45 protein-coding genes and 5 pseudogenes are annotated in these 57,671 nt (G+C 69.9%); 28 read left to right on the top strand and 22 right to left on the bottom strand.

Translation table 11 applies throughout. The annotated features are described in order from the left end of the window. Window positions 1–73: 73 nt before the first annotated feature. Together ABZ937_RS25410 and ABZ937_RS25405 are read right to left on the bottom strand one after the other, a co-directional pair. Window positions 74–526, bottom strand: coding sequence for a pyridoxamine 5'-phosphate oxidase family protein (locus ABZ937_RS25410; protein WP_361695594.1), 453 nt, complete (start codon window positions 524–526; stop codon window positions 74–76). Then, on the bottom strand, window positions 523–879 hold the full coding sequence (locus ABZ937_RS25405) for a VOC family protein (RefSeq protein WP_361695592.1): 357 nt from the start codon (window positions 877–879) through the stop codon (window positions 523–525). The genes ABZ937_RS25410 and ABZ937_RS25405 overlap by 4 nt, the downstream gene beginning before the upstream one ends. 137 nt (window positions 880–1,016) lie before the next feature. Here ABZ937_RS25405 and ABZ937_RS25400 point away from each other — a divergent pair, with 137 nt between their 5' ends. Then, window positions 1,017–3,812, top strand: coding sequence for a LuxR C-terminal-related transcriptional regulator (locus ABZ937_RS25400; RefSeq protein WP_361695590.1), 2,796 nt, complete (start codon window positions 1,017–1,019; stop codon window positions 3,810–3,812). Between the two features lie 108 nt (window positions 3,813–3,920). Here the strand turns inward: ABZ937_RS25400 and ABZ937_RS25395 are convergent, their stop codons facing one another. Next, complete coding sequence (locus ABZ937_RS25395) at window positions 3,921–4,373, bottom strand: DUF1801 domain-containing protein (protein ID WP_361695588.1); 453 nt, start codon at window positions 4,371–4,373, stop codon at window positions 3,921–3,923. Window positions 4,374–4,599: 226 nt separating this feature from the next. Here ABZ937_RS25395 and ABZ937_RS25390 point away from each other — a divergent pair, with 226 nt between their 5' ends. Next, complete coding sequence (locus tag ABZ937_RS25390; RefSeq protein WP_361695586.1) at window positions 4,600–4,872, top strand: hypothetical protein; 273 nt, start codon at window positions 4,600–4,602, stop codon at window positions 4,870–4,872. A gap of 204 nt (window positions 4,873–5,076) precedes the next feature. Here ABZ937_RS25390 and ABZ937_RS25385 read toward each other — a convergent pair whose 3' ends face one another. Both ABZ937_RS25385 and ABZ937_RS25380 read right to left on the bottom strand, forming a co-directional pair. Further along, the gene (locus ABZ937_RS25385; RefSeq protein WP_361695584.1) at window positions 5,077–6,054 is read right to left on the bottom strand and encodes a PP2C family protein-serine/threonine phosphatase; all 978 of its coding nucleotides are present in this window, start codon (window positions 6,052–6,054) and stop codon (window positions 5,077–5,079) included. 446 nt (window positions 6,055–6,500) lie between these two features. Next, on the bottom strand, window positions 6,501–7,871 hold the full coding sequence (locus tag ABZ937_RS25380; RefSeq protein ID WP_361695582.1) for a HEAT repeat domain-containing protein: 1,371 nt from the start codon (window positions 7,869–7,871) through the stop codon (window positions 6,501–6,503). Between the two features lie 133 nt (window positions 7,872–8,004). Here ABZ937_RS25380 and ABZ937_RS25375 point away from each other — a divergent pair, with 133 nt between their 5' ends. Continuing rightward, a complete protein-coding gene (locus ABZ937_RS25375; protein WP_361695580.1) occupies window positions 8,005–8,763 on the top strand; it encodes an SDR family oxidoreductase in 759 nt (252 codons plus the stop codon). A 79-nt stretch (window positions 8,764–8,842) separates the two neighbouring features. Here ABZ937_RS25375 and ABZ937_RS25370 read toward each other — a convergent pair whose 3' ends face one another. The 9 genes and pseudogenes from ABZ937_RS25370 to ABZ937_RS25330 all read right to left on the bottom strand — a co-directional run bounded on the left by ABZ937_RS25370 (window position 8,843) and on the right by ABZ937_RS25330 (window position 17,384). Then, the gene (locus tag ABZ937_RS25370) at window positions 8,843–9,175 is read right to left on the bottom strand and encodes an Lsr2 family protein (RefSeq protein ID WP_361695578.1); all 333 of its coding nucleotides are present in this window, start codon (window positions 9,173–9,175) and stop codon (window positions 8,843–8,845) included. A 181-nt stretch (window positions 9,176–9,356) separates the two neighbouring features. Further along, window positions 9,357–9,551 (bottom strand): hypothetical protein, encoded by a 195-nt coding sequence (locus tag ABZ937_RS25365; protein WP_361695682.1) that lies wholly within the window; start codon window positions 9,549–9,551, stop codon window positions 9,357–9,359. A gap of 544 nt (window positions 9,552–10,095) precedes the next feature. After that, window positions 10,096–11,517, bottom strand: a complete 1,422-nt coding sequence (locus tag ABZ937_RS25360) for a hypothetical protein (RefSeq protein WP_361695576.1) — start codon at window positions 11,515–11,517, stop codon at window positions 10,096–10,098. A 538-nt stretch (window positions 11,518–12,055) separates the two neighbouring features. Then, window positions 12,056–12,919, bottom strand: a complete 864-nt coding sequence (locus ABZ937_RS25355; RefSeq protein ID WP_361695574.1) for an LLM class flavin-dependent oxidoreductase — start codon at window positions 12,917–12,919, stop codon at window positions 12,056–12,058. A 256-nt stretch (window positions 12,920–13,175) separates the two neighbouring features. Next, window positions 13,176–13,538, bottom strand: a complete 363-nt coding sequence (locus ABZ937_RS25350; protein WP_361695572.1) for an SH3 domain-containing protein — start codon at window positions 13,536–13,538, stop codon at window positions 13,176–13,178. Between the two features lie 505 nt (window positions 13,539–14,043). Next, window positions 14,044–15,041 (bottom strand): annotated as a pseudogene (locus ABZ937_RS25345) (MFS transporter). Between the two features lie 187 nt (window positions 15,042–15,228). Then, window positions 15,229–15,460: pseudogene (locus tag ABZ937_RS25340) on the bottom strand (transposase); the annotation flags it as partial. A 48-nt stretch (window positions 15,461–15,508) separates the two neighbouring features. Further along, window positions 15,509–16,021: a hypothetical protein gene (locus ABZ937_RS25335; protein ID WP_361695570.1), complete on the bottom strand. Its 513-nt coding sequence runs from the start codon at window positions 16,019–16,021 to the stop codon at window positions 15,509–15,511. Between the two features lie 310 nt (window positions 16,022–16,331). Next, entirely contained in the window at window positions 16,332–17,384 is a 1,053-nt protein-coding gene (locus ABZ937_RS25330) for a helix-turn-helix domain-containing protein (RefSeq protein ID WP_361695568.1), read from the bottom strand. 151 nt (window positions 17,385–17,535) lie between these two features. Between ABZ937_RS25330 and ABZ937_RS25325 the strand changes: the two genes are divergently transcribed. Both ABZ937_RS25325 and ABZ937_RS25320 read left to right on the top strand, forming a co-directional pair. After that, on the top strand, window positions 17,536–18,363 hold the full coding sequence (locus ABZ937_RS25325; RefSeq protein ID WP_361695566.1) for a dienelactone hydrolase family protein: 828 nt from the start codon (window positions 17,536–17,538) through the stop codon (window positions 18,361–18,363). Between the two features lie 102 nt (window positions 18,364–18,465). Further along, window positions 18,466–19,950, top strand: coding sequence for an amidase (locus ABZ937_RS25320; protein ID WP_361695565.1), 1,485 nt, complete (start codon window positions 18,466–18,468; stop codon window positions 19,948–19,950). Here ABZ937_RS25320 and ABZ937_RS25315 read toward each other — a convergent pair. Beyond that, window positions 19,936–23,481 (bottom strand): hypothetical protein, encoded by a 3,546-nt coding sequence (locus ABZ937_RS25315; RefSeq protein ID WP_361695563.1) that lies wholly within the window; start codon window positions 23,479–23,481, stop codon window positions 19,936–19,938. The genes ABZ937_RS25320 and ABZ937_RS25315 overlap by 15 nt on opposite strands. 436 nt (window positions 23,482–23,917) lie before the next feature. Here ABZ937_RS25315 and ABZ937_RS25310 point away from each other — a divergent pair, with 436 nt between their 5' ends. The 6 genes and pseudogenes from ABZ937_RS25310 to ABZ937_RS25285 all read left to right on the top strand — a co-directional run bounded on the left by ABZ937_RS25310 (window position 23,918) and on the right by ABZ937_RS25285 (window position 31,505). Further along, window positions 23,918–24,808, top strand: coding sequence for a S8 family peptidase (locus ABZ937_RS25310; RefSeq protein WP_361695561.1), 891 nt, complete (start codon window positions 23,918–23,920; stop codon window positions 24,806–24,808). A gap of 187 nt (window positions 24,809–24,995) precedes the next feature. Next, window positions 24,996–25,370: an SH3 domain-containing protein gene (locus ABZ937_RS25305; protein ID WP_361695559.1), complete on the top strand. Its 375-nt coding sequence runs from the start codon at window positions 24,996–24,998 to the stop codon at window positions 25,368–25,370. Between the two features lie 190 nt (window positions 25,371–25,560). Further along, on the top strand, window positions 25,561–29,475 hold the full coding sequence (locus ABZ937_RS25300; protein WP_361695557.1) for a DNRLRE domain-containing protein: 3,915 nt from the start codon (window positions 25,561–25,563) through the stop codon (window positions 29,473–29,475). Continuing rightward, window positions 29,475–29,963, top strand: a complete 489-nt coding sequence (locus ABZ937_RS25295) for a hypothetical protein (protein WP_361695555.1) — start codon at window positions 29,475–29,477, stop codon at window positions 29,961–29,963. The genes ABZ937_RS25300 and ABZ937_RS25295 overlap by 1 nt, the downstream gene beginning before the upstream one ends. 293 nt (window positions 29,964–30,256) lie before the next feature. After that, window positions 30,257–30,382 (top strand): annotated as a pseudogene (locus tag ABZ937_RS25290) (IS5/IS1182 family transposase); the annotation flags it as partial. Between the two features lie 613 nt (window positions 30,383–30,995). Further along, on the top strand, window positions 30,996–31,505 hold the full coding sequence (locus tag ABZ937_RS25285) for a transglycosylase SLT domain-containing protein (RefSeq protein ID WP_361695553.1): 510 nt from the start codon (window positions 30,996–30,998) through the stop codon (window positions 31,503–31,505). 365 nt (window positions 31,506–31,870) lie between these two features. Here the strand turns inward: ABZ937_RS25285 and ABZ937_RS25280 are convergent, their stop codons facing one another. Further along, window positions 31,871–33,100 (bottom strand): ATP-binding protein, encoded by a 1,230-nt coding sequence (locus ABZ937_RS25280; protein WP_361695551.1) that lies wholly within the window; start codon window positions 33,098–33,100, stop codon window positions 31,871–31,873. Window positions 33,101–34,132: 1,032 nt separating this feature from the next. Here ABZ937_RS25280 and ABZ937_RS25275 point away from each other — a divergent pair. The 6 genes from ABZ937_RS25275 to ABZ937_RS25250 all read left to right on the top strand — a co-directional run bounded on the left by ABZ937_RS25275 (window position 34,133) and on the right by ABZ937_RS25250 (window position 40,288). Further along, window positions 34,133–34,870 carry a TauD/TfdA family dioxygenase gene (locus ABZ937_RS25275; RefSeq protein ID WP_361695549.1) on the top strand — a complete coding sequence of 246 codons (738 nt, stop codon included), beginning with the start codon at window positions 34,133–34,135 and terminating at the stop codon, window positions 34,868–34,870. Further along, a complete protein-coding gene (locus tag ABZ937_RS25270) occupies window positions 34,867–36,198 on the top strand; it encodes a lysine 2,3-aminomutase (RefSeq protein ID WP_361695547.1) in 1,332 nt (443 codons plus the stop codon). The genes ABZ937_RS25275 and ABZ937_RS25270 overlap by 4 nt, the downstream gene beginning before the upstream one ends. A 23-nt stretch (window positions 36,199–36,221) precedes the next feature. After that, a complete protein-coding gene (locus ABZ937_RS25265; protein ID WP_361695545.1) occupies window positions 36,222–37,148 on the top strand; it encodes a DMT family transporter in 927 nt (308 codons plus the stop codon). A gap of 422 nt (window positions 37,149–37,570) precedes the next feature. Next, entirely contained in the window at window positions 37,571–38,023 is a 453-nt protein-coding gene (locus ABZ937_RS25260) for a transposase family protein (protein ID WP_361695678.1), read from the top strand. A 57-nt stretch (window positions 38,024–38,080) separates the two neighbouring features. Next, window positions 38,081–39,886 (top strand): CocE/NonD family hydrolase, encoded by a 1,806-nt coding sequence (locus ABZ937_RS25255; protein ID WP_361695543.1) that lies wholly within the window; start codon window positions 38,081–38,083, stop codon window positions 39,884–39,886. A 186-nt stretch (window positions 39,887–40,072) separates the two neighbouring features. Then, window positions 40,073–40,288 carry a hypothetical protein gene (locus ABZ937_RS25250; RefSeq protein WP_361695541.1) on the top strand — a complete coding sequence of 72 codons (216 nt, stop codon included), beginning with the start codon at window positions 40,073–40,075 and terminating at the stop codon, window positions 40,286–40,288. 263 nt (window positions 40,289–40,551) lie between these two features. Here ABZ937_RS25250 and ABZ937_RS25245 read toward each other — a convergent pair whose 3' ends face one another. Next, complete coding sequence (locus tag ABZ937_RS25245) at window positions 40,552–41,814, bottom strand: cytochrome P450 (RefSeq protein ID WP_361695539.1); 1,263 nt, start codon at window positions 41,812–41,814, stop codon at window positions 40,552–40,554. A gap of 380 nt (window positions 41,815–42,194) precedes the next feature. Here ABZ937_RS25245 and ABZ937_RS25240 point away from each other — a divergent pair, with 380 nt between their 5' ends. Beyond that, window positions 42,195–42,848, top strand: coding sequence for a GNAT family N-acetyltransferase (locus tag ABZ937_RS25240; protein WP_361695537.1), 654 nt, complete (start codon window positions 42,195–42,197; stop codon window positions 42,846–42,848). 432 nt (window positions 42,849–43,280) lie between these two features. Here ABZ937_RS25240 and ABZ937_RS25235 read toward each other — a convergent pair whose 3' ends face one another. Both ABZ937_RS25235 and ABZ937_RS25230 read right to left on the bottom strand, forming a co-directional pair. Next, window positions 43,281–44,393: an oxygenase MpaB family protein gene (locus tag ABZ937_RS25235; RefSeq protein WP_361695535.1), complete on the bottom strand. Its 1,113-nt coding sequence runs from the start codon at window positions 44,391–44,393 to the stop codon at window positions 43,281–43,283. Between the two features lie 145 nt (window positions 44,394–44,538). Next, window positions 44,539–44,658, bottom strand: a pseudogene (locus ABZ937_RS25230) (IS5/IS1182 family transposase); the annotation flags it as partial. A 39-nt stretch (window positions 44,659–44,697) separates the two neighbouring features. Here ABZ937_RS25230 and ABZ937_RS25225 point away from each other — a divergent pair. The 3 genes from ABZ937_RS25225 to ABZ937_RS25215 all read left to right on the top strand — a co-directional run bounded on the left by ABZ937_RS25225 (window position 44,698) and on the right by ABZ937_RS25215 (window position 45,998). Continuing rightward, window positions 44,698–44,973 (top strand): hypothetical protein, encoded by a 276-nt coding sequence (locus ABZ937_RS25225; RefSeq protein ID WP_361695533.1) that lies wholly within the window; start codon window positions 44,698–44,700, stop codon window positions 44,971–44,973. Window positions 44,974–45,126: 153 nt separating this feature from the next. Next, window positions 45,127–45,576, top strand: coding sequence for a hypothetical protein (locus ABZ937_RS25220; protein ID WP_361695531.1), 450 nt, complete (start codon window positions 45,127–45,129; stop codon window positions 45,574–45,576). A 92-nt stretch (window positions 45,577–45,668) separates the two neighbouring features. Continuing rightward, on the top strand, window positions 45,669–45,998 hold the full coding sequence (locus ABZ937_RS25215; RefSeq protein WP_361695529.1) for a hypothetical protein: 330 nt from the start codon (window positions 45,669–45,671) through the stop codon (window positions 45,996–45,998). Between the two features lie 59 nt (window positions 45,999–46,057). Here the strand turns inward: ABZ937_RS25215 and ABZ937_RS25210 are convergent, their stop codons facing one another. After that, window positions 46,058–49,693 carry a hypothetical protein gene (locus ABZ937_RS25210; protein WP_361695527.1) on the bottom strand — a complete coding sequence of 1,212 codons (3,636 nt, stop codon included), beginning with the start codon at window positions 49,691–49,693 and terminating at the stop codon, window positions 46,058–46,060. Window positions 49,694–50,096: 403 nt separating this feature from the next. On the opposite strand from ABZ937_RS25210, the gene ABZ937_RS25205 reads away from it, so the two are divergent. The 7 genes from ABZ937_RS25205 to ABZ937_RS25175 all read left to right on the top strand — a co-directional run bounded on the left by ABZ937_RS25205 (window position 50,097) and on the right by ABZ937_RS25175 (window position 55,838). Then, complete coding sequence (locus ABZ937_RS25205) at window positions 50,097–50,627, top strand: peptidoglycan-binding domain-containing protein (protein ID WP_361695525.1); 531 nt, start codon at window positions 50,097–50,099, stop codon at window positions 50,625–50,627. A gap of 223 nt (window positions 50,628–50,850) precedes the next feature. Next, window positions 50,851–51,417 (top strand): SigE family RNA polymerase sigma factor, encoded by a 567-nt coding sequence (locus ABZ937_RS25200; protein ID WP_361695523.1) that lies wholly within the window; start codon window positions 50,851–50,853, stop codon window positions 51,415–51,417. A gap of 83 nt (window positions 51,418–51,500) precedes the next feature. Then, window positions 51,501–51,905 carry a hypothetical protein gene (locus ABZ937_RS25195; RefSeq protein WP_361695521.1) on the top strand — a complete coding sequence of 135 codons (405 nt, stop codon included), beginning with the start codon at window positions 51,501–51,503 and terminating at the stop codon, window positions 51,903–51,905. Further along, window positions 51,902–53,215, top strand: coding sequence for a caspase family protein (locus ABZ937_RS25190; protein ID WP_361695519.1), 1,314 nt, complete (start codon window positions 51,902–51,904; stop codon window positions 53,213–53,215). The genes ABZ937_RS25195 and ABZ937_RS25190 overlap by 4 nt, the downstream gene beginning before the upstream one ends. Before the next feature lie 752 nt (window positions 53,216–53,967). Then, window positions 53,968–54,534, top strand: coding sequence for a hypothetical protein (locus ABZ937_RS25185; RefSeq protein WP_361695517.1), 567 nt, complete (start codon window positions 53,968–53,970; stop codon window positions 54,532–54,534). A gap of 212 nt (window positions 54,535–54,746) precedes the next feature. Next, window positions 54,747–55,322, top strand: a complete 576-nt coding sequence (locus tag ABZ937_RS25180; protein WP_361695515.1) for a hypothetical protein — start codon at window positions 54,747–54,749, stop codon at window positions 55,320–55,322. 306 nt (window positions 55,323–55,628) lie between these two features. Then, a complete protein-coding gene (locus ABZ937_RS25175) occupies window positions 55,629–55,838 on the top strand; it encodes a hypothetical protein (RefSeq protein WP_361695513.1) in 210 nt (69 codons plus the stop codon). A 275-nt stretch (window positions 55,839–56,113) separates the two neighbouring features. Here the strand turns inward: ABZ937_RS25175 and ABZ937_RS25170 are convergent, their stop codons facing one another. Both ABZ937_RS25170 and ABZ937_RS25165 read right to left on the bottom strand, forming a co-directional pair. After that, window positions 56,114–56,893 carry a hypothetical protein gene (locus ABZ937_RS25170; RefSeq protein ID WP_361695511.1) on the bottom strand — a complete coding sequence of 260 codons (780 nt, stop codon included), beginning with the start codon at window positions 56,891–56,893 and terminating at the stop codon, window positions 56,114–56,116. Between the two features lie 231 nt (window positions 56,894–57,124). Continuing rightward, a pseudogene (locus ABZ937_RS25165) lies at window positions 57,125–57,671 on the bottom strand (IS5 family transposase); the annotation flags it as partial.

The following is a 57,671-nucleotide window of genomic DNA, read 5'->3' as shown; positions in this document are numbered from 1 at the left end:
CGGGCCGGCCTCGTCGAGCCGTCGAGCCGGTGCGGCACGGCTACCGCCCCCGCATCCAAGCGCCCGGTGGGCGTCACGCGAGCCAGCGGCCCTCGCGCATCAGCTCGCGTGCGCGCAGTTCGTTCTCCTCGCGCCATGCCTGGATGCGGCGTGGGGTGATGCGGAACCAGCGATACGGTGTGGCCGACGCGCGTGGATCGAAGCCGGTGCGTGCGGCGAACCGGTCACCCTGCTGCTGGTGCAGCGCGTCGATCTCGAGGACCTCGACCTCACCCTCGATCATGGCAACGTCCCGGGTGTCTCCGAGCGCGAGCCGTGTGGTCCGGGTGGCGGCCAGGTTCCTGCCGGTCGGGCTGCCGGCCGGGGTGGCCACCAGGAGGGTCTCGCCGTCCCAGTCGAAGGACAGCGGTACCAGGTACGGCTCGCCGTCCGGCGAGGCGCTGGCCACCCAGACGTCGACGTCGTGGGTGAGGCGGTGCTCGGTGTCGCGGCGGCGCTGGGCGCGGGATCGGGGCTCGGCGCTCATCGGTCCTGCAGCAGGCCGAGGAGGTTGCCGTCGGGGTCGACGAGGGTGGCCACCAGGCGACCACCGCCGACATCGTGCACGGGCTCCTTCACGGTGGCGCCCGCGGCGGTCACCTCGGCGAGCTTCGCCTCGATGTCCGGAACGTGCCAGTAGGCCAGCGACGAGGTCAGGCCCTGCGGTCCACCGTGCGGCAGCAGCCCGATGTGCTGGCCTGCGGCCTCGAAACCAACGTAGTAGGGCTCGTCGGTCTGCGGCGGGACGCCGAGCAGGGCGGTGAACACCGCCTTGGCCGTCGCCAGGTCGGACACGGGGTGCAGCACGGTCTTGATTCCCTGGGTGGCGGAACCGGTCATGGTCACTCCTGCGGTCGTGGGTGGTCGTTCGTCGCGGTGCGTCGGATCGGGGTTGATCGCGGTGGCCACAGCCTCTCTCCACCCGGGCACCGTTCACCTCCGTGCCGACCACGGAAGCCGCCACGGATAATGACTCGGTGCCCACTCCAGTGATCTCGGCCCGTGAAGCCGAAGTGCTCGCGCTCCTCGGGGACCACCTCAGCAATGCGGAGATCGCCGCGCGGCTGTTCATCTCGGTGCGCACCGTCGAGTCCCATGTCTCCTCGCTGCTGCGCAAGTTGGAGCTGCCGGACCGTCGGGCGCTGTCCCGGCGCGCAGCCGAGTCGGCTCACGCGGGGCAGACCCGCCCGGCACCCGCCCTCCCGGCGCCGCTGACGGCATTCGTCGGCCGGGTGCGGGAGCGCGGGGAGCTGGCCGATGCGGTGAGGACGCACCGGCAGGTGACCGCGGTCGGTCTTGGCGGGGTGGGCAAGACACGGCTCGCGCTGGCGGTGGCGGCGGAGGTGGCCGGCGGCTTCGCCGACGGGGTGTGGTTCGTCGACCTGGCCCCGGTGACCGATCCGGGGAGGGTGGGGGCGGCGGTCGCGGCAGCCGTGGGTGTGGGCGAGCAGCCCGGGCGCGGTATCGACGACGCGGTGGTGGCCGCGCTGGCGGACCGCGAGGCACTGCTGGTACTGGACAACTGCGAGCAGGTACGAGACGGAGTGGGGCCGTTCGTGGAGAGGCTGCTGGTGGCCTGCCCCCGATTGCGGGTGCTCGCGACGAGCCGGGCCCGGCTGATGGTTCCGTTCGAGTGGGTCTACCCGGTCCCGCCGCTGTCGCGGGCAGGCGGCGGCGATTCCGATGCGGTGGCCCTGTTCCTGCAGCGGGCGGCGGCGGTCGGCCGGTCGCCGGGCCCGGCGGTAGGCCCCGAGATCGCGGCTCTGTGCGAACGGCTTGACGGCATGGCTCTGGCGATCGAGCTGGCGGCGGCTCGGTGGTCCACGCTGGGCCTTGACGGTCTTTCGGCCGGTCTCTCCGACCAGTTGCGGATCCTGGCCGGCGGCCCGCGCGTCGACGGCAGGCACCGGTCGGTGCGGGCGGTGCTGGACTGGAGCCACGACCTGCTGGAGCCGCAGGACCGGGCGCTGCTGCGGCGGGTGTCGGTGTTCGTGGCGCCGTTCACCGCCGAAGTGGCCGCCGAGGTGGCGGGGTTCGAGCCGCTGGATCCGGCTGCGGTTGCCGATGGGCTCGGCAGGCTTGCCGAACAGAGTCTGCTCACTGTGACCCACTCCCCGGCCGGCACCCGGTATCAGGCGCTGGAGACCATTCGCCAGTACGGGATGGAGCACCTGGCCGACGCCTGTGAGCTGACCGGCGTCCGCTCCCGCCATGTGGATTGGTGCCTGGCAACTGCGACCGCCCTGACGGGAATTGACGGCCCGGACTCGCGCCCCCGGTTCGACGCGGCGGCGGAGGACCTCCGGGCCGCCCTCGCCTGGGCGGCCGACCAGCCGGAGCTGCGGGCTCACGCCTACCGCCTCGCCCTGTCCATGGCCGAACTGACCTTCACCCACAATCTGCTGGGGGAGTCACAGCAGCGCTTCGAACAGGCGGCCGCGCTCGCCGGCGACACCGATGCTGCCGCGGCGCTGCGGGAGGCCGCCGCGGTGGCCGGATGCCGCAGGCTCGGCGAGGAGATGTTCCGGCTGCACAACGCCGCCGCAGGGGCCGCCCGCCGGGCCGGTGACCACACGGGTGCCGGCCGTGATCTGGCGGCCGCCGCCACCGTCGCGTACCGCTTCTCCAGCACGTTCACACAGCTCCCCGCCGCGGACGAGGTGACCGCCGTGCTCGCGGAAGCGCGCGAGCTGTCCTGCCCCGGCGACCCCGCCGCCGAGGCGGCTGTCGCACTGGCCGAGGCGGCCGTGATCGCGGACGCCTACGGCGCGGTCCAGGGCGACGCGGACAACACCGCGCAGGAGACGGTCGGGTACGCCGAACGAGCCGTCGAACTCGCCCGGCGGGCGGGCGACCCGGTCGCCGAGTCCGCCGCCCTCGACGCGCTCTCCGGCGCCAGCAGCTGGGCCGGTGACGCCTTCGGCGCCGCGGCCGCGGCCCGGCGCCGGATCGATGTACTGGCCCCGGTACCACGCACCCCCGCCAGTACGCAGGAGCTGGTGGACGCCCTCGCCATGGCCGCCGGAAACGCCCTCGGCGTGGGGGAGCTGCCGGGAGCCCGCCGGTGGAGCAGGCAGCTCGCCGACCATCCGCTGCTGGCCGAGGCGGGTCACCACGCCACGTCCTGGCTGCTGGTCACGGAGGCGTTCGCCGGTCATGCCGACGAGGTGCTCACGGGCAGCGCGAGGTTCCTCGACGCGTGGGAGCAGAGCGGCCGGCAGCGGTCGTTCATGCTCGGACCCGCCGCCGCGTCGGTCGCGATGGTCCACGGCTTGCGCGGCGACCCCGACACCCGGGCGACCTGGCTCGCGATCGCCGACCGGGCGGGCCCCGTCCTGGACCACCGCCATGGCTACGGCGCGGTCTTCGACGCCATGGTCCTGCTCCACCACGGCGACCCGGACGCGGCCCTGGAGCGGCTGGCGCCGGAGCCGGATCAGGTGTGGAAGTGGGTCTGCTGGGTCTGGCTGCACTGGTACGTGGCACTCCGAGCGGAGGCGTCGGTACTCGCCGGGCACCCGGACGCCCGGGGCCGCATCGACGCCGCCCGGAGTATGGTCGCCGGCAACCCGGTCGCCACCGCCCAACTCGACCGGGCGCAGGCGCTGCTGGACGGCGACCTGACACGACAGCTCGCTGCCGCAGCGGCATTCGACGCGGCGGGCTGCCGCTACCAGTCGGCACGCACGCTGCTGCTCGCCGGGAGGGGCCATGCCGCCGCCGGCACGGCGGCACTCGACGACCTCGGCCTCACGCCCATGGCCGTCGGGTGACCGCAGCACAAGGCGCCCGGTACGTCGATCAGGTCGTGCACGTCAGGCGGGCGGAGCGGGACCGGCTCCGCCCACCTGACGTACCCGACCGTCCACCGAGAACGCGTCTCAGCTGACCGCCCGCTTCACGAGCGCGGCGATCCGCGCCTCCACCTCGGGCGTCACCTCGGCCAAGGCGAAACCGGCCGCCCACATCGGCCCCTCGTCGAGGTTCGCCTGGTCGCTGAACCCGAGCGTCGCGTAGCGGGACTTGAACTTCTCCGCGCTCTGGAAGAAGCAGACGACCTTGCCGTCCCGCGCGTAGGCGGGCATCCCGTACCAGAGCTTCGGCGAGAGGACCGGGGCACTGGTCGTGATGACGGCGTGGACGCGCTCGGCCATGACCCGGTCCGCGTCCCCCATCTCGGCGATCTTCGCAAGCACATCCTGCTTCTCCTGCACCGCCTTGTCCGCGCGCGAGCCGCGGCGCGCGGCCTTCTTCTGCTCCTGGGCGTGGTCCTTCATCGCCGCCCGCTCCTCGGCCGTGAACCCCTCGTACGTGCTGCTGTGCGTGCTGGTCATGGTCACCCCTGTCTCTTCGAGCCTGATCGCCGTGGTCACAGTCTTTCCCGGCCGGGGTACGGACTGCTTCCGTGCTGACCACTGAAACCACCACGGATGCCGAGCCGCACCGACAGCGCGTCCTGCTGGCGGCGGCCCTGCACGGTCGGCCGGTGCCGGATTCCTCGACCAGCTGGGGCACGGTGGCCGGCGCCGCGCTGTCAGTGGTGGTTGAGAGGCTGGACGGATGGATCGCGATGAGGAGAAGTTGCTGCGCGGCCGGGTCTACGGCGCCGACCACGATCACCCAGGCCCGCTGCCGGGCCAGCGCTACGTCGAGCTGGTCGGCGGCCCGCTGGACGGGCTGCTGCTCGACATCACCGGCTGGACGCCGGACGAGATCGACACCGGCGTCGCGCTCCCGACCGAGCTGGGCCGGTTCGGCGCAGGCGGCCGGGCGATGTACGACCCGCGCCCCGGCGATCCGGCCCACTTCGACTGGACCGGCGACGCCCCCTGACAGCTCCAGTGAGGTAGCCGATCAGGCGCCAACAGCGGCCCCGCACCAAGAGTGGCACATAGCAGATGCTGGTCACCCATTCCCCCTCCCCACGAAGAGCACGCCGTAGACCGTGCAGTCGAGTGCGCCCAGCGCCGCGGGTATGGCCGCGACGAGCACGCCGGGGTGCCAGGGACGCAGCACGCCGCTGTCTGAAACGATCAGTTACTCCATGGGGTCACTCAGGCGCACGGCGAGAGCGGCGATGTCGTCGTCAAGGCGTCCTCTGCTGTAGCGGAGGAGGTCGCGGTGAAGTGCGGTGAGCAGCTCGTGGGGCGGCGCAGGGGGCTGTTGGCACATCCAGGCCGCCAGGGGGAAGAACTCGCCGTCGTGGGCGCGGGCCTCGGCGACCCCGTCGGTATAGAGAAGCAGCAGGTCGCCGGGGGTGAAATCGAAGGTGTCGACACTGTAGTGATCGCCGATCAGCTCCGCGAGGTTGAGTAGTGGCGAGGGCGTGGTGGACTCAAGGACACGGACTTCCCCGCAGCTCAGGAGCAGCGGCGGGGGGTGTCCGCAGTTGAGGATCTCGATACGTCTGCCCGTGTGCGGGATCTCGACGAGAAGGGCGGTGGCGAAGCGCTCCACCGGCCCCTCGGGGGGAAACGCGGCGTTGTACCGAGTGCAGCTGGCGTCCAGCCGGCGCGCGACGCTGACCAAGTCGGCCTCGCCGTAGGCCGCCTCCCGGAAGGCGTTGACGATCGCCGCGGCCGCGCCCACGGCCGGCAGGCCCTTGCCCCGCACATCGCCGATGAGCAGCCTGACCCCGTGTCGCGTGTCGACCACCTCGTAGAAGTCTCCGCCGATACGGGCCTCCGCCGCGGCCGCGAGATACAGCGACTCGATCTCGACGCTCGCGAAGCGGCGCGGCATAGGACTCAGCACCACCTGCTGCGCCGCTTCGGCGACGAGTCGCACATGAAAGAGGGTCCGCTCCCGCTGGAGCCGGACATGACTTCCGTACGCGGCCGCCACGGTGACCGCGATGATCCCGGCAGCTGTCCACCACGTCCCGAGACCGGGGAACACGATGCTGAGACCGATCATCAGAAAGAGGCAGACCGTCCCCAGCAGGACGGTGGGGAGCACCGGCCACATCGCGGCGGCGAGGGCCGGCGCCGCGGGCAGCAGGCGACTGAAGGCCATGTCCGGGGGAGTGGAGTATGCCAGGCTGGCGATGACGACGGTCAGGACGACTGGCGACAGCCGGACAAGCCTCCCCTGGCCGTGGCGACGACGGAGCCGCAGCCGTTCAGACTCGATCACACTTCACAGAATATCTACGCAAGGAGGGCATAGCGCCCTGACGGATCAGAGCCGGCCGCCTGCCCTGCACCGGCTCGCCGGCTTTACTGGTATTCGTTACCTAGAATCAAATATGTGTTCGATGAGAATGAGTCGGGCGGGTTGTGCTGAGCGTCTGGCCATGATCAGTAGGTGCGGCCGGAAGACGGGCGTCTGAGCTCGTCGTCACCCAGTAGCGGCGCTTCTCGCCGACCGTGTCGATGAACCGGCCCCCGTCGGTTTCGATCACGCGCCGGGAGGCGATGGTGTCGTCTCTGGTCGAACCGGAAAGCATGCAGTCGCTAGCGTCAGGTAGTGCCGGGCCGGTTGCGGGCCTTGTAGTGCCAGTGAGCGGACACACGGTGGTCGTGTTCGAAGCCGGGACCGAGCGGGCCGACGCGTTCGTAGGCCTCATCGGTGCGTGGGTCGTCGCGGACGGCGAGGGCGTAGGCCGCCTCCAGCCGCAGGTTCTGATCCTCCTCGTCCAGCAGGGCGGCGAGAGCATCCGTGACCGGGGCCGTCCGGTCGTGGGAGCTGGAGAGGGACTCGGCGGCACGGCGCCGGACGTCGGGGTCCGGGTCCTGGAGCAGGGCGAGCAGGCTCTCCCGGTCCGCCGGGGTCAGCTCGCGCGGGTGGGCCAGGACCTGGGCGACGACGCACCGGACCAGGGAGTCGGGGTCCCGCGCCAGGGCGAGCAGGGTGGTGGTGGCGGGCTCGCTCCGTGGTGTCCCGATCAGGCAGTACGGCACCTCGCGGCGCACGCGCGGGTCCGGATGGCCGGCGTAGCGGAAGCCGATGGCCTCTTGGTCGGGGTGGGCGTAGTCCGTGTAGACGTCCAGGACTCTGGCGAGTACCTCGCCGTCCGGCTCGTCGCGCGCCCACTGCGCCAGGAACTCGACATCCTGCGCGATGTCCGGACGGTCGTGGAAGTTCGCCAGGAAGTGCCGGGACGACAGGACTGCGGCGAGCAGCCGGCGGTGGACGGGATCGGGGTGGTGGCGCAAGGCCGTCAGGTCCGACCAAGCCTGCGGGCTCTTGCGGAAGGCGAGGGCGTAGCTGACGGCGGACCAGTTGGCGTGCAGCTCGTCCGGGTACGGGACGGCTCGTGCCACCAGCTCCGGCACCGGCGCCAGGACGCCGAACGCCCGCTCCAGGTCGGTGAGGACGCCGCTGTGGCCCGCCCGGACGGTGAGCCCGCCGAGGGAGACCTCCTCGATGTCCGTGTACTCGTCATCGTTGACCAGTCGCCGGGTGGCCGGGCCCGAGGTCCCGGTACGGCGGCGCAGTTCCTCGGCCTCCCCCCTCTCGTACCAGGCCCGAGCGAGGTCGAGCAGCCGCTGCCGCTCGGCCTCGGCGATCCGCATCCGCGGGTCCTTGCCGAGCGTGGCGCCGACCAGTGCCGGCGAGCCGAGGTCGACAGCCCGCAGGAGCGGTGTCGTACCGTCCGGCAGCACGACGCCCGAGTCGGCGCCGCCGTCCGTCAGGGCACCGGCGGTCTCGTGGTCGAACCCGCCCACGGCGGTGCAGAGCAGCGGGAGTCCGTCGGGGCCCGAAGTGTTCGGATCGGCGCCGTCCTGAAGGCGTGCCTGCACCGCGCGGGAGTCCTTGGCCATCACGGCTGCCACGAGCTGGGCGTTCACATCGTCCGGGTTGCGCAGGTCGTGCTGCGGTGCGGTCATCTTTCCCCCTGGTGATCCGTCGGACAGCACGTTATCCGGCTTTCCTGGTAGGAGTCGGGGGCGAGGTGCGGGCGTGCGGACTGTGGGGGGCAAGTGGGTTGAGCGTGGCGGAGTTTGTTGACAGGCTGCCGTCGTGGATCTTGGACTTGCGGGAAAGACAGCGTTCATCACCGGGGGAAGCAGTGGCATCGGGCTGGCCATCGGCCGGGCGCTGCGGGACGAGGGAGCGACGGTCACCGTCTGCGGACGGGACAGGGAAAGACTGGAGGAGTCCGGGCTGCCCGGCGTCCAGGCGGACGTCACGGATCCGGAGGCGCTCGCCCGGGCCATCGACGAGTCGGCCGAGCAGATGGGCGGGCTCGATCTGCTGGTGGCCAATGCCGGCGGTGTGTACGGGGGCGGGCTATTGGATTCAACGCCCGAGGACTGGCTGCGGACGTACGAGTTGAACGTGCTGCATGCCGCCCACGCCATCCGCACCGCGGTGCCGCACTTCGAGCGGCGCGGGGGCGGCAGCGCGCTCATCGTCGCATCGATCACGGGGTGGAAGCCGGGCCCCAGGTCGTCGTACGCCTCGGCGAAGGCGGCCGAGATCCACCTCGCCGCCACGCTCGGCCAGGAGTTGGGCCCGCGCAACATCCGGGTGAATGCGCTCAGTCCGGGTTCGGTGATGTTCGAGGGTGGAGGCTGGGCCTGGTTCCGGGACAACCGTCCGGAGCAGTACGAGGCATTCGCCCGCGGCGACTTCCCCCGTGGCCGGCTGGTCGAGTTGCACGAAGTGGCCGACGTGGCCTGCTTCCTCCTGTCGGCCCGTGCCGGCGGGGTCAACGGCACCAACGTCTGCGTGGACGGCGCCCAGGACCACCCCAGCGCCGGCCGGTTCTTTCCGTAGAACCCGTGCCGCGCACGGCAATGGGGAGCCGCCCGCCACCAGATCTCGCGGATTTGAGCCGGGGGAAATCGTTCGGGGGTCAGTGGGAGGCGTCGAACGCTTCTCGGATTTCCTTGGGGACGCGACCGCGGTCGTTCACCTCATAGCCGTTCTCACGAGCCCAGGCGCGGATCTCTTCCGCACTGGGGCCGGCCGCGGCGCTCCTCCGTACGGGACCCGTCTCCTTTGTCCGGCCCAGCTTCCGCCCCTTCTCGATGAACGGCCGGAGCGCCGCGTCCAGTTTGTCATAGTTCTCCGGGGTGAGGTCGATTTCGTAGTTCACGCCGTTCAGAGAAAACCTGTGGGTGCCGACCTCGTCCGATTCCATACCGGTGAGGTCGTCCAAGTAGACGGTCACAATCTTCTGAGCCATGGGTGGATGCTACCCAGCCGATCCTGGGTAATGGGCAGAGGATCGGTCTATTGGCCTCTATCGGAAAGTTGCCTTGACCGCGTTCGCGGATCCGCTCATGCGCGGCACAGCGTCCCGCGCCTGCCGTGCCGTGGCGCGCTGGGCTTTCGATGATGCGGAACTCCTCCGGCTGGAGCTTGGGCTACCGGGTGAACAATCCCGCAAGGCTTTCCCTTTTCATGAGCGCATTGCCCGCGCCTGCGAGCACAACCTGCGAGCGCCGCACGCCGATGCCCAGGAGACCGAGCAGACGCCGACGACCGGCCACCTCTGGCCGCCCGGGGGTGAGCAGCTGTCCCAGCTCCTCCAGCTTCGGCGCGCTGTCTCCCCGCTCCATGCGGCTCATTCTGCTCAGCGAGCAGCGGATGGCCCGCGCGGCCTGCTCCATGGTGACCTGGCGGGTCTGGCGCAGCGCCCGCAACTGACTGCCCAGGGCGATCCGTTGAGTGGTCGGCGTGAGGGGGATGCGCGAGAGGACCGATACCGGCGGGCGATGCTGCCGTAACGGCCGGCCGTACGGGCCGCTTCTGGCCCTTCGGCACCGCGTCCTCCTCCCAAGGCGAGGGCCGCCTACCCGGCCGTTCCTGCACGGCCGGGTGGCGGCGCCTCACCGCGTCGAGTACGGGCTGCTCCCTCGCGACCGGCGGGAGCCGATGGGCGAGTGGGTGACCCCGCTGTGCGAGGCGCGGGCCGGGGCAGCCGCTCGGGATCGCTGAGCAGACCGCTCCGCGCCGCTTCCCGCACCTGCCGAAGCACTCCGAAGAACCGCGGAGAACTCCGGAGAACTTCTCCGACGACGACGCGCAGATGCGCGTGCACCCGCGTGAACGGGACCCGCAAGCTCCCGGCGTAGGCCCGCTTCAAGAAGCCGAAGGTACGCGCTAGCTCTGGGACGGGAACACGAAGAAGCCCTTGTCCGTGCTGATGTATCCGTACCCCGACGGCTGTGAGAACAGCGGGATGTCCTGCTCAGGCAGGCTCTTGGCGAGCACCTTCTTGGTACGGCCGTCGACCGCGAGGTACACGCTCTCGCTGAAGTCCTCCTTCGTGGTGCCGTAGAGGACGCCGTTCGGGGAGAAGCGCAGCGGCGTCATCGCCTTCTCGCCCTCCTTCTGCGCCCAGACCTCCTTGCCGTCGGCGGGCTGCCACACGGCGGTGCCCTGCTCCGTGTGAGCGGCGGCCAGGGTGAGGTCGGGGGTGAAGACGGAGGAGCCCTCGGTGTTGGTGGTGTCGGCGGAGCTGTCCTCGTACGAGTACTTCGAGGAGCCGCCGACCTGCTTGCCGCTCGCGATGTCGTACGTCGCCGTCACCCAGGTGTCGGGAGCGAGGGCGCCCGCTCCCCAGGCGGTGAGGACACGGCCGTCGCGCACGTCGAGGACCCGGAGGGCGCCGCTGGTGCGCTTGCCGTCGTCGTCCAGTTCCACGCCCGCCGGCGGGGTGACGTCCGCCGTGCTCCAGACCTTCTTGCCGGTGGCGAGGTCCGTCATGACGAGCTGTTCGGGGTCGTCCTCGTAGGTGGACGCGTTCTCCACGTGGAAGACGTACTTGCCGGTGATCAAGGGAGCGTGGGCCTGCCCGCCGTCGATCTCGTTGTTGCGCGAGTCGAACGAGCACCTCGCCAGTTGCCCGGTGCAGGTGACCTCGCGGGCCGTGCCGCCCTCGATGGGCGTGAGCTTCAGGCTCGCGTCACCGTCCTGCTTGATGATGTGGCCCTCGCGGACGTCGAACTCGTCGCCCTCGGTCGTGGCCTTGCCCAGCTCCGCTCCGTCACTGCCGTAGACGGTGACCGTGCTGTTGGTCTTCTCCTCGCTCAGGCCGTCCGACTCCGTCGTGGCACGGGCGAACACCGCGACCGCCTTGACGCCGTCGTGCCAGGTCGTCGCGGCCACGCGATCGGTCGTCACCTTGAGGCTCTTGCGCACCGCGCCGGTCTTCACGTCCCGGAACTCCAAGGTGGCCGGCTCGGGGTCGTTCGTGAAGTGGAGGGTGCCGACCGAGCCGTCGACCGGCTCCCAGGCATATCCCTGCCCGAGGGCGTACTTGCCCTGGGCGTCCTTGACGAACAGCAAGGTGTCACCGAGGTCGATGGCATGGGCGGGAGGCAGGCTCCACGCCGGCTTGGCGGCCAGGCCGGGTATCGAGGGGCCGCTGTAGGCGGGTCCCTTGGGCGTCGCACCGTCCGGGCCGGCCGAGCTGCCGTCCTTCGACTTGGCGGCGGAGTCGTCGCCGTCGGAGGAACTGCAGCCAGTGACCAGCCCGAGCGACAGGACGAGGCCGACGGCCATCACTGTGTACTTGTTCATGTCCCCGTAGGTCTTCCGTAGGTGATCTTGAGATGCACACGGCAGCATAGGCGTCAGGCCGAACCGACGAGCAAATCCCGTGGATCTCCACGAGCTTGACACGCCTCCCATGCCGCGGGGCGTTGCGCGGGAGGCGACGTCCCGGTCGGCAGCGGACCCTTCCGCCACGCGTGGTGACTCCGCACCACGCACTCCGCACTCCGTCCTCCGGGCGAGGTGACGCTCACGCCTCTCGCGTTGCTCGGGCTGACCCCGCATCAGCCGGACCGGCGAGCCCGGCGGAGTCCGCCTGCACTGCGACGCGGACACCGGCTGCGCATACGCCACCCTCGACGCCCCCTGCATCAAGCTCCCACGCCGGCCAGTCACCTCACTCCACCGGAACTTCGCCACCGCCGCCGACATCGTCGATGCGGCGCAGTGCCTCGTCGTCAGCTGGGCCACACCCAACGGCGGGTGCGTGTGCTGGGGCGAGATTCAGGCCGCTGAGGGCGTGGCTGATCGGCTCGACAGGGCCGTCGCTCACACCGACGGCTGACTAGATCACTGGCGGTCCGGCCTCGATGCGGCGCAGTACCGGGTGCTGGCGGTCCAGGTCGGGGCCGGTCTGAACCTGCCGTTCGTCCCACCAGGTGGCACCGGCGTCGTGCAGCGGACCGATCACGTCCTTGGCCTTGGCCATGTTCGGGGGCGTGGCACCGCCCAGCACGAACTCGAAGGGGCGGTCGGCCCCGTTCGCGCGGTGCTTGCGTACGTAGCCCACAAGATCCCGTACCTCCGCCGCATCCGGCACATGCCCGTGCCGTGCCGTCTCGAACAGCGGCACCGCGCCGTCCCACCGCGCTGCCCGCCGCATGGGCGGACGACGGGGCCAGAACCCGCCGATCCACACCGGAGGACCGGGCCGCTGCACGGTGGCCGGCAGCAGGGTCACGTCCCGAACCTCATAGTGCCGGCCGTGGTGATTCACCGGTTCGCCGGACCAGAAGCGCTTCAACACGTCCAGTCCCTCGTCGAGCCGTTCGGCGAGGAGGCGTGGTTCGGCGGCGTCGCCGAAGCTACGGTATTCGTCCTCGACCGGACCGCCCAGGCCGGCGGCGAAGATGACCCGGCCACCGCTGAGGTGGTCCAAGGTGGATACTTGGCGGGCGAGTTGCTGCGGACGGTAACGGGGGACCGGCGTCAGAAGGGTGCCCAGCCGTATCCGGGAAGTCGCCAGCGCGGCCGCGGTCAGCAGCATCCAGGGGTCTCCGAAGGGACGCCCCTGGTGCTGCCGGTGCAGAACGTGGTCCCAGACGAAGAGCCCGTCCCAGCCGGCCTGCTCGGCGGCAGCCGCCACGGTCGCGACGTTGCGGGGGTCGGCGAAGTCACCGAAGTTGGGGATGTTGACGGAGAAGCGCATCCCAGCAGGATGCGCACCCGACGACGAAGGGGCAATCGGATTCGCATCCCGGCGGCTTCCCGACAAGCCGCTGACGGCACACAGCAGGCGTGGCTGGGCTCGCCGGATCATGCCGGGCCGGTCTGACCAACCCTCCAGGCGGCCCCGCCCGTCCGCTCCCCCGTGGCGAACGGGCGGGGCTCTTCACGGCCCGAGGTGCGCAGCTGCCCGGCACCTCCATGAAGTGATCAGAGACGCCGGCACGCGAGGCGACGTATCAGCAGTGCTCGGTGGCACCGCCGTTGGTCAGGTTGCCGTCCCAGATCCAGCCGCTGACCTGGGTGCCGTCGATGCGCGCGTGGGTCCAGGTGTTGCCCGCGGCGTTGGTTACGTAGCAGTGGTAGTAGAGCCGCGCGGAGTAGACCGTGGCCGTGACCGGGCAGTCGGAGCTCGGGCCGGTGCGCAGCGGCGCCGAGTCGCCGTTGACGTAGCCGTAGCCGGAGTCATTGTTGGACCAGGCCGGGTGGGTGCACGAGGAACTGTCGCCGGCAGCGGCGACGGCCGACGGGGCGGCGGTCAGGGTGGCCGAGGCGGCCAGGAGAGGCAGGGCGACCGCTGTCCACACCTTGGTTCTCTTCAACGGAGTTCCTTTCGGTCGATGAGACGAAGGAGCCTCGCGTCACTTGGTTCGTCGGTGGTGAAAGTCAGTGACGCAGTACCAGGGTGGCGACAGCGCCCCGAAATCTCGTTAGCAGGCAATCCCCAGTTCGTTAGCAGTCAGTCCACTCCGCTCAGGTCAGGGGAAGCTCCCGCACGGCCGAACAGTCACGCTGGCCACCCTTGCCTCGCTGTGACTGAGCAGCTCAGCGGTAGGCGGACATCGAGGGTGTACAACAGGCAGCCCCCGTGCTCGGCGGCGTAATCAAGGAGGAACCGGCGCGCATGCTCCGGATCGCTGCCGGCAAGCGCGAAGCCCGCAAGCAAGACCTGCGGACCCGAGACCGCATCCAGGGCGATGCCCCCCACTTTGCCGACGTCGTAGAACACCTTCAGCCGCCGGCGAAGTCTTCCTGCCGGTAGGGGCGATCCACCCGCACGTGGGGCCGCGTTCGCGTCCGGCCTGCAGATGAGCCGTGCTCGCCGAGCTACTCGGGCGCGTCTGCGCTTGCTGGCCAGGTGAGACACCTGGCGAAGTGGGCGCCCGCTGTCAGGACCATGAATAGCGCAGTGCAGCCGCCGAGCACCATGACCGCGGATGGAGAGGTGCGGTCCAGGACCATTCCCCCCAGAAGCGCGCCGATGGAGATCGTGGCTTGGAAGGAAGCCGTGAACAGAACCGATGCCGCTTCGGGGGCAGCCGGCGCCGCCTTGGAAAACCACGTCTGCGATGCGACCGGCACTGCGCCATAGCCGACGCCCCACACACTCAGCAGGGCGACAGCACCGGCCTCCCAGCGGCCCACCGTGGGAAGCAGAAGAGTCGCCGTTGCAATGAGTCCGGCAGCAAGTCCGAAGACCGTCCGCGGATACTGTGCCACCCGAGCGCCCCCGAGAAAGTTGCCGTGATCAGCACCCCGACCGTCAGCGCACCCATGACCGCGAATGCCGCACGCCACCCAGCGAGATACCCGAGGTGGGTGCCGGTCGGTACACCGAGGACGGATCCCAACGGGACAGCGGAGAAGATCACGGCGGTTGCCCTGCTGACCGAGGTCGGCGGCACCAAGCGTTCCGCCAGCCCAGCGCCTATCGACCAGAACCCACCGATCGTGATCCCCACCATGACCCTGTAGACCAGCACGAGCCAGTAGTCGGGTGCCGCAGCCGCAAGGAAATTCGCCAGGGCCAGCAGGAGCATCAAGACGCACAGCATCAGGCGACGGTCGATGCGTGCCGTGGCCACAGTGACCAGAGGAGCAGAGACCGCCGCGAGCAAACCCGGCATGGCCATCATCAGCCCGGCCACACCGTCTGAGATGGTGAAACCGGAGCCGATCGAGGTCAGCAGACCGACAGGCAGGATCTCAGTGGTGACAATGGCGAAGATTCCCAGCATCACCGAGACCACGGCCGGCCAGCCGATGAGCGGCGATGGGGTCGGCAGAGCCGCGCCGTCGACTGGTTTGGTAGTGGTGGGGGACATGAGCTCCGTCCTGTGATGGGCAGTGCGTTGGCGAACAGCTCAGCAGGCGGTCTCCCCGGTCGGCTGGCAGAACTACGACAGCACCCTCGCGCTCCGCGGTTGATGTCGCATTCTCGCCAGGGCAATGGCACCTGCAACGGTCAACGCAGTGAGTTGAGTTGCCGGTGGGTTATGAGGCAGCGGGCGGTCCCGGTCCGTGCAGGGTGCCGCGGCGGGCGATCGCGGGCACGATGCGGCGGGCGCGGACCTGGTCGCGGTAGATGTCGTGGTCGTAGCCGCGGTCGGCAAACAGCGAGTCCGGCTTGCGGCGGGGGGACCCCGATCCGGCCGCGGACCGGCGGCACCGCGTCGAGCAGCGGCAGTAGCTGGGTGACGTCGCTGCGGTTGCCGCCGGTCAGCAGGACTGCGAGCGGCGTACCGTGCCCGTCGGTGGTCGACCAGGGCGGAGTCGGCGGGTGGACGCTGGCCTACGCCGGGAGCGAGCTTCTCCTGACCTCGTTGTACGTCCACTTGACGCGCGGGTCGGAGTAGTCGCGGGGCACGGAGATCACCACCACGTCGGTGTCGTAGGCCCGGGCGGCGGTCACCTTCATGCCCCTGCTGAAGTCAGGGGAGATGTAGCCGTTGGCGACGAAGAAGCGCTTGTCGGCGTGGTTGGCGTTGCATTCAGTACGGTAGGCGTAGTAGGCGCCGAGGATGTACCGCGCCCACAAACACCCGCCGGAGGCGCTGCGAAGCTGGTAGACCAGGGCTCCCTCGTCGACGAATTCGGTCGTCCAGAGCTGGGTCTGCCGTCCGGCCTCGCAGAAGTCCTGCCCGACGACGTCGTTCGACGGGAACACGGTCAGGCACTTCCCGGTGGCGGCGCTCACCCAACGCCCCCAGGTCTCGGCGTGGGCGGTGCCACTGCTCGCGAGCGTCGCTCCCACGCAGAGCACCACCGCGGCGACGGTCCGGACGAGGCGGTGCGGACTCTTCATCAAGCCTCCTGAAGCGTCATGAGACTCCCGCTCGCCCCATGCCCGTCCGGCCCGCCGGCAACCACAACTTCATCCGTTCGGCCCAAGGCGAACCGATCCGCCGCACCGGGCGACGCGGCCCGTGCTGCTCGACGGGCCGGCGCAGCCACCGCCTACGCGTACGGCACCGGAGATCAGGCCGGCGGGACCAATGCGCCCCCAGAAGAACGTCACCCTGAGCAGCGGGCGTACGTACTCCGTCGTGCCCCGAGGGATCGGCCCGAGCGGTTCGGCCCCGGGCCATCGATCCGGATGAGCTGAACGAGACGGCCTAGACGCCGCTGTCCGGTGCGGACGCCCGGCCCGTGACGGTGCCGCGGAAGGCGGCCCGGTAGGCGCTCGGGCGGTGGCCTGTGTGGCGGGCGAAGAGGGCGGCGAAGGTGCCGGGGTCCTGGTAGCCGACGGCCGCGGCGACGGAGGCGACGGTGCGGTCGGTGGTCTCCAGGAGGTGGCGGGCGCGGCGGACCCGGGAGGCCTGGAGGTGGGCCAGCGGGCTGCGTCCGGTCTCTTCGGCGAAGCGGCGCAGCAGCGTGCGGGTGCTGACCCGGAAGGCGTCCGCGAGCGCGGCCAGGTCGTACCGCTCGGCGAGGTTCTGGTCGAGCCGCCGCATGACCCGCTGGGAGAACTCCCGGCCGGGCTGCGGGAGGAGCCGTGGATCGACGTACGGGGTCTGGGAGGTCCGCGCGTCGTCGACGAGCGCCAACCGTGCGGTGGTGCGGGCCACCCGGGCGCCGTTGTGCCGGCGGATCAGGTCCAGCGCGAAGTCGTACATGGCGCTGAAGGCCGCCGTGGTCGTCACCCCCCGGTCGGTGACGACCAGGTGCTCCGGCCGTACGTCGGCGTCCGGGCAGCGCCTGGCCAGTTCGCCGGCGTGCAGCCAGGAGGTGGTGGCCCGGCGCCGGTCCAGGAGCCCGGCCTCGGCGAGGAGGAACGCGCCGACGCAGAGGGAGACGACGGCGGTGCCGTCGGCGGCCTGTGCGCGGATCGCCGCGATCTCGGGGGCGAGCCGGGCGAGCCGGGCGTCGAGGTCCGTGTCCGGGGACAGTTCGAAGCCGGGGACCACGAGGACGTCGACCTCGCGCACCGGACGCACGTCCAGGCTCGCGCCGCCCGAGGCGGTGACCCGGCGGCGGGGCGAGACGACCGACACCCGGTAGCCGGGCGCGTCCGGTCCGGCGACATGCCCGGCCATCGTCAACAGGTCGGGTACGCCGAACACCTCGGACGCGAAGCAGCCCGGGTACGCCAGGACCCCGACCCGCAGCGCACCCGGTCCGGCGCCCGGACCCGCACCTTCCTGCGCCTGCCGCGCCGCTTCCGCCATCGCCGCCGTACCCCCTGATGTCCCCGGCCACGGGTCGCCGACCGCGCACCGCTCGCCGTCCTCGCGCGGGGCGAGAGTGTGGCGAGATTACCCCTGGCCTTGGCGATCCCGCCGCTGACCCGGCGGCCGGTCCCGGGACCAGGCTGGCTCCATGAGCGACGACGATCCGATCACCGACTTCACCCGCCGGAGCATGGTCGTGGAGGGAGTGGAGAAGACGGTGTACGTGGCCGGGGCCGGGCCCGCGGTCGTGGTGCTGCCCGAGATGCCGGGCATCAGTCCCGACGTCCTGCGGCTCGCACGCTGGGTGCGGGACGCGGGCTTCACCGTCCATGTGCCCTCCCTGTTCGGGACGGACGGCGCTTTCCCGACGGTCGAGGGCGGCCGGGGGGTCGTCCGCCGCGCCTGTGTCAGCGCGGAGTTCCGTGCCTTCGCCGGTGGCGGGACCAGCCCGGTGACGGTCTGGCTGCGCGGCCTGGCGCGCCAGGCCCACGCCGCGTGCGGTGGGCCGGGTGTGGGCGCGATCGGGCTGTGCTTCACCGGCAACTTCGCCCTCACCATGGCCCTGGAGCCGGCGGTGATCGCCCCGGTGGTCAACCATCCGTCGCTGCCGCTCGACGACCCCGGCGGACTCGAACTCGACGCCGCGGACGCGCGTGCGGTGCGCGACCGGCTCCACCGCGACCACCTCACCGTCCTCGCCTACCGCTTCGAGGGCGACCGTTGGTGCACGGGGCAGCGCTTCGCCGCCTACCGCGCGCTGCTCGGCGACGCCTTCGACGGGCGCGTCCTCCCCGACAGCGCCGCCAACCCGGCCCCGCCGCCTTTCTTCGCCGACCTGGTCGGCACCCCGCACAGCGTCGTCACCGCCCATCTCGTCGACGAGGCCGGCCACCCCACGGTCCGGGCCCGCGACGAGATCCTCGCCTTCCTCACCGACCGCCTGCACCCGCACGGGAACCGGCCGCACTCCGGCTGATGTCGCTGTGGCCGGAGAGGGAAATGACGAGTATCGAAGTCCCATCACCGTTGCACGAAGCGGTATTTCGTGCCCTCTCCCGGAGGTCGTTACGGTCCATTCATGGACTGGAATATGCAGACAGCCGAAGAACTCGCGGCGGCCTTGCGCGCCGGTGAAGTGACCTCGGCGGAACTCACCGACGAGGCGATCGCCCGTATCGAGCGCGACGACAAGGCGATCAACGCGATCTGTGTGCCGGACTTCGACCGTGCGCGGGCCGCCGCGCGCGGTGCCGACCAGGCGCGCGCCCGAGGTGAGGACCGGCCGCTGCTCGGCATACCGGTGACGGTCAAAGAGTCCTACAACGTCGCCGGAATGGCCACGACCTGGGGCATGCCGGAGCACCGGGACTACCTGCCGGCCGAGGACGCGGTGCAGGTGTCGCGGCTCAAGGCCGCAGGCGCGGTGGTGCTCGGCAAGACCAATGTGCCCGTCGGGCTGCAGGACATACAGAGCTTCAACGAGATCTACGGCACCACCAACAACCCGTGGGATCACGGCCGCACGCCGGGTGGATCCTCTGGCGGATCAGCGGCCGCCCTGGCGTCCGGATTCGGCGCGCTGTCCATCGGTTCCGACATCGGCGGCTCGTTGCGTACCCCCGCACACTTCTGCGGCATCTACGCACACAAGCCGACACTCGGGCTGGCGGCGAGCCGCGGTATGGTCCCGCCGCTCGTACCGGCGTTGCCGGACGGCCTTGACCTCGCCGTCGTCGGGCCGATGGCGCGCAGTGCCCGTGACCTCACACTCCTGCTCGACGTCATGGCCGGACCGGACCCGCTGACGCTCGGTGTGGCGCACGACTTGACGCTGCCGCCCGCGCGCCACGAGCGGCTCGGCGACTTCCGGGTCCTGGTCCTCGACGACCATCCGCTCATCCCGACCGGGTCCGCTGTGCGGGCGGGCGTGAACCTGGTGGCCGACGCGCTTGTCGACGGCGGTGCCCGCGTCGAACGGCACAGCCCGCTGCTGCCCGATCTGACCGAAGCCGCGGTGCTCTATATGCAGTTGCTGTTCTCGAACTCCGGCGCGCGCCTTCCTGCCGACGTGTACGAGCAGCTGCGGACCCACGCCGCCGGACTGAGCGCAGACGACCGGAGTCTCGACGCGGAGCGGCTGCGCGGCCTGGTGTTCAGCCACCGCGACTGGTTCGAGGCGAACAGCCGTCGGGAGCTCCACCGCCAGGGCTGGCGGCAGTTGTTCGCCGAGTTCGACGCCGTAGTGTGTCCGATCACGCCCACTCCCGCGTTCCCGCACGACCACGACCCCGATCTGATGGAACGCCGGATCGACATCGACGGCGTCGAGTACCCCTACCTCGACCAGCTCGTCTGGGCCGGTGTGGCCACCATGCCCGGCCTACCCGCCACCGCCGTACCGGCGGGCCGGTCCCCCGAGGGCCTGCCGGTGGGAGTGCAGCTCATCGGCCCGATGTTCGAGGACCGCACCCCGCTGCGGTTGGCCGAACTGCTCGAGCAGAGGATCGGCGGCTTCCAGGCACCGAAGCAGGGCGTCGGCGTGAGAGGCTCACAGGCCGTGTGACGCCAGTGGCCGCGGCGGGTGCAGGCGCTCCGGCAGCAGGTCGAGGTGGTGCCTGGCTTGTTCGGCGGCCGGACTGTGGGGGAAGCGCTCGAGGATCTGTTGCCAGATGTCCCTGGCGCGGTCGATGTCCTGGTGCCCGCGCCGGGACAACGACCGCGCTTCCAGGGCGGACGCGAGGTGGGCCCACTCCTGGGCGTCCCCACCGGAGTGCTCCACTGCGCTCTCCAGGAAACGGACGGCCTCACGGGCCCGGCCTTCCCGGTAGGCGACCCACCCGCGGGCGTCCTCGCACTTTGCCAGTCCGCCGGGATCCAGGATGTTCGAAGCGCCCTTCAGAGCACCGTCCGCTATGAGGCGTGCCTCATCGAGTCTGATGCCCTGCTCGGCGTAGAACATCGCGAGGCGTGCTGTCAGAGTGACCTGTGCGACACGCAGCTTCTTCTCCTCGTCCGTGCCGCGCACCCTGTTCATTCGGGCATAGCAGGCCCGCTGAGCCTCGATCAGCTCCCCTCCCACCTCCGAGGTCCGTTCACATTGGGCCAACAGATGCGCTATTCGTTCGTGGTGCTGTGCTGCGTGTGGCTGCTCGGGCATGCCGCTGACAGCGCGCAGGACGACGATGGCCTCGTCGGAACGGCCCAGGAGATCGAGCACGGTGGCCAGTTCCTCGTGCATCCACGTCTCCAGGCCCGTGCTCAGCGAAGCCTCGCGTGTGGCCTTGACCAACTCGTCGCGTGCTTGGGCGAGGAGCCTTCCCCGCTCGTCGTTCCGCGAGGTCTCGGCCTGCTTGCGGTGGGTGACCGCCAGTTCGAGCCGGGCTCTGTCCCGTTGCTCTCCGGCCGGCAGGAGCTCGATCAGCCTGACCAGCGTCTGCTCGGCCAGGTCGTACTGGGCCCGCTGGTCGCGGTACAGATGGGCCAGGGTGAATCGTGGATAGGCATAGAGGGGGGCCAGTTTCAGGGCGTCCCGGCAGTCACGGGCGGCATCGCCGGCGCGGCCCTGACAGGCGTACACCGCCGCTCGTCCTGCCATCGCGCGCGCACGGGGAGACAGGTCCGGCGGTTCCGCGGACAGTTCGGCCTGCCGCTCCTGCCCCTGACGTCCGGTGCGGTAGCGAGGGCGGACGGTCTTCGGTGACCTGTCGATGGCCACGTCGTAGTGTCTGACGGCGCGCTGGTAGTTGTCCGAGGCATCGTGTCGGTGCCCCGCTTCGAACTGGGAATCCGCGAGAGCGGCGTACGCGTCGGCCAGCTCCACGTACCACAGCGGGGGCTTCTCCAACTTCGACGGCGGTCTTCGCCTGACGGCTCTTCTGAGATGACGGACCGCTGTCTTCCACTGGACCCGTTGTTCGTCGGAAGCCGGGATCATCGACGCCAGCGACGCGTGCAGCAGCGCTATCTCCCGGTGGGCGAACGCGACTTCGGGGCGAGCCCCACCGGCCTCGGCGCGCAACTTCTCGATTCTGTCCAGTGCCCCGCGCAGACGTGTCTCGTCGACGGTCTGCTGCGCCTCACGAGCGTCGGACCACGCTCGCGCCCAGCGCAGGGTGAAGCGATCTTCCCAGCCGGGGGCATCCGGGACACAGCCATCAGCCGGTGGCCACTGCTCGTCGACGATCCGGCGCACCTCCTCCCGGCCCGGTTCCAAGGTCAGCGCCTTGCCTGCGAGCGACCGGGCGGTGCGCTCGTCCGGTACGACCAACGCCAGCAGGAGCCAGGCCACAGCGTCGTCGGGGTCCCGGTGCACCGCCAGGGTGAACAGGTCGGTGGCCAGGTCCACGGTCTCGCCGTCGGTCGCCGTGCCCGCTGCGAAGGCACCGATGTCCTTCGCCGTGACGTGATGATTCTGAGGATCTCGCTGCAGGGCCTCCAGGTACGCGATCAACGCGCCACCCTCAGCGCCATGCTCCTCAAGCGTGCGGCCCCTGAGTGCGTGCAACTCCGTCAGATCAGGGGCCCATTGGATGGCGTGGCCGATGCGATGGTCCGCCATGGCTATCAGACGCGAGCGGGTCGGGTCGTCTGCCACGCACCTCGCCAGCTGCGACCAGCACTCGGACTCCAGGCTCACGACGTGGGCGATCCGCGCGGTCAAAGGCCGTACCGCGATCATGTCCCCATCGCGCACCAGCCGTTGGGCCCGCTCGTCGACCAGCGCCCGCTCTGCGTCACAGAAGCAGTCGAGCGCCTCACCCACCACGGCGACAGGGGGCGGTCCGGGTGCCGCGTGCTGCTGCTGGTGCTCGCCCTGTTTCAGCAGGGCGACGCCCAGCCAGTACGAGGCGAGGGCACCCTCCATGGGATGCGTGCGAGCAGGCTGCGTGAGCGCGCTACGAGCCTGCTGGACCGCCTGCTCCAGGAGATCGGACCGCCGCTTCGTATCGACGGCGGGATGATCGGCCTGTTCGATGAAGGCCCTCGCCAATTGCACGCGGGCGGGAGCCATCGTCGGGTCAAGGGTCACCGCCTTCTGCCACATGAGAGTCGGTCCGTCCCAGACCGCTCTCGACACGCGCAGACCGATGTCCTTACGGACACGGCGCTGCTCGCGGTAGACCAGCCCGAGATTGTGGTAGGCAGCGGCATATCCCGGACTGTGGGTCAGGGCCGCTCGGAAGTGGTCCTCGGCCTCGTCGAGGTACTGCAGAGTGCCTTCCTGCTGAAAGCGCTGATAACAGTCCAGGCCGTCGACCAGCCGTTGGAAGCCTTCGACGTCGGCACCCGACTCCGAGGCTCCGGGCCGTTCGAGTTCGATGCGGTGGGCCAGCTCCCGGGCGAGGCGCCCTTCGGCCTGCCCGGCATCGCCGTGGGTGCCCACCTGCGCTGACCAGGTACGGCCGCGCATCCCGGACTGGGTGGCGACGACCCGCCATACTCCGTGCGCCTGCACCAGCGCCCCCTCCAGCGTTCCGCTGAAGGCCCGCTCCAGCCAGGTGAGCACGGCTCCGACCTGGAGTTTCAGGGGGCCCAGCGTGACCGTGCCGACCTCGGTCGGCTTGATGTCGCCTGACAGCCCACTGGTCGCCACCCCGGTCTTGAACGGCACCCGGGCCGACGACCGCCGCACCATGTCCCCCCGCTGCGCGGCCGGGTTCAGCACGTCGGCGGGCGTCATGAACGGCTCCTGCCGGACCAGTTCCGCGATGCGCTCGATCTCGCTGCCCAGGAGCTCGGTGAACCCCCCGGCGACGCCGTCCGCCCTCCCGGTGCTGTCTCCGCCGACCAGGCTCTTGAACGGCAGGATCCGGACTGGCCGGGACCCACGCCGTACCGCCACCAGCAGGATGGCGACGAGGCCGACGATGATCCAAACGGCATAGGGCATCCCCCGGAAGGGGGCGCCCCCTCGCACCACCGTCAGCGCGACGAACCCCACGATGGCAAGAGCGGTCCCCCGCAGGTAGGGGTTGACGCTGCGCCACGCGGCCCACCAGAGCCGGAGGAATCGCCTCACTCGACGCGTGCCCCTCGCAGGCCCTGATCCCGCGATGCGTCTGGTCTCCAGCACGAGATGCTTCAGCGAGGGCATGGCCAGCCCCTCTTCCGGCGCCCACTCTCCGCCTGCGCCCTTCCTCATTCCAGCCTGCGCCCGAAACCTGTGGGGAGCAATTCAGCCCGTGTCACGCGGCCTCAGTGGTTCGCTCGGCGGGCCTGCTCGCCCGTACGACCTGCTGGAACCGCCCGCTCTCTGTGGTCGTCTTGTGCGCTGAATGTGTACGAGCAGGGGGGTTGTGATGAAGAACGCGACGAAGGCCGGCCTTATGGTGACGGCCATGGCGACCGTGCTGGCGGCATCGGCGTGCGGCGGGGGAGCGGGCGCGGCGGTCGGGGGAAGCGGCGGGAAGCTCCCTGCCCACGGGCAGAAGGAGTCCGCGGCGAGGCCCGGGGGCGGGGCGTCGGCCGGCTCGGCGTCGGCATCTCCCGGCACTGTGGGGACGCTGTCCGGAGTCGCGCGGACCTCGGCGTTGTCCGTCACCCGGAAGGTTCCGTGGAACCTGGACATTCTCGACCAACGGTCGCGGCCGCTGAACGGAAAGTTCACGACCACCGCCACGGGCAAGGGCGTTCACGTCTACGTGATCGACACCGGCATGGACATCGCCCACACGGAGTTCGGCGGACGTGCCCACCTCGGCGCCGACTTCGTGGGCCCGAAGGACTCCGGTGACTGCTTCAGCGAGGCGGGGACCGGCCACGGCACGTTCGTCGCGGGCATCATCGGCGGCGCGAAGTACGGGGTGGCGCCGAAGGCGGAGCTCGTACGCGTCCAGGGCATCCTGTGCGAGAGCGAGGGCGGCGGCTCCCAGGCGGAGGGTGAGGCGGCCCTGGTGAAGTCGGTCAAGTGGGTCACCGCGCACGCGCAGAAGCCCGCGGTGGTGAACATGTCGCTCAACCTCGACCACCGGTCGGCGGCCCTGGAGTCCGCCGTGAAGAAGATGGTCGACGCGGGGATACCGACGGTGGTGTCGGCCGGCAACTTCCATGACGACGCCTGCAAGCACTCCCCGGCCGGCGTCCCCGGCACGATCGTCGTGGCGGCCTCCACCTCGAACGACCGCCCATGGAGCGACACCGACGCCTACGGATCGGGTTACGGACGATGCGTGGACCTGTACGCCCCCGGCCAGAAGGTGACCGCCGCCCTCGCCGGTGGCGGTACTGCCACGGAGACCGACGGCGCCACGTCCTGGGCCGCACCGCACGCGACCGGCGTGATCGCCCTGTACCTGTCGGCACACCCCCACGCCACGGCCAAGGAGGTCCACGTCTGGCTCGACCACACGGCCACCCGCGGTGTCCTGCGCGGGGTGCGCTCCGACACTCCCAACCGGCTGCTCAACACCGGCGGCCTCTGACCTGACGGGCAGTTCCGGTCGCCACGGTGAAAGGCGTCCTCCGGTGCCTACCGCCGAGGTTTACCGCACTTCCACCCTCGGGTTGACGTGCAGTGCGACGAGACCTTCCTAACGTATCGACTCGTCATGAACTGCCCGGCGGGTGCGGCCGTCCACCGCACCCTTCCCGTCATCGGGGGAGCTCCGCATGCGCATCGCCAAGCCACGCATTCTCGCCGCCACGCTCGTCATCACCGCGGCGGTGTTCACGCCGGCCGTCACCGCGGGCCCCGCTCACGCGGTTGCCCCCTGCGGCAAGAGGGTCGGCGACAAGGACAACAGCACCTGGCACGCCACCGCCAACGGCGCCAACATGCGTTCCGGTTCCAGCACCGGATGCCACATCAACGGGCTGGCCGCGCGGGGTGACGTGCTGGACTACCACTGCTACACCTGGGGAGCCTGGCAGGGCGATCAGCGCTACGCCTGGACGTATGCGCGCAACACCCGTACGGGCGTGGAGGGCTGGCTGCGGACCGACACCATGAGCGACTTCGGCAGCGACGTGTACTGCGGCTTCTGACAGGCCCCGGCGGTGACATCTCGAAGTGTCTGAAATGCACAGGTATCCAGTCGTATGACTACGGCCTGCCACTGGTTCGGTTCGTGGGTGTGTGCCGTGCCTCTCAGTGGACGGGCATGGACATGATGGCCTGAATCCTGTGAAGATCCTTTGAAATTTGTCAGGCACCTGTAAATCGGGGTTTCACTGCATGAAAAAACGTCACAGACCGGTGCGTGCCCGCGCACTGGCCTATGCCGCGTACGCCGTGGCCGGCGTCCTCACCGTGGGCCTGGGTCTGCCCGCGTCGCACGCCCCTGCCACGGCCTTCGCGTCGCCGATGCCGGCTGCGGCCGCATCGGACGACGACGATGCGGCGATCGGCGCGGCCCGCAAGCGAGCGGCCGCCCTCGGGGAGCGCGTGGAGGTCACGGCCCTGCGCACCGAAAGCTCCACGACGTACGTCAACCCCGACGGGTCCGTGACCGTCGAGTCGGCCACCGGCCCGGTCCGGGTCAAGGACGACGACGGCTCTTGGCATGACATGGACACCACCCTCGTCCACCGCGACGGCCACATCGAGCCCCGGTGGGCCGCGGCGGACATCCACATCTCCGACGGCGGCTCCGGTTCGCTCGCCGAGGTCGGCGAGGGCGACAAGACGCTCGGCATCAGCTGGGACGGGACGCTCCCCGAACCCGAGATCCAGGGCAACACCGCCGTCTACAGCGACGTGAGGCCGGGCCAGGACCTCGTGGTCACCGCGCTCCCGGAAGGCTTCTCGCACCAGCTCGTCCTGAAGGAGCGCCCGAAGGACGACGTGGAGCTGCGGATACCCGTGTCCGCCGACGGCCTGAAGCTCCGCGAGAGCGCCGACGACCGGCTGCTGTGGGAGAGCGACAGCGGCAAGCATGTCGCCACCGCCCCCGAGCCCGTGATGTGGGGAGCCGGGGAGGGCCCGGCTTCGGGTGACCCGGCGAAGGTCACCGACGTGGACGTCGCCGTCGAGAACGACGCCGCCGGCCAGACCCTGGTCCTCAAGCCGGACACGTCGTTCCTCTCCGACCCCACCGTGAAGTACCCCGTCACCGTGGACCCGACGAACACCCTGCTCGGTCCGCTGACGGACACCTGGATCCAGGACGACGACTACCCCACGTCCCAGCGCGGCTCGACCGAGCTGAAGGCCGGCACGTACGACGGGAAGCAGCGCGCCCGTTCCTACCTCAAGTTCGACACGGCCCGGTTCGCCGGCAAGCACATCGTCGACGCCGACCTGCGCATGTACTCGTACTGGTCCTCCTCCTGCTCGGCGGACACCTCCGGCATCCAGGTCCGGCGCGTCACCAGCGACTGGGACCCCTCCGCCATCTCCTGGAGCAGCCAGCCGGGCACGACGACCACGTCGGCCGTCGTCTCCAAGGCGGCCAAGGGCTACAACTCCAGCTGCCCGGCCGGACAGGTGTCCTGGGACATCGACGGCGTCGCCCAGGCCTGGGCGGACGGCCAGCCCAACTACGGCGTCCGGCTCGCGGCCGTGGACGAGACCGATCCCCTCACCTGGCGCCGCTACCGCTCCGCCAACTACGTCGACGGATCGCACGACGCCGCCACCGAACCGTCGCTGATCGTCACCTACAACTCCGCCCCGACGGTCCCGAGCGCGCTCGACGTCAGCCCTCTCAAGCCCGGAACCACGCTCACGACCGCCGCGTCGCTGACGCCCACCCTCCAGGCCAAGGTCGGCGACAGCGACGCCGACTCCTCCCTGGTGACGGAGTTCCAGGTCCAGCCGGACCCCGCCTTCGCCGACACCACCTACACCTGGACCGGGAAGACCGGCGCGTTCGCGCCCGGGACCGTGGCCACCGCGCAGATCCCCACCGCGTCGGCCGCGCCCGACGGCAGCCACCTGCAGCTGCGCGCCCGCACCAGCGACGGGATCGACACCTCCGCCTGGTCCGACTGGAAGGCCTTCCGGGTCGACGCGACCGCCGTGCAGCCCGCCGACCTGCCCACGCAGCTCCAGGCCGGCGCGACGGACACCCCCTCACCCCTCGTCACGGGCGTCGTCACCTCACCCAACGGCGGGATGGTCGAGGCCCAGTTCCGGCTCGGCAACGCGAGCGGGACCCAGACCCTGGGCACCCAGATGGTCCCGAACGGAGAACGCGTCGGTTTCCAGATTCCCGCCGACCGGCTCACCTCCGGCGGCCCCTTCGACTGGTCGATGAGGGCCTGCTACGAGGGCAAGTGCTCGGCGTGGACCGACCCCACCCCGATCGCCGCCGGCAGCGGGGCGCCGGCCCTTGAGTCCGCCGCCACCTCGGTGGACCTGCCGCTGACCAAGGCCACCGTCTGCACCGACTCCGACACCTGCACCGGGGACACCGGCGCCGCCCTGAAGGTCGGCAGCGTCTCGGGCAAGAACTGGCGCAGCTACCTCAAGGCCGACGTCTCCAAGGTCCCCGCCGGCGCCCGCGTCACCGACGCCGTGCTCAAGCTCCAGACGAGCGGTGCCATGTCCGGGCTGGACGTGCACGCCCTCAACGCGGCCTGGGCCACGACCGGCACGGGCAGCCAACTGGACGACGCCACGGCCCCGGAGGCCAACCTGACGGCCGCCGCCCCGTGGGTGACTGACGTCACGGGCCTCGTCACCGGCTGGACCGACGGAGCGGACACCAACAACGGCCTGGTGCTGCGCCGGCCGGACGACGCACCGAGCACGGCGGGCATCAGCTTCACCTCCGCCACGCTCACCGTCCACTACGAAGCGCCCGCACCGCCGTCAGCGCCCACGGCCGTCCACGCCCGGCCCGGGGACGGAGGTGCACTGGTCACCTGGACAGCGAGCGACGACAGCGGATACAGCGACACCGCCCTCACCTACGAGGTGAAGGCTCTCGATCCGGCGGGCACCGTGGTGGCCAAGCGCACCACCGACGCCACGAACGCCGTGATCACCGGCCTGACCAATGCGACCGCGTACACCTTCCAGGTGACCGCGAGCAGCCCGTACGGCACGAGCGGCAGCGTCACCAGCGCGGAGACCAAGCCGCTGAGCGCCCCGCTCGACAGCGCCACCTACACGCAGGCCGTCGACGAATACCTGGACGCCGGCGCCTCCCTGACGACGGGCGCGTACAACAGTGCCGCCGCGGCGGCGAACGGACGCCCGCACGCCGCCATGTACACGTCGCTGCTGAAGGCGGAGGAGTCCTGGGTGATCGACACCCGCGACGGCCTGAAGACGGACGGGCTGACGTACACCTCGATCACCACCGACCTCTCCGACGCCCTGGTGCTGCCCTCCACCGACGGATCGGTGACCGTCCGCGCGACGGTGAGTGAGAAGCGGACCGTGGCGGACATGCCCGATGACCCGTCGACTTCCGAGGGGGCGTTCCTCTACACCTTCTCGGGCGGGGCCGCACCGGTGCTGCGCAGCAGGATGAACGCCGAGATGTACGAAGAGCGGCTCGCGAAGGACGAGCGGGCCCTGGGATCCGTCACCTACGGCACCGTCGAGACGGACAACGGCACCACCCCCGCCACCCGCGCGGTCGGCATCGCACCTCCCACGTCGTCGTTCTCCGCGGCGCAGCTCTCGAGCGCGACCATCAAAGCCAGCGGCACGGCGAGATGGGCGAGGGAGAATGTCCACAGCCACGAGGAGTACGGCAGCAACGACTGCACCAACTTCGTGTCCAAGGCCCTGCACTGGGGCGGTGGCATGCGCATGAAGGGCGTCGACAAGGACAGGAAGGGCGTCGACAACTGGTGGAGCATCTACAAGACAGCACCGCACGCGGTGCCCTACCACTACAACTCCTACACGTGGACGGGTGCTGACTACTTCCACCGCTTCCTGGACCGCCACAGCAACGGCTATGTCAACACCGAGTCCAAGCAGAAGGAAGCCAAGGTGGGTGACATCGTCATCTTCAACTGGGGCGGCAAGGGCGCCTGGGACCATGCCGGCGTCATCACCAAGATGGTCCACGGAAAGGCCATGGTGACCGCGCACAGCCACACCCGCCTGGACAAGCCTCTGGACGAGTACCTCCGCAGCTCCAGGGGCACCTGGGCGGACATCATCCACGTCGTACCGGGGTGGTACTGATGCCCGGACCGTCCAAGAGGAACCTGTGGGTGGCGGCTTCTGCGCTGGCCGTCCTGGCGACCGCCGCACTCACCTGGTGGCTGCTGCGCGACCCTGCCCCCTACGCACTGGGCAAGACACCGGAAGTCAAGGTCACCGTCCACGCCGTGAAGTCCGACTACCCCGAGGCCGAGGAGGTCGCCGACGACGTCGACCTGCTCCTCAAGGTGTACGTCCAGCGGCTCCGGGCCGGTGACCCCACCGACCTCGCCCACCTCGGCGCCCCCTGGTACACGGGCCGGGACCGGGCCGCCCAGAAGCTGATCACCAGCTACGGTGCACACGCCGGCCAACCGGTAGAGGCGATCGTGCAGGACCCCGCCGTGCCGAACCTGGCCGACGTCGAAGTCCGCTTCGGCGACGGACAGCGGCAGAAGCTCCAGCTCAGCCGCGACCACGACGACGTGTGGTGGCTGCAACTGGGTAACGGCGACCCCGTGGCGCCGTAGAAACCCGCTCCGCGCACCGGAGCACACCGCACCACGAGCAGCCGCCCGCGACTTCCCGCGGGCGGCTGCCCGCCGTCCGTTCGCTTCCCGTCGGATGACGGCGGCGGTGCGGCCGGGGCACGGGGCGTGGCCGCGATCGTTCCTGCGGCCCGTGCGGAGCATGGCAGGGGACAGCGACCTTCCTCGGCGTGGGATCGACGGCAGACGCTCCGGGCGCCGACGGCGCCGCCCCAGGATCCCGCCGACCAGCCCGAGCCCGGCCATGGACCCCACCACCATCATCACCATCACCGCGAGCTCTGCCGCCTCGCTTCGGCGCCGCAAAGTCGACGGCTCCTCGCCGGTTCCTCCTCTGGCCCAGAGCCGGTGTCGGGGGTCGCCTGGACGAAGCCGTGCTGCACCCGCTCGACGGTGCCGGCGAAGGCATCGAGTCCGGTCAACGATGAGGGCGACGCCACTGGATCATCGAGCGCACAATGTCCTGGCTCTCCGGCTGCCACCGCGCGTTGTGTCCTTCACCTCGTCCTGCAGCGCCTCGGTGAGGACTCACTGCGGCGCAGGCGCAGGCGCTGGCGCTGCCCCTGCCTCCAGGGACACAGCCGGCACCGCCGTGAGTGACCCCCGTCGGTCGGGCCGTCACCGGGCGGAGGGCCCGGTCCGCGCTGGCTGCGGCCCCCATCCCGGCTGTGACGCCCTCGCCTTCCGGCCGGGCTGGGGGCGGGCACAGGGGCCCCGAGGCGTGATGCCGGCCATGCGAGCGGGATCACATCCTAAAGAGGGCCGTATACGCAGACCTCGCTGAAATGGCCTGATTGCCGCCGATCTGAATAGATCGGGCATTTCTACGTAGGTGGGTAGTAGGTCACATCATTGCGTCCGCTGTCGGCCGCCGCTAATCATGGCTGTCGTCGCCGATCCGGACGACCGGAGCGAGCCAGCCCCCTGGGTCTGCCCGTCTACACGGATGGCCGACGCCGCCGCCGACGACAGCGGCCGGCACTGACGACGTCCCCTACGGAGAGTTGCTTTCGCATGGCCATGATCAACCGCACCCGCATCGCCCGTCTCGGTCTGACCGGTATCGCCACCACGGGCGCCGCAGCCGCAGCGCTCACGCTCATGCCGGCCAGCGCACACGCCGCCGAGACGACGCAGGCGCATGCCACCGCGGTCACGGCCTCCGGCAACGACAGCGGCGCCTCCGTCTCCAGGAGCGGCCGCGCCGACAACCTCGACGGCTGGATCAAGCAGTCCCTGCAGATCATGAAGACGAAGGGCATCCCGGGCAGCTACGAGGGCCTCAAGCGCAACATCATGCGCGAGTCCGGCGGCAACCCCGGCGCCCAGAACAACTGGGACGTCAACGCCAAGCAGGGCACCCCCTCCAAGGGCCTGCTCCAGGTCATCGACCCCACCTTCAACGCCTACCACGTCGACGGCACCGCCCAGAGCATCACCGACCCGGTGGCCAACATCACCGCCGCCGCCAACTACGCCGCGCACCGCTACGGCTCCATCGACAACGTCAACTCCGCCTACTGACCGGACCCTCCCGGCCGACTGCGGGGGCCGGTCCCCGTCGAACGCGACAGAGCCCACGCATTCGTCCAGGGCTGCTGGAAGGCCGGCGTGCTCTGGTACGACGTCGACCTGACCGCACGTACCTGCAGCTACTTCGGCAGTGACGGTGACAGCTACACCGAACGCTATGTGGCCGTCGACATCTGAAGCCGTGCCCACCGCCGGCGCGCCACCCCCCTGACACGCCTCACGCTCACACCGGCACAAGGCTTCACCGACAGCGCCTCCCGCCGACGGTCCGATCGCAGCCCTATGGGCGGCGTCGGCAACGGCTGCGGGACGGGTTCGACCGTCTGCCGGCGAGGGCCGTGAAGTGTGCCGCCTGATCACCGCGGGTGAGTGGACGGCGGGCCTGCCGGCCCGCAGAACGCGGCGAGGCGCGGTACCGCGAGGCTGATGTCGAACTCGCCGTACTCGATGGGAAAGTGCTGGTAGTGCAGGTCGATGAGGTTCTGGTTGGCCAGCCTGCGGATGACGTGGCGCGGCCGCTCGACATCCGGGAGCAACTCGTACAATGACTCTACGTGCAGCCGATGCCCGTCAGCCGCAGCCACTGACGCCAGGACGCGGCGCTCCGGTTCCGAGCAACTGCGCAGCAGACGTGGGAAGAACATGCGGTTGAGCCTGTTCTGCACGTCGATCAGCGTGATCCCCATCGTGGCCTGGTCGATGGGCGAACCCGGCGCGTGACCCCAGGCCACCGCACCCACTGCCTGCAGCAGCCACGGACTGCCCTCACAGAAGTCCACCGCAGCAGCCAGTGCCTCGTTACTGAACCTGACGCCTTCCCCGGCTGCGGGCTCGGTGAGAGCGCGGCGCGAGTCCGCCGCTGTGAGCGGTTCCAGACGCTCATAACTGAGCGTCTCAGCACGGGATATATAGGAAGTGACCATGGTGGGGTCTGCCATCTCCGCGCCCGTGGCCTGCCAGGACGGGAAGAGGCCGGAGCCGAGGAAGGACACCGGCAGGGCGCGCTGGGCCGCCGCGTGCAACGCTGCATTGAGCGCGTACAGGTCCTCATTGGGGATGATGTGGACCTCATCCAACGCGAACAGCACACCGATGCCCTGCAGCCGGGCAATCTCCCCGATCTCCAGGACCAGCCGGCGCAAGTCGAGCTCGATGATGCCCGTGTCTGCTGTGCCGGTGACAGCCTCGGCGTTGATGTCGAGCCGCAGACCCGCGACCGACACCGAGGCGAACGCCTTGAGGATGCCCAGCGCGCGGCGCACCCGGTCGGTGAAGCGGTGCCGGGTGCTCATCTCCAGCAGAACGTCCCGCGCCATGAGAGCGATGAGCGCGGACATCTGTGTGCCAGGGATGGCCTCCTCGGCACCGACGAACCAGCCCCGCTCGCGGGCGCGCTCCACCATGAGGTTGAACAGCACTGTCTTCCCTGAACCCCGAGCCCCGGTGATCAGCGGCGCGTCGTCGGACCGGCCCGCCTCCAACCGGTCCAATGCCACGTCGAAACGATCCAGGATGCTGCCCCGGCCCACAAAGACCGCGGGGCGCGTTCCGGCGCCGGGGCTGTAGGGCGAGGACCGGAGATCCATGGCTCACAACTATAGAAACCAAGTGACGGGCAGCGGGACGCGTTCGTCATGTTGCGCCCAGCTTTCCGAGTGGCCCTCAGCACCCAGGAACTGCGCGGCCTGGAGCTGGAGGACGGCATCTCCCGCCTCGCCCGCAACCGGCTCAAGCAGCTGGTCAAGGAAGGAGGCCGCCGCTGGCTTGGACGACTCCGACAGCTACGTCCGGCGCCGCCTGCACAACCGCCGGCACACCGTCATAGAGGACGCGCTGTAACCCGATTCCATTCCGTCGGCGACGTCATCACATGCACCGGCGAACACGCCGGACCGAGATCCGCCTCACCAGCCACAGCCCCGCTGCGACCTCGCCACCTCTTCCCGCATGAAGGGACACGCCGCGATGTTGGGGGCCTTCCTCTGCGCCATCACTTTGTCGTGCAGCTCGCACAGCGGCTCCGGCGGGTGAGAGTGGCGGCCGATTCGCTGATCGTGTTGGACAGCTCCGCTGTTCCGGTGCCCGCGTTCGCGCGCGGCGTGCCGGCGGTGGCCGACGCCTTCGACCGCCACGCCTGGCTGCCCGCCGCGGCGGACCTCAAGAAGCACCTCCTCGCCCGGTTCTCGCCGGAGAGGCCATGGGGCTGCTGGTCGGGGTGGCGGGCCGCTCACGGCAGGGCTCGGCGTCAAGGGCGTGGCTACCGTTCCTGGGGTGCGCTGAACGAGGTCCTGGCTGCCCTGCCTGGGGGGAATCTTCCGGCCGTCCGGCCGAGACCGTGCGTGGGAGACCGGCCGACCTCAGCGGGCCGAGGGACCTCGGTGGCGTCGGGGGCACATGGGCGGCGCCGGCGGGCGCCTGCCTTGACACGGGTGGTGGAACGCCGGGTTCCGGCCGCGGCGGTCCTCTCGTGCGCCGGTGTCCGGAAGCGGTCACCCCTCGTTGCCCCGCCTCCCACGGCCACCGAGGATGGGCCGCGTGGTGCCGGGGTGCGCCCCGGACGGCGGGGGGACTCCGCCATCGTGACCTGACACGGGTGACATGCCGAAGGGAGGCACGCGTTGACAGCGCCACACCTTGCCGCCGGCCACCTGACTTCCGGCCTGGACCGGCTGGAGCAGGACGGCTACGCCGTCGTGGAACGGCTCGGCGGGCAGCGCCACGCCATCGAGTTGTTACAGCGGATCGGCCACTTTCTGCCGCAGTACACAGGCACCGTCGAGCACGAGGTCGTCCACCGCCCCGGTCATGAGGGCCGGGCCTACTCCCAGAGCCGCAACACCATCCGGGCCCACACCGAGGCACCCGGCTGGGATCCCAGTCCGCGCTATCTGGCCCTGTACTGCCACCGCCAGGCCCGCTGCGGCGGTGGGCACACCGACCTGCTGGACCTGCACACCCTGCTCGGGCTGCTCGGTTCCGACGACACGGCCCTGCTGACCGGCGCCGCGCTTGCCTTCCCCGGCCCGGACGCCGATCAGGAGGGCCACCGGCCGCTGACCGTGCCGATGCTGTCGTACGACGGGAAGCGGCCCGTTCTGCGGTTCAGCTACAACCTGCTCACGGCCGCCGACTACGACGCTCCCCTGGACGCCGCTCCGCCATCGGAGCACCTGCCGCTGGGGCAGCGGGGCATCGACCTCGCGCATCGGGTCGGCGCGCTGTTCGCGCAGCACCGCACGCGAGTGCTCATCCCGGACGGTGCGCTGCTGATCTGGGACAACCAGCGGATGCTGCACGCGCGTTCACAGTACGCGGACGAACGCCGCCATCTCACCCGGTACTGGATCGCCGCATGAGCGCGGTGCACACCGTCGCCCCACCTCCCGTGGGCACCCGCACGCTCTCCGGACGGCGCCTGGCCGCACTGGTGCGCGAACGGTGCGGGGACGAACAGCTCGCACACGACGTGGACGTGGTCGCGCGGATCCTCCCGTTCAAGGTCAGCGGGCATGTCGTGGACGAGCTGATCGACTGGTCGCAGGCACCCGACGATCCGCTGTACCGGCTGGTGTTCCCGCACCGCGACATGCTGACATGGGATCAGTACGCTGCGGTGGAGCGGGCGCTGGCGTCGCCAGGGGCGCTGCGCGCGGCCGTCGCGGACGTACGGCGTCAGCTCAATCCGCATCCGGGCGACCAGCTCACCCGTAACGTTCCGCACGGGCCGGACGGAAGCCCGGTGGACGGCCTCCAGCACAAGTACGCCCGGACCGTGCTCGTCTTCCCGCGGCAGGGGCAGACCTGCCACAGCTACTGCGCCTACTGCTTCCGCTGGGCACAGTTCGTGGGTGAGCCGGACCTGCGCATGGCCGATGACGGCCCGGCTGCGATGGCCGCGTATCTGCGCCGTCATCCCGAGGTCACCGACGTGCTCTTCACCGGCGGAGACCCGCTGATCATGCGCGCGGAGATCCTGCGGCCGTACATCGACGCTCTCCTCGCACCCGGCCTGGAACACGTCGTCACCGTGCGCATCGGGACCAAGGCCCCCTTGTTCCACCCCGCCCGGCTGACCGTCGCCCCCGACGCCCCGGCGCTGCTGCGCCTCCTCGAACGGGTCGTGCTCGCGGGACGGCATCTGGCGGTGATGCTGCACATCTCCCACCCTCGCGAGCTGGCCCCGGACAGCACGCGGGCGGCCCTCGCCGCCCTGCGCGGCACCGGCGCCCAGTTGCGCTCGCAGGCGCCGGTGGTACGGCATGTGAACGACAGCGCCGAGGCCTGGGCCGAGTCCTGGCGCGCGCAGGTCGCCCTGGGCATCCATCCGTACTACCAGTTCGTGGAACGGGACACCGGCGCCCAGCGCTACTTCGGGCTGCCCCTGCACCGCGCCTACGAGATCCACCGGGACGCCGTCGAGTCGCTCTCCGGGCTCGGGCGCACCGCGCGCGGGCCGGTGATGTCGACGACCGAGGGCAAGGTGATCGTCGACGGGGTGACGGAACTGCCGGACGGGACACGGGCGTTCGCGCTGCGCTACCTCCAGGCACGGGAGAGCGGACTGGTGGACCGGCCCTTCCACGCGCACTGGGACGCGGAGGCGCAGTGGTGGTCGCAGCTGCGGCCACTGGGCTCCTACGACCGCCGGTTCTTTCCGGATACGGACAGGACGGGCGGCCCCTGAGCGGGCAGGCCCGCCGGACCGGCGTGGGCGTCGCGCTCGCCCTCCTGTCGGCCTGCTGCTTCGGCACCGGCGGTGCGGCGACCAAGGTGCTCGGCGAGGCCGGTCTCGCCCCGCTGCAGATCAGCCAGGCCCGCCTCAGCCTCGCCGGGGTGCCGCTGCTGGCGATCGCGCTGATCCGCAGCCCGCACGGCCTGCGGGTCGCTCCACGGGACTGGCCCGTGGTGGCGGCTGTGGGAGCGGGGTCCTTCGCGGGGGTGCAGACCCTGTGCGCGATCTCCGTAGCCCGCATCCCGGTCGGCGTCTATGTGGTGCTGCAGTTCCTGGCACCGGTGATCGTGGTGGTGTGGCTCCGGGTGCTGCGCGGGGTGCGGCAGCCGGCGCCCGTCTGGCTGGGCACGGTCCTGGTGGTGGCGGGGCTGTTGCTGGTGGGGCAGGTGTGGTCGGGGACGCGGCTGGACGGAGTCGGGGTGCTCACCGCGCTGGGGGCGGCGGTCGCGCTGTCCCTGCGGTTCCTGCTCGCCGGGCGGGCGCTGGCCCGGCACGACGCCACGGCCGTGACCGCGCTCGGCGTCAGCGTGGGCGCGGTGGTGGTCGACCTGGCGCGTCCGGTCAGCGCCTTCCCCTACCGGAGGCTGGGTGCCCCCGCCCGGGTGGGCGAGGCGATGGTGGTGCCGCTGTGGGCGGTGCTGTTGTGGACCGCCGTCGTCTCCACACTCCTGGCCTGCCTCTGCGCGCTCGCGGCGCAGCGCTTTCTGGCGCCGGCCACGGCGAGCGTGCTGTCCACGGTGGAGGTCGTCGCCGGAAGTGGGACGGGGCTGCTGTTGCTCGGAGAGCGGGTGACGGCCGCGCAGGGCGCCGGTATCGGCGTCGTTCTCATGGGCGCGGCTCTGGCCCAGCTGCGTGCCGGAACGGCGCGGACGGCTCGTGCCCGGTGGCGGCGGGCGGCATAGGACCCCGCTCGCCGGCACCGGGCGGGGCGTGCCTGAGACCGCGGGAGACCTCCGGCTGCCTGCGCCCGTGGTCCACTCCGCCCTGGAGCGGCCCGCCGCCGAAGGGCTGCTGACGGGTCCGCGCGGACAGTGCGCGAGCGCGCCAAGGACCTGCGCCGCGAGGCCCTCAAGGGGTTTTCGTGGAGGTCGGCCCCAGGGCGCCAGGGGTGCCCACTGCTCGTCGGTCAGCGGGCGCATGCGCCCGCTCGTGGACGAAGCCCCTCATGTCCGCCCGGAGTTGGGAGACTCGACCTGACGACCTCGTGCGTGGTTGGCCGTGGCTCGGCACCAGGATGGCTCGTTGAGTTGTGCAGGGTGGGGGCTGGGGCGTGTGAGTTGATCGGCCTACTGGTAAGCACCCGGGCGCCGACGCTCAGACCAGAATCACCGACGGCACGCAGATCCGGGTGCTGCGCCCGGCGGCAGATCGCAAGGACCGGGCCAAGTTCATCTCCGGCAGGACCAAGCAGAACGCCGTGAAGTCCATGGACCTCACGGACGCCGAAGGGCGCGTGCTGTACTGCGGTCCCGTCCGGCCGGGCGGTTGCGCCGACATCACCCACGCCCGGCAGCTCGGCTTGGTCAAGCTGCTGGCCGACGGACCATTCATGGCGATCCTCGGCCGCGCCCCGATCGCCTTCACCACCGAGTCGGTTCGCTTCCAGTTCACCACGGCGACCAAGCCGACCGTCCTCAGCGAACGGACAGCAAGCCTCCTTGCCGCTCAGGCGGCGCTGATGGCGGCAGCTCCGCTGCCTCGGGCTGGTGCGCGGTGTCCACCCGTTCGGGTACGGCCGACCGCCCTTCCGTTTCGGTGCTTTCGTCCGGATCCATGATCCGTCTGGATGGCGTCCTCTCGGACGCCCTGTGCTGGCCAGGAAAGGGCGGATCGCATGACAACAGCAGACGGAGAGCCGATCGCGTCGATCACCGACGCGACACTCGCCGATATCGCCGGCAACGGCATCTGGCGCGGCGCGAGCCTCGACATCAACCCGTCGGTGCTCGCCGTCGCCCGGGCGCTGCTCGCGGCCGTCCAGGGCACCGCCCCGGCCGGCACGCTCCCCGAGGAGTTGCAGGAGCTGGTGGCCGGCGTTCGTCGGCGTGCCGAGGTCACACTCCAGCGTGTCCCCATGGCGGAGGCGGTCAGCCTCTCGGCGTTCGCGATCAAGCAGAACGCTTCGGAACCGCGCCCGGTGGTCATCGTGCCCGCCGGGTGGAACCCGTACGGCTGGCTGCCGTTCATGGCCGGCTACCTCTCGCTGGCGGTACGCGGCTACCACGTGCTGGCGTACACCCCACGGGGCATCGGCAAACCAGGGCTGGTGTCCACGTCCGAGGGGTTCATCGACGTCGCCGGTCCGGTCGACTGGGCGGACGGATCGAAGGTGATCGACCACGTGCAGGCGCAGTTCGCGCCGAGCAAGGTCGGGTTCATGGGCGTGTCCTACGGTTCCGGGATCAGCCAGCTGGTCGCCGCGCACGACCGGAAGGACCGGGTCGCCGCCGTGGCCGCGCTGAGCACCTGGGGCAACCTCGCCACCAGCCTCTATGACAACGGCACCCGGCACGAGGAGGCCGTACGGAAGCTGATCGAGTTCACCGGCGGCGCGGAGGAGGAGAAGTTCGACGAGAAGACGCGGCGCATCCTCCAGGACTTCCGCGACGGGCGGAACATGGAAGGCGTGGTGGCCTGGGGCACCGAGCGCTCCCCGGAGACCTACGTCGACATCACCAACGCGCGAGGCATCCCGACCTTCTACTCGAACACCTGGCACGAGAGCTTGTTCCCCGTCGGCGAGGCGATCGCCGTCTTCGAGAAGCTCACCCCACCCAAGCACCTGAACCTGTGGATCGGTGACCACGGCGCCCCGGAAGGTGCCGGCATCACCGGAGTGCTGACCGGCGTGGCCTTCCCCGGCCTGCTGACACCCACGCGGGAGGCCTACGCCTGGCTCGACCACCACCTGCTCGGCGAAGCCAACGAGGTGCCCGACTGGCCGGTGGTCAACAGCCAGGTCATGTTCACCTATGAGACTACCCCGGCCGTCGGCGGCGGCAGGCGCATCACCGCCCCGGCCCGACGCGAACCGCTCCCGTCCTGGACCGATGCCACCACCGCCACCGAGGCCTGGTACCTGAACGGCAACGGCGGCAACGGCGACGGGACCCTGTCCGACAAGCCGTCCACGGGCTGGAGCCGCGACTTCACCGCCGGCCACGAGACCAGTGCCACCGCGATGGACGACATCATGGAGACCGGGCAGAAGGAGTGGTTCGGCAACCCGAAGCGCTACGATCCGGCCGGCTTTGAGCGGACCCGGATGCTGGTCTGGTCCACCGAGGAACTGGCGGGCGGCCGCCGGATCCGCGGCACCGCCCGCCTCCGGCTCACCGTCCGGATCGAGGAGGCCGGCGCCGCGACCCTGGTCGCTTACCTCTTCGACATCGCCCCGGACGGCAGCGCCCGCATCATCACCCACGAGCCTTTCACCGCCACCGGCCTGAGCGCCCACACGGACCGGACCGTCAGCTGGAGGCTCCAGCCGACCGCCTACGACCTGCCCAACGGCCACCGCCTCGCCCTGGTCGTCAACAGCCGCGACAAGCTCTACGCGTTCACCGGCACCCAGGGCGGCACCACCACCATCAGCTCCCCGATCGGAGAGGAAGCCATCCTGGAGCTACCGCTCGGCTGAACGGCATCCCGGCGTGTACGGGCGGTTCCGCACCTGCGGCATCCGCCCGTACAGGTCAGGGCCCTCGAATCCCAGGGCCGTCGCCAGCGACGCCAGGGTCGCGTGGACGCGCGCGTTGCCACGGTCCGCCCGTTCGCGGTGTTCGGCCGGCCAGTCCGCCGGCCGAAGTCCTCGGGGCCGTAGAGCATGAGGGCCGCCTCCTCGGGGTGGGCGCGCTCGCTGCCGGCGAAGCCGGCCGAGGTGGGAGCGTTGATCGACGGGCTGGCGAGTGAGAACGACAGGCTCTGGCCGAAGGCGCCGTGGCTGCCGATGCGGCTGGACCGGCCGCTGGGGTCGGGGACCAGGGGCGGGCACGGCCCGGTCCGCTACCGAGTGGCCGCCTATGTCCCGTCCGTCTGGTGAGGTTCGCCTTCACCGCGCCACGCGGCTTCGACGGCTTCCATGACTTCGCGGTCCTGACCGACAGGGGGCGGACGGACCCGGTGACCGGCTGGTCCCACCGGCCGACCCGTACGGCGCGGAACGCGTCGGCGACCAGGGGCGTTCCACGAACGCTGTTGTGGAACCGGGTCCCCATCCTCGGGTGGGTGCGCCGGTCGGCGCGGGTGCCGATACTCGCCCTGTGTCCGTTGACCGCCATCACCGTGATCGCCTGGGAACGTGCCTCAGAGCCGGACCGGGCGCACCAGGCGGACCGGGAGCGCTTCGACGCTGTTGCCGATGAAGCTGCGCTGGCGGGGCAGTTCGGCCTCGGGGACAGCGAGGTCGAGGTCCGGGAAGCGGGTGAAGAGCCGTTCCAGGGCGATCGTGGCCTCGAGGCGGGCGAGCGGGGCGCCCACGCAGTAGTGCGCACCCTGGCCGAAGGAGAGGTGCCGGGCCGCGCCGGGCCGGGTGACGTCGAAGCGGTCGGCGTCCGGGCCGTGGAAAGCCTCGTCGCGCCCGGCGGCGGTGTAGCCGGCGAGGACCGGGGTGCCCTGCGGGATCACGGTGCCGCCGAGGGTCAGATCGCGGGTCGGGTAGCGGAAGGGGAACCAGCTGACCGGGCCGTCCCAGCGCAGCGTCTCGTCCACCACGTCCGACCAGGTGGCCCGGCCGTCCAGGACCAGCGCCAGCTGGTCGCGGTGGGTGCACAGTGCCCGTACCGCATTGCTGATGAGATTGAGGGTGGTCTCGTGGCCGGCGACCAGCATCAGGCGCATCGTGCCGATGAGTTCGGCCTCGCTGAGCCGGTCGCCGCCGTCCTCACGGGCGGCTATCAGGGCGCTGGTCAGGTCGTCACCGGGGGCGGCCCGGCGGGCGGCCGCGATCGTGCCGAGCAGCTCGACGAGCTCGCGTACGGCGGCCATCACCTCCGCCGGGGTGGTGTCGGTGGCGATGATCACCGTGTAGGTGAGGTCGTGCAGCCGGCCGCGGTGCTCGGGGTCCACGCCGAGCAGTTCGCAGATGACGCTCATCGGGAGCGGGAGCGCGAAGTGGGTGCGGAGGTCCGCGATGCCGTCCGGGTCCTCGGCGGCGGCCCGGCCGAGGTCGTCGAGGAAGCCGGCGGTCAGCTCCTCGATACGAGGCCGTAGCCGCTCTACCTGCCGGGCGGTGAAGGCGTTGCCGACGAGGGAGCGCAGCCGGCGGTGGTCGGCGCCGTCGGCGGTGTGCATGCCCTGGGCGTTGGCGAAGACCCGTAGCGGCCAGTCCGCGGGGATCGTGCCGTCGTTCAGGGCCGGGCAGTGGCGGGCGTCCTTGGCCACGTCCGGGTGGGAGAGGAACTCCTTGAGCGCGTCGTGCCCCAGGACGACCGCTGCGGGCACCCCGCCGGGCAGGACGATGTCCGCAACGGGCCCCCGGGCCCGCAGGTCGGCGTTCAGGGCGTGCGGGCAGCCGCCGGTGGGGTCGACGACGTGGGCGGGTGTGGGAGCGGGGGTGTGGGACGACAAGCCGGGACTCCTGACAGTGTGAACGAATACCGGCCAACAGTGCGATGTCGAAGGCCCCTTGTACAAGTCCGCCCCGCCGACGTCTCGGCCGAGGGTGGTCCGGCCCGACCAGCCCGCTGGCTTCCGAAGCCGGGGACCGGCGACTCCAGCCTCGCCTGCCGTCTTCGAAGCCGGGGTCCTCGTCGGGGCCGGTGAGCGCGCGGTCGTGGTGGAGCAGTGCGAGCGCGCCGGGTGGTTCGGGGCCGTCGCCCAGTCGGTGAGGCGGGGGATCGACTCGGCGGCCTGGTCCGGGTGGCCGGCGCGTACCGCTGCCTTGACGAGATCGGGCAACAGCCGGGCGACAGCGCCGGATGGCCCACCCGGCCGCGCACTGCCTCCGGGTGGACGAGCGCGCTGTCGGCAGCGCCGAGCCCGAGGCCGAGCAGACCGAGGGCCCGGTGAGCGTGGGCGTCGGCGCGCTCCCGGGCCGCCTCGCCGAGGTCGACGCACCGGTCCTCGTCGCCGCGCAGGGCGGCCGGCGTCGCCAGGGCAGCCGGCGGCTGACCTGGATGGCGACGGAAGAGGACGGCACCGCGGTCGCCGTCGCCGGCCTGCGGCTGTTCACCCGGCCCGGACAGGAGCACCTGGCCGAGCTGGAACTGCACGCAGCCCCCGAACACCGCCACCGGGGCGCCGGATCCCGCCTGCTGTCGGCCGTCGCCGCCTGCCGTACGGAGAACCGGCGCAGCCTGGTCGTCGCGACCGGCGCCGACGGCCCGGGCGAAGCCTTCGCCGAGCGGTGGCACTCCAAGCCGGTCCTGACCCTCGACCACCTGGTCCTGGAGCTCGGCCGACTGGACCAGGACGCGATCCGGGCGAGTCGCCGACGCCGAGCACCCCGGCCACCGGCTCACCGTCGGCTACACCGAAGTCGTCCTCCCTCACGGCGCGTCGCCGCGAGCCCAGCAGTACGACACCGCGGTCGTGCCCGCGCACCGAGGGCATGGTCCGGGGCTGTGGCTGAAGGCCGCGATGCTGCGCCGGCTGCGCGCTGAACACCCCGGTGTCACCGAGGTCGAGACCGACAACGCCGAGGACAACGTCCACATGCTGGCCGCCAACGCGGGGACCGAGGTGTGCGCGGTACGCGGGTTGACCGCGCGGGGGGAGACAGGCGGGACACCGGTTTGCGCGCCCGCAGGGGGGACCGGCAGGCGCCGTGGGCGATGCGGTGATCCTTGCGCCCTCTCAGTGCGAGGACGACCTCGCCCGGCGCTTCACCTGCATTGCGCCGCTGAAGCAGGCACGGTTACTTCTCCGGCCGAGCGTCGTGACCCCCCACGGTCGCCGGAGGCCCGATCGGATGCCGCCCTCTACCTGTCCATGATCTCCTGACCCACCGCTGTCACGGGACACATCGCGACCGGAATCAGGTGGGATGCCTGCCGGAACTCTCCGGGTGGTGGCGGGAGCGCGGCGGCGCCTCGTCAGGCCGGTTCCGTGAGGCCGGTGGGGACTTGCCATTCGTAGCGGCGGCCCTTGTTGGTCAGGCGCAGGCCGTTCTTGAACACGGCGAGCCCCAGTTCGCTGGCGGCCTTCGCGACGAGCGGGGCGGTGTCGCCGGTCTTGCCGTAGCCGAAGTTCATCACGGACCCGGCATCGAGCGCGGTCTTGGTGTAGTCCGCTGCCGGAACGTTGACGAGGTCGGCGGCCTTGTCTCCGGCCAGGTGACGGATGAGGGTGGGCCCGGCACCGGCGAAGGCCGGTCCGGGCAGTACCTCGCGGATGAAGTCGAGGATCGCCTTGGTCAGGGTGATGCCGGCCTGCGACGGTTTCTGCTGGCGCTTCAGGATGGTGTCGAACAGGTCCGCGCCGTCGTCGAAGGCGGGCGGGTTGAGCTGCTGGTCGACGCCCAGGACATGCCCGACGACCCGCCATACGTGGAAGAACGCGTCCCGGTCCTGGCGCGGCAGGTCGACGCCGAGGCGCGCCAGCCCCCGGGGGATGACGATCGAGAAGCTCATCAGTGTCCCGGCCAGGTCCTCCTGGTTGACCGGCAGTCCCCAGGCCCGGTTCCAGTCGTCCTGGCGACTGACGTGGTAGCGCATGGTGGCGTGGAGCAGGCGGATCTTCTGGGCCGAGCGCAGCCCGTGCCCCCGCGGTCCCAGGCCGCCGTCGTCGAGGACGTCGACGACGAACTGCGAGGTCTCCATCAGCCTGCGGTACACCCCCGAGGTCAGCCGCTGCGAGCGCGCGAGCACCTCGGCGCCGTCACCGCACCCGTAGCACAGGGGGAGTGAACTGCAGAGCAGCGTCGCGACGATCAGCGCCTCGTAGCGGCCCAGAAGGGCCCGACCGCGCTCGATCAGTGCTGGATCGGCCCACTGGGGTAGTACCGAGGTCGCCTCGAAGTAGTCCTGGAGCCGCGGCGGCAGAGTGGCGGGCAGCGCCTCACTGTTCTTGTCGAAGCCGCGCAGGGCCTGCCGCACGTCATCCTGTCTGCCCAGTTCGTAGATCTCGGTGATTGCGGCGTCGCCTGCCCCGTCACCCTTCTGCCGCATCCGGTCCAGTACTTCGTCCGTCCACACACCGGCAGGCATCTTCGGCCTCCTCGAAAGCAGGTCAACGACCAGGAGCCCCATCCCTATCAGCCCGCAGCGATCCAGAGTGGGATCGTCACCCGTACGCGGGAAGGAGCTGCGGCGTGCTCTTCTGCCCGGATGATCTTTGAGTCCCGTCTCCATGCACTTCCCGGTCACCATGTCGGCGCCGACCGCCACCTTGAGGCCGGATCGGCGCCTCCGGCACCACTCGCTGGAACAACTCCCACAGCTCATCCGGCACCAGCCGCTCAACGATTCCCACACCGGCAGGCTGTCGAAGCCGCCAAACGCCGTTCTCCGGTTGGTCGACCTGCTCAGGGCACGCCGGACAGGCGAGAAGGTCGCGGTCGGGCCCGGCGCCGACCGGCTGCACGCCGGTCTGGACACGGTCATCTCGACCATGAACGCGGACCCCGTCCTACGGGCGCAGATCGCCGATGAACAGGCCGAGGCAGCCCTGCTCGCAACCCAGTTCACCAACCTCCACCTGGGAACCATCGACCACTGCATGTTCGACGCCCCGGAGGCCGAGTGCCAGAACGAACTGCCCGCCGATCAGCGCGCCACGGCCCCCTGATTGGCGCCTGCCAACCCGACCTCTGCCGCAACTCCGTGATCACCCGACGACACGCTCCGATCTGGATCGCCGAGGAAGACGACCTCACAGCCAGAGCCCAGGCCCAGGACCCGACCTTGTCCCCACCCGGCCGCGAAGCCGTCCTGATCCGTCTTGCCGACGTCCGGCGCATCACCCGCGCGCTTCGACAAGAAGGAGTCACCCGCGGATGCCGGTGTCCGCCAAGACCGCCACCAAGCTCCGCGAGGCCATGGCCCGGCTACTGGCCGGCGAGCCCTGCACACCGACGGCGCCCTCACCAAGGAGAACCTCGCCCAAGAAGCCCAGGTCAGCCACGCGACCGTCCACCGCGCCGACGACATCCTCGCCGAGTGGAACGCCAAGGTCGCCCGCCCAGTCCTCCGCACCCCCGGCGAGGTCACCCGGGACGAGACGATCGCCCAGCTCCGCAAGCAGCTTCGTGAGGCGAGAGCCGAGATCACGCAGCTCAACGGCACACTCGACGCCCTCGCGACGGTGACCGCGAACATCTACCACGAGAACCAGGCCCTGAAGAAGCGCGACAACGACCGAAGACTCGCCCCTCACCCCGCCTCCGACTGAGCATGCGCCGAAGGAGAAGGGGTCACGCAGGCAGTCGAACATATGCGCCGTGAGTAGCGTGCCGAGCACCGCGTGGCGCCACTTGCGTGCACTTGGACGGGTTCACCGCGAAATCGGCGTTCGAACACGGTCGCATAGCAACCGGGTTCAGTCTGGGTGCTGAGCAGCTCCAGGGCTTCCAGGTAGACGGCCAGGGCCTCGGCGTAGGCGTCTTCCTGGCCGCTGCTCCCCGAAGTCTCGAAGGACTGGCCCAGGCCATGGAAGCGAACGGCCCGTCGCGCGCAATTCATGGTGCTCCTGTTCTGGGTCAGGAGCACCTTGGTTTGGTCCAGGACGGCTCGCGCCTGTGTGCGATCGCCACAGCCGATGAGGCAATCGCCGAAGGCGATCATGGTCGTGGTCAGGTCGCTGATGAACAGTGATCCGGACCGTACGGGCCGATCCCTCCGTCTGTCAGGTTGGCGGTGCGCGCCGGGAGGAATCAGCAGGTCTTACGGTAGGGCATCTCGGGAAGGTACGTCTTCCAGTCAGCCCGGGACAGCGGGGCGCCCGCGCGTTCGCAGACGGTGGCTGCAACTTGGTCCGGGTCGATCACGTTTTTATGCCAGGCCACATGCTCACCTGCTGAATAGACGGTCTTGTCGTCCGGGCTGAAAGCGGCGGACAGGATTCCGTCCCCGGCGGTCGGTAATGACGAGCCAAGGGGTTGCTGAGAGGCCACGTCCCACAGCTGCAGCGTGCCCTGTGATCCTGCCACTGCCAATGTGCTGCCGTCATGGGAGAATGCCAGTGCGGCTATTCCTTCCAGGTCTTCCTGGCGGCCGCTGCTGAAGCTGCCGGTGAGTACTCCCAGTCGGTGGCGGATTGCTCCGTCCCACAGAGCTACTCGGCCATCTCCGTCCTGGACCGCAAGGTATTTTCCGTTTGCGCTGAACGCGAATACGGCGTCACCGAAACCGTCGAGCGCTTCCCTTCCTGAACGTGAACTGATCATCTTGCTGCTGTTGGTGAGCAGCAACCTCCCGTCGGAAGTGATAGCCGTCAATTCTCCACCTGCACCGGTTGTGGTGCCGTCTTTGGTGTAGTGGAGAGTTTCCAAAGTTTTACCGCTCCGCACGTCACGGACGGTGACGCCATTGTGCTGCATTTCCGTCGTCATTATTTTCTTGCCGTCCGGACTCAACAACATTCCCGTGAGGCCAGATTCCGGGTCCACTCTGGCCATCGAGAAGGTGTTGATTACCCGGTGTTGAGGGACACTCCACACCTGAATATGGTCGGGATATGAGACATTTTCCATATCTCCCATCCCGTATGCGAACGTCTTTCCGTTGGCGCTGAGTGACATGAGTTCGATTGGCTCAACCGCCTCAGCCGGGGGCGGGAGGGCGATCCGCGGCGGCCGTGTGATGACGTGCCCGTCGACTGCATCGCGCAGTTCGAACTGTTCGCTGCGCCCGTGTCTCCAGGCCCGCCCTATGGTGGTGCCGTCGGCGCTGAAGACTGCATAACGGGCCGACTGCTGATGCCAATCAGAGTCCGCTGTTGGTCCCATGTCAAGCGAGTTCACGATGGTGTCTGCTGTCAGGTTGTCGCTGACGTAACGGATTTCGCGGCTTTCCATGTCCAGATGCAGGTCGCTCGTGGATTGCGTGACCAGCGGATATCGTAATACCGGAGCTTCCGGGTGACTCACCCGCCAGAGCAGGATTTCACTGGAGCCGGCACTGGCGATGAACCGGCCGTCCTTGCTGAAAGAAAATGCGCTCAGCGAGCGCTGCGGGAGGGCTGCAAGCTTCCTGCCCGAGGGAAGCTCCCACCGCTGGATACTTTGCCCGTCATCGAAAACCAATGAGTGGCCGTCCGGGCTGATCTCCATGCCATAAGCAGTGTCCTGAGGATCTGGTACGCACAGCTTTTTTGGAAACCAGTCGCTGGCTAGCCGTGCGTCTCGTCGTACATCCCATAATTCCAACGGGCCATGCTGCGGACAGTACGCGAGAAGACGTCCGTCCGGACTGGCGGCCATATAGGTGAAGGTGTCACGCAAGATCTTCCGGACGAACAGACGTCGTTGATGCCGTATGTCCCACAGTTCGATCCGGCCTCTGTTGCCGACGACCAGTGTCTGGCCGTCAGCGCCGAAATGGTGTCCTGCCCAGTTTCCAGGCAGCCGGTCCTGGGCCGGCCCGACCGCATGCCCGCGAAAGCGTCCCTGACGGATGTCCCACAGTCTGAGGCCCACCCCGTGCACGGTGACCAGCAGACTGCGTGCATCAGGGGTCATATCAACAAGGTTGTCAGCCTGCGTACCCAGACCTTTGAAGGTGCCGATCCTGCGGTGCGTCGCCACATCCCACACCACGATCTGACGCGCTTCGGCAAAGACCAGGGTCCGGCCGTCGGCGCTGAAGAACTGCTGGGCGTCAGCATCGGCGGGGGGTGCAAAGGGTGCTTCCTCCCGCTGGGTCATGGCGCCGATCAATGCGGCACGCGTCTCGGGGGTATGACTCGTCTTCCAGGCGGCAACGGCAAGCTGCATCGCCGTGGCCGGGTCGGAGGAGCGCAAGCTGGTGGCGACCGCAGCAGCCCGGCGAGCGACTGTCTGGGTGTGTTGTTGCTGACTAGCCTTGTCTTGCTGCCAGGCAATCACTCCGGCCACAAGGGCGAGGCACAGCAGGACGGCCATCGAGGTGACTACGGCTCGCAGCCGGTGACGTTGCTTCCTGCTGCTGGCACGACTCGCGGCCAGGAAGGCACATTCGAGGCGGGTGAGTCCGTTCTCAGGTTCCGACGCAAACGCCTCCTCCGCCGCGTCCAGCCGTAGTCCCCGGTACAAGGTGCCCGGATCCCGTCCGAGCTCGTCCCAGGCCCGGGCGTCCTGGCTCAATCGGCGGTGCAGGACGAGACGTTCCCGGTCGCCCTCGATCCAGCTACGCAGTCGCGGCCAGGCGGTGAGGAGTGCTTCATGGGCGAGATCGACCGCGTCATCGTCCATGGTGATCAGGCGGGCTCGGGCCAGATGTTCGAGGACGGTTCTGGTGTTGGCGGGATCACCGAAGTCGAATTCCGCATTGTGGGCGGGGCGGCGAGTGTCCGGGGCTCCCTCGCCGGGGCTGATCAGACGCAGAAGGATTCGGCGCACCAGGTCGCACTGGGCGGGGCTGAAGCCTTTGTAGATGTCCTCGGCGGTGCGGGCGATGGCACCGTGGAGGCCGCCGGCCGCCTCGTATGCCTCCTGGGTGAGGGCGCGGCCCTTGCGGCGGTGCCAGGTTTCCAGCAGGGCGTGCGACATCAGTGGCAAGGCGCCGGGTTCGTCTTCGACCTCGTCGAGGATGCGGGCGGTCAGGGCTCGCTCCACGATCATCCCCGCGGCTTGGGCGGGTTTGGTGATGGCCTCGCGTAACTCGTCGCGGCTCATGGGTCCGGCCAGCACGGTCGCGTCCTGTAACGCGGCGGTCAGGGCAGGGTGTTCGGCGCAGCGGCCGAGGAAGTCGGCCCTCACGGCGATGACGACGCGCAGACGACTCGCAGCATCGGTGGCGATCAGCAGTCGGTCGATGAACTGGTCGCGCTCCGCCGGGTCGGTGCAGAGGGTGTAGAGCTCTTCGAACTGGTCGACGATCAGCCACGTCTCACCGTCGGCGTCCTTCGGCAGCAGCCGTTGCTCATGGACGCGCAGAGGATGGTCCCCTGGAGTGAGGACGCGTACGGCGGCTGGCTGCGGGCCGGTCGCCTCCAGGCTGCGCAAGCGCGGGATGAGGCCAGCGCGCAGCAGGGAGGATTTGCCGCTGCCCGACGGACCGAAGACAGCAGTGAAACGACGCGAGCGCGTCAGTTCGAGCAGGCGGTCGGTGAGCTGGTCGCGGCCGAAGAACAGGTCGGCGTCCCGGGGCTCGAAGCGCGCCAGCCCCCGATAGGGAGGCTCCGCACCTTCGTCTGAGGGGCGAGGACGAGCAGCCTCCTCCGCGGCTGCCGCACGCCACCGCGCCTCCCACTCCTCCTGCTCGCCGCCGCAGGCTTGGACGTAGGCCAGGACGACCGGCAGGGTCGGCAGCCGCTCTCCCGCAGCAGCCTGCGACAGCGTGCTTGCCCCCTGCCTGGTGCGCTGCGCCATCGACCGGTACGTCGGACTCCCGGCCTCCGTCCGGAGTTTGCGTAACTCGGCAGCGAACCGCTGAACCGGCCCGGCGTTTGGATCCAATGGGCTTTCCGGACGACCCGCCATGGACGACTCACCTCCCCCGTCCCGCTTCCCCCGCGGACGCGGCGCGATCGCCCGCACGCTACGCACGTTCGCGGCGGAAGAGCAAACAGCAGGCGCCTTCTTCGGTCACCGTCGCACAGCCGGAGGCGTGACCTGCGGTGGCGCCATTGATCAGGGCGGCAGAGACGGCTGCCCATTCAATTCCCGGCCCGCTGAACTCGATGACGAAAGGCCCCGCAGCGAGCACGGCGCCGGCCCTGCTCGTCGCCGCGCAGGCTCGAGGCCATCAGGATCACGACAAAGGAGCAGCACTGTGACTTCACATATGACGCGGGCCAAGCTGATCGCATGCTCGATCGGCGCGTTGACCGCCGCGACCTTGGCGCTGAGCGCCTCCCCGGCCTCCGCAAGCGGTACCTACAGCGGTCAACCCTACGTCTACGGCGCCGGTGCCTTCTCGAACGACTGGGACGACGAGGGCATCCTGTCGACGGGCACCAACACCGCCTCCAACGCCACCTGCCTGTGGCAGAAGATCCTTTGGGCGGACGGCAACCTCACCTCCGCCTCGGACATCGACGGCGTCTTCGGCTCCCAGACCAAGGACGCCACCAAGGCGTGGCAGAGCGACTGGGAGTCCAGCCCCGACGGGGTGGTCGGAAAGGAGACCTTCGGGAAGGCGGGCGACTGGCTGCGGGACACAGACGGCGACGGAGCCGTCGACACGTACATCGGCACCGAACATGTGATCAGCGTCAGCCGAGACGACCAAGGCCGGTACCACTTCTACGACGGTGACGGCAACGGACGGATCGCCGGCTACGACTACCGGACCTGCAGCTGAACCCTGCGCGCCTCTCTCGTGCGGCCTCGCGGTCGCACGAGGGGTGACAGGCCGGCACGTGCCGCTGTGAGCCTGGCTCGCCGATGCAGAGGACATCGCGAGCCGGGCGACGAGTTCCTCTCCGCTGGTCCGCACGACGCGCGGCCGATGTCTTACGGGGGTATGCATCGGCCGCGCCGCGGTTCTCCTGCCGTTCACGGCCATCCACGAAAGGCATTCAACCGTGCATGCGCGTACACACCCTGACCCGGCGCTGGACTTCGACGAGTACGTGCGTAGGCGGCATGACGCTCTGCTGCGCAGTGCCCGGAGCCTGGTCCGCGATCCACTGGACGCTCAGGATCTGCTGCAGACCGCGCTGCTGCGAACGTATGGTCGCTGGGATGACATAGTGGACAAGCAGCTCGCGGACGCCTATGTCCGCCGCGTCATGATCAACACTCGCACGGAGTGGTGGCGGGCCCAGAAGCTGCAGGAGCTCCCCATCGAGCAGTTTCCGGACGCGCCCGTCGGGGACTGCGCCGAGCAGCAGGTCCACCGCGCCCTGTTGATGGACATCCTGCGAGTGCTGGCGCCCCAACAACGCAGCGTCGTGGTGCTGCGGCACTGGGAGCAGATGACCACAGAGGAGACGGCCACCGCCCTCGGCATGGCGCCTGGAACGGTCAAGAGCACTCTGCACCGGGCGCTCGCCCGGCTCCGTCAGGAGCTGCAGCGCCGCGACCCCGACTCCGCTTCGACGTCAGCCGCCGGCCGTGGATGCCCACCGGCTGGCCGCCGGGCACGCTGATGCGCGGGCCGCTCCGCAGCCCCGGCGCCAACGGATATGAGGTGTCCGGGGTGTTCAGTCGCTGTTGTTGGCACGATGACCCCATGGAGAAATGCGAGGACAGCGAGACGCCGTCTGCACGCTGCACCTTGAGGGTGCGGTTGTCCGCCGATCCGGGTGCGGAGGCGGAGACGCATCTGGTGTCGCTGCGAGATTGGCTGGCCGCGGAAGAGGCGCTGCGCGGCCGGGTGGAGCTGCTGGGCCGGACGACGCAGCCGGGGCAGATGGGGGCCGCGCTGGACGTGCTGGCGGTGGCGCTGGGCTCCGGCGGAGCCGGAGCCGTGCTGGCCCGGTCCTTGTCGACCTGGCTGGTGCAACGCCGTGCAGACGTCACCGTGCACATGAGCCGCGGCGATGGGCGGGAGGTAACCGTGGAGGTCCGCCGGACCAGCGATCCCCAGGCGGTGATCGGGGCGGTCGGGCAGCTGCTGGAGGGCGAGGAGGAGTGAGGCAGAGCGCGCCGCGCTTCCCCGATGGTGACGCTTCCCGGGCGGTCCTCATCGGGTGCAGCGACTTCGACGACATCGATCTGCCCGCGATTCCCGCCGTGAAGTCCAACCTCACCGACCTCCGCTCCGCACTCACGGATCAGACACACGGAATCCTGCCTCCGGAACACTGCCGGGTGCTGGCAGATCCAGCCGATCACCGCAGCGTCGGCATGGCACTCGCCCAAGCCGCACGCGAGGCAGACGACCTGCTGCTCGTCTACTACACCGGACACGGGCTCCTGGACGAGGACGGGCTGCTCCACCTCGCCCTGTCCTCCACGGACCCCGGACATGTCGGCTTCACCGGCGTCCCGGCCGACCTGGTCAAGCGTTACCTCGGCCGGGCCCGGGCACGCCTGCGGGTCCTGGTGCTGGACTGCTGCTTCTCCGGCCGCGCGGTGGCCGCCATGACCGAATCGGGCAGCCTGCTGTCGGCCCAACTCGAAGTGAGCGGCACCTACACCCTCACCTCCACCACGGCCACCGCACCCTCCCACGCGCCGCCCGGGCAACGGCACAGCGCCTTCACCGCCGCCCTGCTGGACGCGCTGAACCAGCCGGAACCGCTCACCCTGGACGACATCCACCAGCACATCGACACCGTGCTCCACGGGATGGGGCTGCCGCGGCCGCAGCGGCGCTCCGTCAACGCCGCCGGGGACCTCGCCCTCGTCCGTGGCCCCGTCCAGCCGCAGGCAGGGCCGCAGACCGGCAACGAGGGAGAGATCCGCTTCCGGCAGCAGCCGCCCGTCCCGCCGGCCAATCGCCTCCGCGACACCGTCCTGTACATCCTGATGCTCGCTGTGCTCATCGCGACGGGCGTGCTGTTCGAGGGGTGGTTCGCGACCTTGATCGCCGCTGCCGGTACAGCCCTCTTCCTCGGTCTGGTCCTCCTCCTGCTCTTGCTTCGAAGAGACGTCCACTACGACCTTGTCGTCAACGGCGACGGGTTGGGCACCGAGCACGGGACACACTCAGCTCACATGCCGTGGAAGGATGTCGAGTTCGTCGGTGTACTGCGCAGGGCGCCGGGGACCGTACTGGTCCCCAACGTGCTCATCGTGCGCCTGAAGGCCGACGCACCGCGCCCGACAGGGTTCCACAAAAGGCTCAACCGACGTCTCCCGGACCAGCGCTACGTCATCGCGGGAATGTTGGGTACCTACGGCGCCGACCCCATGCGCCTGCGCTCGGCGATCGAACACTTCGCTGGCGGCCTATACCGCACCGACCAACAGCTGCTGGAGATGGACCCACGGCTGCGCTGAGGGGCGGAGTCGGCAAGCCCCGGCTTGATAGCGCGATCTAGGGACAGCCGTCCGTTGAGACAGCTCATGCGCTGAGACTCCCGAACTGTTCCTAACGCCCGTCCGGTGGAGGGCGGGTTCAGGCTGTCGTTGACGCGATCATCGACGGGCCATGTCCTCGGCCTGGGGACGGCTGCCCGCGAGCTACTCGAAGAGAACCACTCACCCTTCCGCTACGAGCCCACCGACCGCCTGTTCTAGTTACGCCTCCTTCACCGACTGGTTCCGCGCAACTGCTGTCTGGAGACAGTGGTGTAGCCCGGTTGAACAGGTGCCACAGGGCTTGAGCATGCCAGTCCCGGCCGAGCGTCGGCGCCGACAGCGCGCGTTGGCGCCCTGCGGCCCGCGCTGGTCCTCGGCGTTCATCAGCCCGGTCTGCCGGCCGACCAGGCTGCGTACGGACGGCGGCTGCCGGAGGAGTTCGAGCTGCACGACCTGCCGGTCGGCAGCGTCGAGGACGCCTTCAGGCCGGCGAGATCAACTGGGACAGCCTGCGCTCACGGTCATCGGGCCCGGGCAGCTGTGCTGAAACCGGCCGGGCCGCCCCGATGAGATTGGCGGCGGCCACCGTCTGCCCCTGCGGACGAGGCGGTCTACAGCACGCGGGGTCTTCACCCCGGCTTTTGGCAGCTGGGCTGGACCTGGCACGGTTCCTCTCCGGCCCTGCCGACCCATTCACGGGCACCAGCTGGGGTTCCAGTAGCGTCCGTCCCATGATTGCCCTTGACGCCCTCGTTCGCCTCTGCCCCCCGCCCGCCGAACGGCCACCCGCGGTGGACTGGGCGCTGGCTGAGCGTGCCCTGGGTGCGGCTCTGCCCGCGGACTACAAGCAGCTCGTCGAGACGTACGGCGACGGGATCTTCGACGACACGATCTGGCTCCTCGTTCCCGACTCCGCCTACAGCGACTGCGACCTGCATGCGCAGACGACGGAACGGGACGAGATCCTGGCCGACCTGTGGGAGATGGGTGAGGAGAAGCCCGCCGGCCTGCTGGAGGCAGGGGCGCGGGTACTGCCGTGGGCGTTCGAGGAGGGCACGGGGGCGTTTCTGTACTGGCTGGCACGGCCTGGACAGCACCCCGATGAATGGACCGTGCTCTACAACGAGGGACGCGGCCCGCTGTGGGAGCACCACGACACCGGATGTCTCGCCTTCGTTTTTGCGGTACTCACAGGAACGGCGAAAACGGAGTACTTCGGCTACCTCTACGACGAGCTGAAGCTGACGGAGCACCGCTTCATGACGGCCGACCAGACCCTCGGAGCGTGCCGGCGCTGACGCCGTCCGGTCTCTGTCGACGACTCTGGTGAGCTCGGACTGGACGACGTCGTCGGCGTCCGGGTCGCACACCGTGCACGGGGCTGCGGCGCCGGGCAGCTGGAGACGGCAAGATTCCCTGTTTGCCCTTGTCTGGCGTACAACCTTCCGTTCCGTGGGCCGTCTAACCCGGCATCAGAGTTACGCGACCAAGCGCGACCGAGGGGGACAGGATGCGACGTGTCAGAGCGGCAGTGGCGGTGCTCGTGCTCGCGGGCGCCACGCTGGGGACGGCGGCGAGTACCGCGGGCGCGGCCCCGGCGGAGGGGCCGCGCGCGGCGGTGGCCTGCGCGACGGGCTGGGGCAGCGGCGCCAAGGGTGGTGCCACCATGGGGGCGGATCACCTGGAGGACATCAGGACCGGACAGCACGAGTGCTACGACCGCATCGTGTTCGACGTGCCCGGCGGCGGCGACCGGATCAGCTACCACGTCCAGTACGTGGACCGGTTCTACGTGGACCCCTCGGACGAGTACATACCCGTTGCCGGCGGGGCGATCCTCGACATCCGCGTCGGCGCGTGGAGCTACGACCTGGAGGCCGGCGTACCGACCTACCCGGGGGAGGTGGGTGAGGCCCTGCCTGGCGTGAACATCAGCGGGTACCGCACCTTCCGGGACACCCGGTTCGGCGGAACCTTCGAGGGCCAGACGCAGGTCGGCCTCGGTGTACGCGCCCGACTTCCGTTCCGCGTGACCCAGCTGCACGACCGGGTCGTGGTCGACGTGGCCCACAGCTGGACGAGCTAGCCCACGCCCGGCCCGGCATGGACGCCACAGTCCTCGTTTCCCTTGCCGCCCAGCTCAGTGCGGGTCCTACGTTCTAGGGGCGGCGGGCTCGGGCCGGAAACTCCTCTAGCTCGTCAAGCGGCCCGTGTGCGGGGGCGTGGCGCATCCGCACACGGGCGATCGTGTGGAGTGCGTGGAGCGGCAGAGGAACTGCACTCCGCCTTCCATCACGCACCGCCGCGATGCGCAGGCCCGAACGCCTCCCTCGCGCGGCTGTGCGGTCGGTGGATGCGCTACCTCGCTGCTCGCGTCGCCCGGAGCTCAGTGATGGCCTTCTTTCCCGGAGACCTCTCCCACGCCCCGTACGCCCTCGTCATCGTCTGTGGCATCGCCCTCCTCGTGCTGTGGATCGCCTCGAACCGCAGTCGACGTGATGCCGGGTTCGCTTCGAAGGCACACCTGCGACGGCAACTGTCCGCCAAGGCAGTGCTGCGGGCCACCGAGATACGGCCGTCGCTGGGCAAGAGCAGGCAGTAGTCCCGCCCTTCGGTGCGACTGACCAAGGGCCTGAGCAGCTCGCTTTGATCGGGGATCCGTCACCGGTCCGTATCCCGGCGGCCGAGTGATCGGGATGTCTGGCCGACGAGTCGGTTCGCTCCCGGTACTGGGCGAAGGTGCACCGTACGCCATCGGAGTCGGACTGCTGGTTCTGATTCGCTGGGATATCAGACACGGGACACGCCAGTTTTCGATCTTTCGGCGAGTCTGCGGTAGCAGAAGAGGGTACAGGCGGCGATGTTGGTCGCACGCGCTCAGCCGGCCGAAGTGTTCTGTGTCGCCTCGCGTGCTTCGGTGAGGGCTCGCTGCCTGAGGTTGCCGCCGAGCAACTGAATCGTGGTGGCGGCCAGGATGTCGTCTCTGCCGATGGTCCGCCCGTCCCCCCTGCGGGTGGACGGGGCCCGGAGGGAATCCTTGAGGAACGGGGGTGGGGCCGGTTCGCCCGACATCACTGGGGTGACCGTACCGAAACGTTTGGCCCCGCCCTCGCGGACGACCATGGCCGCGTCCCGGGCGAGGTCCGTCAGGAACACGCTCGCGATTCCGTCCAGGTCGCGGACCATCGCTGGGACGGCCGTCGCGCCCTGGCTCCGCAGCAGCTTCTTGACCCCGGCCTCGAACCTGTGGGCGCCGACCACGGCACTTGGTTTGCGCGACTTGCTGCGCTTACGAGAAGGCACGATGACACCCTCGGCGTCGTACAGGACACCGGTCATGCCTTGAAACGTCGGGCTGTGGTCGTACCACTTGTTCCCCACCTCGAGCTCGACGTTCCGGTCGATCGCGGAGAGAAGGTCCCCGGGAATCAGCTTCTTGCGGGCCTCCTCCGCCGCCGCTCTCCTCGCGCCGTCGATGATATCCGTCAGCACTGTCCGCGTCACCGACGCGGCGGCCCACGCGGCCGACCGAGAGACGTGCATCGAGGTCACGTCCCTGAACACCGCTTTGACGAGAGAAGGCTTGAACGGCGAGACATCCACGGCCGAGGCGGTCTCGGGACCGCTGCGCTCACGGCGTGCGGGCTGTGTGGTCATAGGAAGAAACGCTCCCTGCTGTCGGAGTTGTCAGAGGCCCACACTTCACCACGCAGACCCGCTCGCTTCCTCCATCCTCCGTCGAAGCGGCACCCGGTCAAGGGCCTGACGGGCACATCCCGACGGCCGGGCCGATGATTGCGGTAGCCACCTCTCGCACGCCCTCGTACCGTGGCCTCTGCGTCCTCCGTCCGGCTGCACCCCGTTCTCCCTGCGCCGCTTTTACAACGGCTAACACAATGAGGCGAGTTGACGGTGGGTGATGAGGCAGCAGGCGAGTTTGAGGAACGCTTCGTGGATGTCGGCCCGGCGTTCCCATCGGATCCGCAGGCGCCGGAAGCCGTGCAGCCAGGCGAAGGTCCGCTCGATCACCCAGCGGTAGGTACCCAGGCCGGTGCCGTGCCGGGTCCCGCGGCGGGCGATCGCCGGGACGATGCCGCGGGCGCGGACCTGGTCGCGATAGATGTCGTGGTCGTAGCCGCGGTCCGCGAGGAGCGAGTCGGGTCTGCGGCGGGGCCGGCCGATGCGGCCACGGACCGGCGGGATCGCATCGAGCAGGGGCAGGAGCTGGGTGACGTCGTTGCGGTTGCCGCCGGTCAGCAGGACCGCGAGCGGAGTGCCGTGCCCGTCGGTGATCAAGTGGTGTTTCGAGCCTGTCCGGCCCCGGTCGACCGGCGAGGGGCCCGTGCGGCTCCCCCTTTCAGCGCTCTGACGTGGGAGGAGTCGACCACGCAGCGGGACCAGTCCAGCCGCGAGGCTGCGTTCAGTTCGGCCAGCA

It is taken from the genome of Streptomyces sp. NPDC046727, assembly GCF_040645635.1.
Classification (GTDB): domain Bacteria; phylum Actinomycetota; class Actinomycetes; order Streptomycetales; family Streptomycetaceae; genus Streptomyces.
The sequence above is the reverse complement of the archived record's forward strand: the minus strand, read 5'-3'. Positions and strand labels throughout refer to the sequence as shown.

Bases quoted from the DNA above. Each gene is read 5' to 3' on its own strand.
- ABZ937_RS25235 (WP_361695535.1), bottom strand. From the start codon at position 44,393: ATGCCTGCCGGTGTGTGGACGGACGAAGTACTGGACCGGATGCGGCAG.
- ABZ937_RS25395 (WP_361695588.1), bottom strand. From the start codon at position 4,373: ATGACCAGCACGCACAGCAGCACGTACGAGGGGTTCACGGCCGAGGAG.
- ABZ937_RS25360 (WP_361695576.1), bottom strand. From the start codon at position 11,517: ATGAACAAGTACACAGTGATGGCCGTCGGCCTCGTCCTGTCGCTCGGG.
- ABZ937_RS25410 (WP_361695594.1), bottom strand. From the start codon at position 526: ATGAGCGCCGAGCCCCGATCCCGCGCCCAGCGCCGCCGCGACACCGAG.
- ABZ937_RS25270 (WP_361695547.1), top strand. From the start codon at position 34,867: ATGAGCGCGGTGCACACCGTCGCCCCACCTCCCGTGGGCACCCGCACG.
- ABZ937_RS25370 (WP_361695578.1), bottom strand. From the start codon at position 9,175: ATGGCTCAGAAGATTGTGACCGTCTACTTGGACGACCTCACCGGTATG.
- ABZ937_RS25335 (WP_361695570.1), bottom strand. From the start codon at position 16,021: ATGAAGAGTCCGCACCGCCTCGTCCGGACCGTCGCCGCGGTGGTGCTC.
- ABZ937_RS25330 (WP_361695568.1), bottom strand. From the start codon at position 17,384: ATGGCGGAAGCGGCGCGGCAGGCGCAGGAAGGTGCGGGTCCGGGCGCC.
- ABZ937_RS25195 (WP_361695521.1), top strand. From the start codon at position 51,501: ATGGAGAAATGCGAGGACAGCGAGACGCCGTCTGCACGCTGCACCTTG.
- ABZ937_RS25250 (WP_361695541.1), top strand. From the start codon at position 40,073: ATGAGGGCCGCCTCCTCGGGGTGGGCGCGCTCGCTGCCGGCGAAGCCG.
- ABZ937_RS25285 (WP_361695553.1), top strand. From the start codon at position 30,996: ATGGCCATGATCAACCGCACCCGCATCGCCCGTCTCGGTCTGACCGGT.
- ABZ937_RS25300 (WP_361695557.1), top strand. From the start codon at position 25,561: ATGAAAAAACGTCACAGACCGGTGCGTGCCCGCGCACTGGCCTATGCC.
- ABZ937_RS25355 (WP_361695574.1), bottom strand. From the start codon at position 12,919: ATGCGCTTCTCCGTCAACATCCCCAACTTCGGTGACTTCGCCGACCCC.
- ABZ937_RS25385 (WP_361695584.1), bottom strand. From the start codon at position 6,054: ATGGCCTTCAGTCGCCTGCTGCCCGCGGCGCCGGCCCTCGCCGCCGCG.
- ABZ937_RS25380 (WP_361695582.1), bottom strand. From the start codon at position 7,871: ATGACCGCACCGCAGCACGACCTGCGCAACCCGGACGATGTGAACGCC.
- ABZ937_RS25390 (WP_361695586.1), top strand. From the start codon at position 4,600: ATGGATCGCGATGAGGAGAAGTTGCTGCGCGGCCGGGTCTACGGCGCC.
- ABZ937_RS25185 (WP_361695517.1), top strand. From the start codon at position 53,968: ATGATTGCCCTTGACGCCCTCGTTCGCCTCTGCCCCCCGCCCGCCGAA.
- ABZ937_RS25280 (WP_361695551.1), bottom strand. From the start codon at position 33,100: ATGGATCTCCGGTCCTCGCCCTACAGCCCCGGCGCCGGAACGCGCCCC.
- ABZ937_RS25170 (WP_361695511.1), bottom strand. From the start codon at position 56,893: ATGACCACACAGCCCGCACGCCGTGAGCGCAGCGGTCCCGAGACCGCC.
- ABZ937_RS25295 (WP_361695555.1), top strand. From the start codon at position 29,475: ATGCCCGGACCGTCCAAGAGGAACCTGTGGGTGGCGGCTTCTGCGCTG.
- ABZ937_RS25180 (WP_361695515.1), top strand. From the start codon at position 54,747: ATGCGACGTGTCAGAGCGGCAGTGGCGGTGCTCGTGCTCGCGGGCGCC.
- ABZ937_RS25210 (WP_361695527.1), bottom strand. From the start codon at position 49,693: ATGGCGCAGCGCACCAGGCAGGGGGCAAGCACGCTGTCGCAGGCTGCT.
- ABZ937_RS25315 (WP_361695563.1), bottom strand. From the start codon at position 23,481: ATGCCCTCGCTGAAGCATCTCGTGCTGGAGACCAGACGCATCGCGGGA.
- ABZ937_RS25405 (WP_361695592.1), bottom strand. From the start codon at position 879: ATGACCGGTTCCGCCACCCAGGGAATCAAGACCGTGCTGCACCCCGTG.
- ABZ937_RS25255 (WP_361695543.1), top strand. From the start codon at position 38,081: ATGACAACAGCAGACGGAGAGCCGATCGCGTCGATCACCGACGCGACA.
- ABZ937_RS25365 (WP_361695682.1), bottom strand. From the start codon at position 9,551: ATGGAGCGGGGAGACAGCGCGCCGAAGCTGGAGGAGCTGGGACAGCTG.
- ABZ937_RS25305 (WP_361695559.1), top strand. From the start codon at position 24,996: ATGCGCATCGCCAAGCCACGCATTCTCGCCGCCACGCTCGTCATCACC.
- ABZ937_RS25325 (WP_361695566.1), top strand. From the start codon at position 17,536: ATGAGCGACGACGATCCGATCACCGACTTCACCCGCCGGAGCATGGTC.
- ABZ937_RS25175 (WP_361695513.1), top strand. From the start codon at position 55,629: ATGGCCTTCTTTCCCGGAGACCTCTCCCACGCCCCGTACGCCCTCGTC.
- ABZ937_RS25320 (WP_361695565.1), top strand. From the start codon at position 18,466: ATGGACTGGAATATGCAGACAGCCGAAGAACTCGCGGCGGCCTTGCGC.